52 protein-coding genes and 1 pseudogene (1 of these 53 only partly in view) are annotated in these 56,718 nt (G+C 67.2%); 11 read left to right on the forward strand and 42 right to left on the reverse strand.

Going from position 1 to position 56,718, the window contains the following annotated elements; translation table 11 throughout:
• The 4 genes from BIZ42_RS06750 to BIZ42_RS06765 form a co-directional block, all read right to left on the reverse strand.
• Positions 1-731, reverse strand: partial view of an ATP-binding protein gene (locus BIZ42_RS06750; RefSeq protein ID WP_019186023.1) — the start only. It extends 784 nt beyond the left edge of the window; 731 of the gene's 1,515 nt are visible here — the first part of the coding sequence; its start codon is at positions 729-731; its stop codon lies off the left edge, out of view.
• 4 nt (positions 732-735) lie between these two features.
• Complete coding sequence (locus BIZ42_RS06755; protein ID WP_019186024.1) at positions 736-1,176, reverse strand: response regulator; 441 nt, start codon at positions 1,174-1,176, stop codon at positions 736-738.
• A complete protein-coding gene (locus BIZ42_RS06760; RefSeq protein WP_070425948.1) occupies positions 1,173-2,993 on the reverse strand; it encodes an ATP-binding protein in 1,821 nt (606 codons plus the stop codon). Before BIZ42_RS06760 ends, BIZ42_RS06755 begins: the two co-directional genes overlap by 4 nt.
• Before the next feature lie 206 nt (positions 2,994-3,199).
• A complete protein-coding gene (locus BIZ42_RS06765) occupies positions 3,200-3,577 on the reverse strand; it encodes a BON domain-containing protein (protein ID WP_019186026.1) in 378 nt (125 codons plus the stop codon).
• Positions 3,578-3,747: 170 nt separating this feature from the next.
• Here BIZ42_RS06765 and BIZ42_RS06770 point away from each other — a divergent pair, with 170 nt between their 5' ends.
• Positions 3,748-4,788, forward strand: a complete 1,041-nt coding sequence (locus BIZ42_RS06770; protein ID WP_070427470.1) for an oxidoreductase — start codon at positions 3,748-3,750, stop codon at positions 4,786-4,788.
• 94 nt (positions 4,789-4,882) lie between these two features.
• On the opposite strand, the gene gnd is transcribed toward BIZ42_RS06770, so the two are convergent.
• The 7 genes and pseudogenes from gnd to BIZ42_RS06805 form a co-directional block, all read right to left on the reverse strand.
• Positions 4,883-5,785: a phosphogluconate dehydrogenase (NAD(+)-dependent, decarboxylating) gene (gnd, locus tag BIZ42_RS06775; RefSeq protein ID WP_070425949.1), complete on the reverse strand. Its 903-nt coding sequence runs from the start codon at positions 5,783-5,785 to the stop codon at positions 4,883-4,885.
• Between the two features lie 3 nt (positions 5,786-5,788).
• Positions 5,789-7,072, reverse strand: coding sequence for a hypothetical protein (locus BIZ42_RS06780; RefSeq protein WP_070425950.1), 1,284 nt, complete (start codon positions 7,070-7,072; stop codon positions 5,789-5,791).
• A 22-nt stretch (positions 7,073-7,094) separates the two neighbouring features.
• A complete protein-coding gene (locus BIZ42_RS06785; protein WP_070425951.1) occupies positions 7,095-7,721 on the reverse strand; it encodes a DUF2242 domain-containing protein in 627 nt (208 codons plus the stop codon).
• 128 nt (positions 7,722-7,849) lie between these two features.
• On the reverse strand, positions 7,850-10,027 hold the full coding sequence (locus BIZ42_RS06790; protein WP_046274257.1) for a carboxy terminal-processing peptidase: 2,178 nt from the start codon (positions 10,025-10,027) through the stop codon (positions 7,850-7,852).
• Positions 10,028-10,265: 238 nt separating this feature from the next.
• Positions 10,266-11,279 (reverse strand): lipoyl synthase, encoded by a 1,014-nt coding sequence (gene lipA, locus BIZ42_RS06795; RefSeq protein WP_070425952.1) that lies wholly within the window; start codon positions 11,277-11,279, stop codon positions 10,266-10,268.
• Positions 11,280-11,297: 18 nt separating this feature from the next.
• Positions 11,298-11,893 (reverse strand): annotated as a pseudogene (gene lipB / locus BIZ42_RS06800) (lipoyl(octanoyl) transferase LipB).
• Positions 11,894-11,991: 98 nt separating this feature from the next.
• A complete protein-coding gene (locus BIZ42_RS06805) occupies positions 11,992-12,270 on the reverse strand; it encodes a DUF493 family protein (protein ID WP_019186034.1) in 279 nt (92 codons plus the stop codon).
• A 193-nt stretch (positions 12,271-12,463) separates the two neighbouring features.
• Between BIZ42_RS06805 and BIZ42_RS06810 the strand changes: the two genes are divergently transcribed.
• Entirely contained in the window at positions 12,464-13,528 is a 1,065-nt protein-coding gene (locus tag BIZ42_RS06810; protein ID WP_019186035.1) for a lipid A deacylase LpxR family protein, read from the forward strand.
• A gap of 108 nt (positions 13,529-13,636) precedes the next feature.
• On the opposite strand, the gene BIZ42_RS06815 is transcribed toward BIZ42_RS06810, so the two are convergent.
• From BIZ42_RS06815 to BIZ42_RS06855, 9 genes are all read right to left on the reverse strand, one after another.
• Positions 13,637-14,851, reverse strand: a complete 1,215-nt coding sequence (locus BIZ42_RS06815) for a D-alanyl-D-alanine carboxypeptidase family protein (RefSeq protein ID WP_046274253.1) — start codon at positions 14,849-14,851, stop codon at positions 13,637-13,639.
• A 106-nt stretch (positions 14,852-14,957) separates the two neighbouring features.
• Positions 14,958-16,280, reverse strand: coding sequence for a septal ring lytic transglycosylase RlpA family protein (locus BIZ42_RS06820; protein WP_070425953.1), 1,323 nt, complete (start codon positions 16,278-16,280; stop codon positions 14,958-14,960).
• Positions 16,277-17,422, reverse strand: coding sequence for a lytic murein transglycosylase B (gene mltB, locus BIZ42_RS06825; protein ID WP_070425954.1), 1,146 nt, complete (start codon positions 17,420-17,422; stop codon positions 16,277-16,279). The genes BIZ42_RS06820 and mltB overlap by 4 nt, the downstream gene beginning before the upstream one ends.
• Before the next feature lie 599 nt (positions 17,423-18,021).
• On the reverse strand, positions 18,022-19,122 hold the full coding sequence (gene rodA, locus BIZ42_RS06830; RefSeq protein ID WP_070425955.1) for a rod shape-determining protein RodA: 1,101 nt from the start codon (positions 19,120-19,122) through the stop codon (positions 18,022-18,024).
• Between the two features lie 166 nt (positions 19,123-19,288).
• Complete coding sequence (rodA, locus tag BIZ42_RS06835) at positions 19,289-20,401, reverse strand: rod shape-determining protein RodA (RefSeq protein WP_019186040.1); 1,113 nt, start codon at positions 20,399-20,401, stop codon at positions 19,289-19,291.
• Positions 20,398-22,458: a penicillin-binding protein 2 gene (gene mrdA, locus BIZ42_RS06840; RefSeq protein WP_070425956.1), complete on the reverse strand. Its 2,061-nt coding sequence runs from the start codon at positions 22,456-22,458 to the stop codon at positions 20,398-20,400. Before mrdA ends, rodA (BIZ42_RS06835) begins: the two co-directional genes overlap by 4 nt.
• Before the next feature lies 1 nt (position 22,459).
• Entirely contained in the window at positions 22,460-22,945 is a 486-nt protein-coding gene (mreD, locus tag BIZ42_RS06845; protein WP_019186042.1) for a rod shape-determining protein MreD, read from the reverse strand.
• On the reverse strand, positions 22,942-24,069 hold the full coding sequence (gene mreC / locus BIZ42_RS06850) for a rod shape-determining protein MreC (protein ID WP_070425957.1): 1,128 nt from the start codon (positions 24,067-24,069) through the stop codon (positions 22,942-22,944). Before mreC ends, mreD begins: the two co-directional genes overlap by 4 nt.
• A 153-nt stretch (positions 24,070-24,222) precedes the next feature.
• Positions 24,223-25,269, reverse strand: a complete 1,047-nt coding sequence (locus BIZ42_RS06855; protein WP_019186044.1) for a rod shape-determining protein — start codon at positions 25,267-25,269, stop codon at positions 24,223-24,225.
• Positions 25,270-25,544: 275 nt separating this feature from the next.
• On the opposite strand from BIZ42_RS06855, the gene BIZ42_RS06860 reads away from it, so the two are divergent.
• On the forward strand, positions 25,545-26,483 hold the full coding sequence (locus BIZ42_RS06860) for a carbohydrate kinase family protein (RefSeq protein ID WP_070425958.1): 939 nt from the start codon (positions 25,545-25,547) through the stop codon (positions 26,481-26,483).
• Between the two features lie 216 nt (positions 26,484-26,699).
• Here the strand turns inward: BIZ42_RS06860 and BIZ42_RS06865 are convergent, their stop codons facing one another.
• From BIZ42_RS06865 to BIZ42_RS06875, 3 genes are all read right to left on the reverse strand, one after another.
• Positions 26,700-27,272, reverse strand: a complete 573-nt coding sequence (locus BIZ42_RS06865; protein WP_083279925.1) for an HAD family hydrolase — start codon at positions 27,270-27,272, stop codon at positions 26,700-26,702.
• Between the two features lie 35 nt (positions 27,273-27,307).
• Positions 27,308-28,039, reverse strand: coding sequence for a hypothetical protein (locus tag BIZ42_RS06870; RefSeq protein WP_046274248.1), 732 nt, complete (start codon positions 28,037-28,039; stop codon positions 27,308-27,310).
• A gap of 94 nt (positions 28,040-28,133) precedes the next feature.
• The gene (locus tag BIZ42_RS06875) at positions 28,134-29,180 is read right to left on the reverse strand and encodes an MBL fold metallo-hydrolase (protein ID WP_237393568.1); all 1,047 of its coding nucleotides are present in this window, start codon (positions 29,178-29,180) and stop codon (positions 28,134-28,136) included.
• A 131-nt stretch (positions 29,181-29,311) separates the two neighbouring features.
• Here BIZ42_RS06875 and BIZ42_RS06880 point away from each other — a divergent pair, with 131 nt between their 5' ends.
• Complete coding sequence (locus BIZ42_RS06880) at positions 29,312-29,932, forward strand: TetR/AcrR family transcriptional regulator (protein ID WP_070425961.1); 621 nt, start codon at positions 29,312-29,314, stop codon at positions 29,930-29,932.
• A gap of 71 nt (positions 29,933-30,003) precedes the next feature.
• Here the strand turns inward: BIZ42_RS06880 and BIZ42_RS06885 are convergent, their stop codons facing one another.
• The 3 genes from BIZ42_RS06885 to ubiE form a co-directional block, all read right to left on the reverse strand.
• Positions 30,004-31,944 carry a M1 family metallopeptidase gene (locus BIZ42_RS06885; protein WP_070425962.1) on the reverse strand — a complete coding sequence of 647 codons (1,941 nt, stop codon included), beginning with the start codon at positions 31,942-31,944 and terminating at the stop codon, positions 30,004-30,006.
• A gap of 83 nt (positions 31,945-32,027) precedes the next feature.
• Positions 32,028-32,894 (reverse strand): GGDEF domain-containing protein, encoded by an 867-nt coding sequence (locus BIZ42_RS06890; RefSeq protein ID WP_070425963.1) that lies wholly within the window; start codon positions 32,892-32,894, stop codon positions 32,028-32,030.
• A gap of 68 nt (positions 32,895-32,962) precedes the next feature.
• The gene (ubiE, locus tag BIZ42_RS06895; protein ID WP_019186052.1) at positions 32,963-33,724 is read right to left on the reverse strand and encodes a bifunctional demethylmenaquinone methyltransferase/2-methoxy-6-polyprenyl-1,4-benzoquinol methylase UbiE; all 762 of its coding nucleotides are present in this window, start codon (positions 33,722-33,724) and stop codon (positions 32,963-32,965) included.
• A 72-nt stretch (positions 33,725-33,796) separates the two neighbouring features.
• On the opposite strand from ubiE, the gene BIZ42_RS06900 reads away from it, so the two are divergent.
• The 4 genes from BIZ42_RS06900 (at position 33,797) to BIZ42_RS06915 (ending at position 35,567) form a co-directional block, all read left to right on the forward strand.
• Entirely contained in the window at positions 33,797-34,255 is a 459-nt protein-coding gene (locus BIZ42_RS06900; protein WP_070425964.1) for a nucleoside deaminase, read from the forward strand.
• Between the two features lie 254 nt (positions 34,256-34,509).
• Complete coding sequence (locus BIZ42_RS06905; protein ID WP_019186054.1) at positions 34,510-34,788, forward strand: hypothetical protein; 279 nt, start codon at positions 34,510-34,512, stop codon at positions 34,786-34,788.
• Positions 34,789-34,850: 62 nt separating this feature from the next.
• Positions 34,851-35,183, forward strand: a complete 333-nt coding sequence (locus BIZ42_RS06910) for a hypothetical protein (protein ID WP_019186055.1) — start codon at positions 34,851-34,853, stop codon at positions 35,181-35,183.
• A 138-nt stretch (positions 35,184-35,321) separates the two neighbouring features.
• Complete coding sequence (locus BIZ42_RS06915) at positions 35,322-35,567, forward strand: low affinity iron permease family protein (RefSeq protein ID WP_070425965.1); 246 nt, start codon at positions 35,322-35,324, stop codon at positions 35,565-35,567.
• 43 nt (positions 35,568-35,610) lie between these two features.
• On the opposite strand, the gene BIZ42_RS06920 is transcribed toward BIZ42_RS06915, so the two are convergent.
• From BIZ42_RS06920 to smeD, 3 genes are read right to left on the reverse strand one after another with little or no spacing between them, the layout of a single operon-like run.
• Positions 35,611-37,011, reverse strand: a complete 1,401-nt coding sequence (locus tag BIZ42_RS06920; protein WP_139146337.1) for an efflux transporter outer membrane subunit — start codon at positions 37,009-37,011, stop codon at positions 35,611-35,613.
• Positions 37,004-40,150: a multidrug efflux RND transporter permease subunit SmeE gene (gene smeE / locus BIZ42_RS06925; protein ID WP_070425966.1), complete on the reverse strand. Its 3,147-nt coding sequence runs from the start codon at positions 40,148-40,150 to the stop codon at positions 37,004-37,006. Before smeE ends, BIZ42_RS06920 begins: the two co-directional genes overlap by 8 nt.
• A gap of 12 nt (positions 40,151-40,162) precedes the next feature.
• Positions 40,163-41,341 carry a multidrug efflux RND transporter periplasmic adaptor subunit SmeD gene (gene smeD, locus BIZ42_RS06930; protein ID WP_070425967.1) on the reverse strand — a complete coding sequence of 393 codons (1,179 nt, stop codon included), beginning with the start codon at positions 41,339-41,341 and terminating at the stop codon, positions 40,163-40,165.
• 230 nt (positions 41,342-41,571) lie between these two features.
• Here smeD and BIZ42_RS06935 point away from each other — a divergent pair, with 230 nt between their 5' ends.
• Entirely contained in the window at positions 41,572-42,240 is a 669-nt protein-coding gene (locus BIZ42_RS06935; protein ID WP_019183678.1) for a TetR family transcriptional regulator, read from the forward strand.
• 63 nt (positions 42,241-42,303) lie between these two features.
• Here BIZ42_RS06935 and hslU read toward each other — a convergent pair whose 3' ends face one another.
• From hslU to BIZ42_RS06970, 7 genes are all read right to left on the reverse strand, one after another.
• Entirely contained in the window at positions 42,304-43,677 is a 1,374-nt protein-coding gene (gene hslU, locus BIZ42_RS06940; protein ID WP_070425968.1) for an ATP-dependent protease ATPase subunit HslU, read from the reverse strand.
• Positions 43,678-43,737: 60 nt separating this feature from the next.
• A complete protein-coding gene (gene hslV, locus BIZ42_RS06945; RefSeq protein ID WP_019183676.1) occupies positions 43,738-44,289 on the reverse strand; it encodes an ATP-dependent protease subunit HslV in 552 nt (183 codons plus the stop codon).
• 91 nt (positions 44,290-44,380) lie between these two features.
• Positions 44,381-45,271, reverse strand: a complete 891-nt coding sequence (gene xerC, locus BIZ42_RS06950; RefSeq protein WP_019183675.1) for a tyrosine recombinase XerC — start codon at positions 45,269-45,271, stop codon at positions 44,381-44,383.
• 22 nt (positions 45,272-45,293) lie between these two features.
• Positions 45,294-45,971, reverse strand: a complete 678-nt coding sequence (locus tag BIZ42_RS06955; protein ID WP_070425969.1) for a DUF484 family protein — start codon at positions 45,969-45,971, stop codon at positions 45,294-45,296.
• Complete coding sequence (dapF, locus tag BIZ42_RS06960) at positions 45,968-46,822, reverse strand: diaminopimelate epimerase (protein WP_070425970.1); 855 nt, start codon at positions 46,820-46,822, stop codon at positions 45,968-45,970. Before dapF ends, BIZ42_RS06955 begins: the two co-directional genes overlap by 4 nt.
• Positions 46,815-47,060 carry a lipoprotein gene (locus tag BIZ42_RS06965; RefSeq protein WP_019183672.1) on the reverse strand — a complete coding sequence of 82 codons (246 nt, stop codon included), beginning with the start codon at positions 47,058-47,060 and terminating at the stop codon, positions 46,815-46,817. The genes dapF and BIZ42_RS06965 overlap by 8 nt, the downstream gene beginning before the upstream one ends.
• Before the next feature lie 225 nt (positions 47,061-47,285).
• A complete protein-coding gene (locus BIZ42_RS06970) occupies positions 47,286-49,403 on the reverse strand; it encodes a S9 family peptidase (protein ID WP_070425971.1) in 2,118 nt (705 codons plus the stop codon).
• A gap of 111 nt (positions 49,404-49,514) precedes the next feature.
• Here BIZ42_RS06970 and BIZ42_RS06975 point away from each other — a divergent pair, with 111 nt between their 5' ends.
• Positions 49,515-50,711 carry a pyridoxal phosphate-dependent aminotransferase gene (locus tag BIZ42_RS06975; RefSeq protein WP_019183670.1) on the forward strand — a complete coding sequence of 399 codons (1,197 nt, stop codon included), beginning with the start codon at positions 49,515-49,517 and terminating at the stop codon, positions 50,709-50,711.
• A 167-nt stretch (positions 50,712-50,878) separates the two neighbouring features.
• Here BIZ42_RS06975 and BIZ42_RS06980 read toward each other — a convergent pair whose 3' ends face one another.
• Both BIZ42_RS06980 and BIZ42_RS06985 read right to left on the reverse strand, forming a co-directional pair.
• Complete coding sequence (locus BIZ42_RS06980; protein ID WP_070425972.1) at positions 50,879-52,975, reverse strand: prolyl oligopeptidase family serine peptidase; 2,097 nt, start codon at positions 52,973-52,975, stop codon at positions 50,879-50,881.
• Between the two features lie 34 nt (positions 52,976-53,009).
• Positions 53,010-53,336, reverse strand: a complete 327-nt coding sequence (locus tag BIZ42_RS06985; protein WP_083279926.1) for a hypothetical protein — start codon at positions 53,334-53,336, stop codon at positions 53,010-53,012.
• Positions 53,337-53,541: 205 nt separating this feature from the next.
• Here BIZ42_RS06985 and BIZ42_RS06990 point away from each other — a divergent pair, with 205 nt between their 5' ends.
• Positions 53,542-54,153: a lipocalin family protein gene (locus BIZ42_RS06990; RefSeq protein WP_019183667.1), complete on the forward strand. Its 612-nt coding sequence runs from the start codon at positions 53,542-53,544 to the stop codon at positions 54,151-54,153.
• A 9-nt stretch (positions 54,154-54,162) separates the two neighbouring features.
• Here BIZ42_RS06990 and BIZ42_RS06995 read toward each other — a convergent pair whose 3' ends face one another.
• The 4 genes from BIZ42_RS06995 to BIZ42_RS07005 all read right to left on the reverse strand — a co-directional run bounded on the left by BIZ42_RS06995 (position 54,163) and on the right by BIZ42_RS07005 (position 56,620).
• A complete protein-coding gene (locus BIZ42_RS06995) occupies positions 54,163-54,465 on the reverse strand; it encodes a HigA family addiction module antitoxin (RefSeq protein ID WP_019183666.1) in 303 nt (100 codons plus the stop codon).
• 10 nt (positions 54,466-54,475) lie between these two features.
• A complete protein-coding gene (locus BIZ42_RS19765; RefSeq protein WP_237393590.1) occupies positions 54,476-54,718 on the reverse strand; it encodes a type II toxin-antitoxin system RelE/ParE family toxin in 243 nt (80 codons plus the stop codon).
• A 208-nt stretch (positions 54,719-54,926) separates the two neighbouring features.
• On the reverse strand, positions 54,927-55,616 hold the full coding sequence (locus BIZ42_RS07000) for a methionine ABC transporter permease (protein ID WP_070425974.1): 690 nt from the start codon (positions 55,614-55,616) through the stop codon (positions 54,927-54,929).
• Entirely contained in the window at positions 55,613-56,620 is a 1,008-nt protein-coding gene (locus BIZ42_RS07005; protein WP_019183663.1) for a methionine ABC transporter ATP-binding protein, read from the reverse strand. The genes BIZ42_RS07000 and BIZ42_RS07005 overlap by 4 nt, the downstream gene beginning before the upstream one ends.
• Positions 56,621-56,718 lie beyond the last annotated feature (98 nt).

Consider the following 56,718-nt stretch of genomic DNA (forward strand, 5'->3'; position numbering starts at 1 on the left):
AGGGTGACCTTGGCCGGCAGGTTGCTGCGCAGGAGCAGCTCCACGCCTTCGAACAGGTGGACCAGGCAGATGTGTTCGCTGGGCTTGCGCGACCCGCGCACGAAGGACAGCATCGACTCGGCCATCTCATGACCACGCCGGCCGCACTCGGCGATGATGTCGGCCAGGTGGTGCAGCTGCGGATCTTCGGTCCGCGCCTTCATCAGGTCGGGCATGATCAGCAGCGGCTGCAGGATGTTGCGCAGGTCGTGGCTGAGCCCGGCCGCCAGCAGCGACAGGCTTTCCAGCCGCTGGGCACGCATCAGCTCGGCTTCCACGCGCTGGCGGTCGATCGCGCTGCGCGCTTCGCGCACCGCACGGGCCACCGCCGAGGGCAGGCGCGCCGGCTGGTGCTTGATGATGTAGTCGTTGGCGCCCTGGTGCAGGGCCGCCACGGCGTTTTCCTCACCCATCGTGCCGGACACGAAGATGAAGGGCACCTCGGGCAAGGCAGCGCGCACGATCTGCAGCGCCTCGTTGCCGGAGAAGCCGGGCATGCTCAGGTCGGAGAGCACGATGTCCGGCGCGGCGCGCTCGAGCGCCTCACGCAGTTCCTGCGCGCTCTCCACCCGCTCGAAGCTGGCTTCCAGGCCAGCGTCGAGCATCTGTTCGCACATCAGTTCGGCGTCTTCCGGCGAATCCTCGATCAGCAGGATCCGCAGGGCACCCAACGCAGGGCCGGTCAGCGGCATGGGCTTACTCGATCTCCGGTGCCTGGTTGATCAGGCCCCAGAACTTGCCCAGGGTCTGCACGGCGCCGAAGAACTGGTCCACGTCCACCGGCTTGACCACGTACGCGTTCACGCCCATGTCCCAGCTGCGCGCCAGATCGCTTTCTTCGCGCGAGGAGGACAGGATCACCACCGGCAGCCGCTTGAGCTCCTCGGTGTTGCGGATTTCCTTGAGCACTTCCAGGCCGTCCATGCGCGGCATCTTGATATCCAGCAGCAGCACCGCCGGCAGGCCTTCGTCGCGGTTGGCGAAGGCGCCACGGCGCAGCAGGTAGTCCATCGCTTCCACGCCGTCTTCGACGTGCACGATCGGGTTGGCCAGGCGGGCCTCCTTCAAGGCGTCGATGGCCATCTCGGCGTCGGCGGGGCTGTCCTCGGCAAGGAGGATGGTACGGAGAGCGGTCATGCGGCGGAGCCCTTGTTGATTGCGTCGAGCGCGGGTGGAAGAACGAAGTGGAACGTGGCGCCTTGATCGACCGCCGATTCGGCCCAGATGCGGCCGCCGTGGCGGGTCAGCACCCGGCGGACACTGGCCAGGCCGATGCCCGTGCCCGGGTAGTCGCTGGCCTTGTGCAGCCGCTGGAACACCCCGAACAGCTTGCCGGCGTAGGCCATGTCGAACCCGGCGCCGTTGTCGCGGACCGTGAACAGATGGCTGCCGTCAGGCTGCAGCTTGTAGTCGACCTCGATCCGGGCCGGCTCGCGGTTGGAAGAATACTTGATCGCGTTGCCGAGCAGATTCAGCCAGACCTGGCGCATCATGTTTTCATCGGAAACGATGATCGGCAGCGGCGCGATCTTCCAGTCGACATGGTGCGGCACGCCGGTGCTCTCGGCCTCGCTCTGCTGGTTGGCATCGAGCATGGCGCGGGTATCGGCGACCAGCGACTGCATGTCCACCGCCTGCAGCCGCATCGCCGCCCGGCCCAGGCGCGAATAGACCAGCAGATCGTCGATCAGCGCGGCCATGCGCCGGGCGGAATTGGAAATCACGCCCAGGTAATGCAGGGACTTCTCGTCGGCCCCGTCGCCCAGGTGGCGGGTGAGCTTGTCGGAGAAGCCGGCCACGTGGCGCAACGGCGCGCGCAGGTCGTGCGAGACCGAGTAACTGAAGGCTTCCAGTTCGCGATTCACCTCCGAGACCTGCTCGACCTTGCCTTCCAGCTGGCGGTTCAGTTCCTCCACCCGCAGTTGTACGGCGCGCTGCACGGTGACATCGCTGACCGTCATCAGCACCACTTCATCGTCCTTGTCCGGCAGCGGCATGCGCCGCGCGTTGATCAGCATGATCCGCACCACGTCATCGGCGGTGCGCTGTTCGTGCTCGTAATCCCACAGCTCGCGGCCGCGCAGCAGCACGTCGGTCAGGCGCTGGCGGACCACTCCATCGGCCCAGGCCCCGTCGCCGATGCTGTCCAGCGGCAGCCCTTCGGCCGAGGTCTCCTCGTCCAGCCCGTACAGTTCGGCGAACGCGGGATTGTGCATCTGCACGCGCAGGCTGCGGTCCAGCAGCACGATCGGCTCGCGCACCGTGTGCAGCACCGACGCGGCACGTCCGGCCGCGCGCAGCGAGGCGCGTTCGGCGCTGAGACGATGGCGGATCTGGCGTTGCAGCAGCCACAGCACCAGGCCGAGCAGCAGCAGCTGAACCACCAGCGCCGACCAGGAAATGAACTCGCCCTGGCGCTGCTGGGCCGCGAACAGCGCCGAGCGCTTGGCGAGCAGCTGCTCTTCGGTGGCCTGCAGTTCTTCGACCAGGTTGCGGATGGGGTAGCGGGTGGTCAGGTCGGCCACCAGCTGCCGCTGGTCGGCATCGGGCGCCGAGCGGGCCAGCTGCTTGGCCAGCTCCATGCGGCGTTCGAGCATGGACTGGATGCGACCGATGCGGATCAGCTGATCCGGATTGTCACGGGTCAGCTCGGCCAGCCGGGCCAGCCGCCCGGGGATGTCGTTGGCCTGGGCCAGGCGTTCGCGCAGGCCAGGCGCATCGATGCCCTTGGACATGGTCAACGCGGCCGATTCGACATCGCGCACGTCGGCCTGCAATTGGTAGACGGCCACGCCGACATCCTGGGTGTGGGTGACCCAGTTCATCGCATCGATGTTGTCATCAGCCAGCTTGCGCAGGGTGAGCCACGGCACCACGATGATGGCTACCGCCGCCAGGGCCAGTGCCGGCAATCGCCAGCGGTCCCAGATTTGATCACTGAACACCAGCGCCATAGTCCCTCTTCAGCTCGGTGCCACACCGGTCGCGCCCATGCGCGTACAGCCGGCATGCGCACCGCACGGCGATGGCGAAGCGCTGAATATACTCCACCCCTTTGTGAATACGCGGCCCCTCACCTGACTGAACCGCGCGCGGGCTCGGCAAGCGCGCACAAAAAAGCGCGCCCGAAGGCGCGCTCTGTTCAACGGTGCAGCAGGACTCAGCGCTTGGCGGCGGTCGCGGCGACCTTCAGGCCAGCGGCGTCGACACGCTTGACGCCCTTGATCTGCTGGGTCACACGGACGGCCTTGTCATGCTCGGCCTGGCTGGCGACGGTGCCGGTAAGGGTGACCACGCCATTGACGGTCTCCACCTTCACTTCGGTACCCGGGACGTTTTTGCTGGTCAGCAGGTCGGTCTTGACCTTGGTGGTGATCCAGCTGTCGGTGACCGGCTCAGCCGAATCGTGGGTATCGGCGTGGGTCATCGCGGCATGATCGGTGGTCTTCGGCGGATCCTTGGCCATGGCGGAAGAGGTGCCCAGCACCATGCCCAGGGCCAGCGAAGCAGCAAGCAGATTACGGGTCGTGTTGGTCATGTTCGAATTCCTTTGCGGATGTGCAGCCAGTGTCCGTGCCGGGCCGTGGACGGGACGTGGGCGCCGCATAACGCTGCCGTGAACCACTCAGCTTGCGGCCAAACCGTTCAGATTTCCGCCGCGCGCGCCCAGCCGTTACGCTGTCCTGCCCCGTTATGTTGGAGCGCACCATGGCCGCCGTACTGCAGGTGGGATTGATCGGTTATGGCTTGGCCGGCAGCGTCTTCCATGCGCCGTTGATCCTGCACACGCCGGGCCTGGCGTTGCACAGCATCGTCAGCTCGCAGCGCGACCGGTTGCTGCGCAGCTTCACCGATGTGCGCATCTGCGCGGACCCGCAGCAGCTGTTCGACGACCCGGCGGTGGACGCGGTGGTGATCGCCACGCCGAACGATGCGCATGCCCCCCTGGCGCGCGCCGCACTCGCGGCGGGCAAGCATGTACTGGTCGACAAGCCGTTCGCGCTGTCCGTTGCGGAGGCCGAATCGGTGGTGCAGGCCGCGCAGGCGGCCGAACGCGTGGTCACCGTCTTCCAGAACCGCCGCCATGACGCCGACTTCCTCACCCTCAAGCAGGTGATCGACGAGGGCCGGATCGGTCGCGTCGCCGAATGCCATTCCCACTTCGACCGCTTCCGCCCGCAGGTGCGCGAGCGCTGGCGCGAAAGCGATGCGCCCGGCAGCGGCCTGTGGATGGATCTGGGCCCCCATCTGCTGGATCAGATGCTGCAGTTGTTCGGCTGGCCCGGCGCGATCAGCGTGGACCTGATGGCGCAGCGTGAGCACGCCCTGGGCAACGACTATTTCCACGCGGTGCTGCATTACCCGCGGCACCGCGCGATCCTGCACGCCGGCTCGCTGGTGGCCGCCTCCGGCCCGCGCTTCATCGTGCATGGCGATGCCGGCAGCTATCTCAAAGACGGGCTGGACGTGCAGGAAGACCAGCTGCGCCGCGGCATCGCACCGGGTGCGCCGGGCTGGGGCCTGGACCCGCAGCACGGGCATCTGGTGCGGGTCGACGCCGAGGGTCACACCCAGCGCAGCACCGTGGACAACGTGCCGGGTGATTACCGTGCGTTCTATGCGCAGTTCCGCGATGCGATGCTGGGCGTGGCAGAGGCACCGGTCAGCACCGCGCAGGCGCTGCAGCTGATGCGCCTGCTGGAGGCCGGTGCGGAAAGTACGCGCAGCGGGCGGCGGATGACGCTCTGAGGCAACGCCCTGGCTCACTCACTCTGGCCGGGGGATCTACACGCTGCCGCCCACGGGCCGGACGATCACCTTCGCCGGCCCGCATCGATCCGGCTTACGTGGTCTTGATCGCGTGACCACCGAACTCATTGCGCATCGCCGCCAGCAGGCGGTCGCTGAAGGAGTTCTTCTCGCGCGAGCGCAGGCGTTCGAGCAGGGACAGCGTGATCACCGGCGCCGGCACGTCCAGATCGATCGCCTCGGCCACGGTCCAGCGGCCCTCGCCGGAGTCTTCGACATACGGCGCGATGCCCTCCAGCTGCGGGTTGCGGCCCAGTGCATCGGCACTGAGGTCGAGCAGCCACGAGCGCACCACGCTGCCGTGCTGCCAGGCCTTGGCCACCTGCGCCAGATCGAGATTGAAGTCGGTCTTGTGCTGCATCAGCGCGAAGCCTTCAGCATAGGCCTGCATCATCCCGTACTCGATGCCGTTGTGGACCATCTTGCAGAAGTGCCCTGCCCCGCTCGGGCCGACGTGCGCCCAGCCACGGTCCTCGGCCGGTGCCAGCGTGCGGAAGATCGCCCCGATCCGCTCGACCGCGGCCTTGTCGCCGCCGATCATCAGGCTGTAGCCCTCCTGCAGGCCCCACACCCCGCCACTGGTGCCGCAGTCGATGTAGGTCACGTCCTCGCCCTGCAGCTGCTCGCTGCGGCGCATGGAATCCTTGTAATACGAGTTGCCGCCGTCGATCACCACGTCGCCTTCGGACAGATGCGGCGAGAGCGACGCCAGGGTCTGGTCAACCACGCCGGCCGGCACCATCAGCCACACCACGCGCGGCACCGGCAGCGCCGCAAGCGTCTCGGCGATCGAGGCACTGACCTCGAAACCGCGCTCGGCGGCCGCGGTACGCGCGGCCTCACCGGGATCGACACCGATCACGTGGTGCCCGCCGCGATGCAGGCGCTCGGCCATGTTGGCGCCCATGCGGCCCAGCCCAATCATTGCAATATCCATGACTCACCTTTGCTCAGCTTGCGAATGCGGTTGTGTAACAGGAGGTACCGGCGCTGCCGCGCATTGCCGCAGCTGCGCCTGGATCCAGCGCCGGTACAACGTGGTGTGCAGATTGTGCAGCCCCAGCTCGATCGCGAACGGCGTGCGCGGATTGCGATCGAGCAGGCGCGCGATGTGATATCCGATAGGACGTATACCGCGAGGATGCACGTAAATCAGGAACCCCTGGTAGAACGGATCGTCCAGCAACGCATCCAGTTCCTTCAGCAGCGGTTGCTGTTCGGCCGGCACCTCGCGCCTCCAGATCGGATCGCGCTCGATCAGCAGCCGCTCGAAGCGGCGCGGCCCCGGGCCCGGCATGCGCTGGGCCAGTGACCAGATGCGCCGGTTGACCTGGTCGTAATGGGCGAAGCCGTCGTGCTCGCGCAGCGCACGCGCCGCGGCATCGCTGACATCGACCACCACGAAGTTCTCGGCCTGGTTGTTGATGTCATCCAGGTACTTGCGCTCGAACACGTGCTCGATGAAACCGGGCGCACCCACGAACGCCTGCCGACCGCGTTGCGCGGTCTTGCTGGCTTTGCCGTCGGCCAGGAACTCCCCGGCATGCCGGCCCAGCAGGATGCTGTCGGTCTCGTGCAGGGTCAGGAACGTGCCGATGGAGAGTTCATCGGCGGAGAATTCGCGGTCGAAGGCGGCATCGCCGTACAGTTCGCGCTGGGTCGCCAGCTGCGCCACCTGGCGGCCGACCCCGCACTCGGCGCGTACGCGGCCATCGTAGAACGTCTGCAGCGCCGCACTGTTGGCTTCGGCCGGCTGATAGCCGCGGCCGAAGCTGCGGAAGCGCTCCCAACCCTTGGCCTGCGCGCCGCCGGCGCCGAAGCCGATCCAGCCCAGCTGCAAGGCCGAGAAGCGGAAGCCGTCGTTGTCCTGCAGGGCGGTGGTGGCCCGGCGCGTGGCCGCGCCCAGCTTGAATGCATAGGCACAGACCGTGCCCGGGTCATCGAACAGGGTCGGCAGCCAGGCCTGGCGCTGCTGCGCCGACCACTGCCGCGGCAGCTGTACGCGCAGGTCGCCTGCGGCCCGCGCCTGGCGCAGGTCGGGGCGCTCGCACACCGGTCCGGCATGGACCACCGGCGCAGCGACGTCCGCCTCACTGAACTGCCAGCCCAGCGCTTCCAGCACACTCTGCGCGCACGACGCCGCGCTCCACGCACTGGCCGCCGGGATCAGCCCCAGCAGCACCGCGAGCGCACAGCGGCGCCAGCGCCGCGATCCTGCTGCCATGACGCGCCGCACCCCCGCCCGCTCAGCGCAGAGAGGCCGGGGTATCGCTCACCACCGTGGCTGGCGTCGGCTCCACCGCCGCAGCGGGGGCGGTCGCCGGCGCGGCAGCCGGGCTGGGCTCGGGCACGGCTGCTGCCGGCAGGTACTGCTGCAGGCGCTCGAAGAAGCGGCGATAGAAGGTGGCGTCCTGCACGGTGCTGCTGGCCACTTTCACCAGCGAGTCGTCATTGCTGCCGAACGGCAGCGAGACCGAGCCCAGCGCGCCGACGCCGACGCTGGCCGAGGTCGGGCTTTTCTTCAACGCGTAGCGGTCCTGCACCGCGCTGACGAACACCAGCGCCTGGTCACCGCGCGGCGCGCACGAAATACGCAGCACCAGCTGCTCGTGCTCTTCATCCCTGGGCTGGAAGTTCTTGTTGCCTTCCACGGCATCATCGCCGGCGCGGGCGATCGCATAGCCCTGGCTGAGCAGGGTGCGGCGGGCGGCCTCGCAGGCCTGGGCCGGCGGGCCGGGCACGGTGCGCGAATAGGTATCGCCGGAGTCGAACGACTCACGGATCAGGGTGCTGTCGGCGGCGCGGCCGCCACAGGCGGTCAACGCGGCGAACACCGCCAGCAGCGGGATCGAACGTACACGACGAAAGCGCATGGCCGCTCCTGCGGAAATCCAGCCTCCAAGGATAGACCCGTGCGCGTTGGCAGGAGGTGGATACGCACAGGCCGCCCCGAAGGGCGGCCTGTGGAGTTGTCACCTGTTCAGCTGGTGGCGGCCGGCGTTCAGTCCGCCCAGCGGCCCACGGCAGTCGACTGCGGCAGGACCTGGGCCGACAGCGGGCGGTCGGCCTCAAGCAGGTTCACCGCATCGGCCAGGATCGCCGCCGACTCGCGCAGGAGCGGATCCGGGCGCTTTTCGGCGGCCTTCTCGCGGGCGGCATCCTTGACGATGTCGCGTTCGTTGCCGGTCAGGCCGTCGTCATTGCTGTCGTCGGCCAGCGGGTCCAGATCCAGGCCCAGCTGCTTGCGGATCGCCTGGCGATCGGTGCGCTGCTTGTCCTGCTTCTCGCGCTCGGCGCGGCGCTCGGCCTCGTTGAGCGAGATGTACTTCTTGGCCTTCTCCGCACGGAACTGCTCGACATCCTCGTTCCACCACTGGAACTCCTTGTCGGCGGCGATACGCGTGTCATGGCGGCTTTCCAGCTTGGGCAGCAGCGGGCCGAAGTTGCCGTACTGGGTGTGCGGCACCGCGGCGATGCGGGTCCACGGCAGCGCGTTGTCGTAGGTGCTTTCGCCGTACTCGCTGGCGTCCACGCTGGCCGGGAAGGCCAGATCGGGCACCACGCCCTTGTGCTGGGTGCTGCTGCCGCTGACGCGGAAGAACTGGGCGATGGTCAGCTTGACCTGGCCGAAGCGCTGGGTCTCGCCGCTCGGCCACCGGTCCAGATCGACGATGTTCTGCACGGTGCCCTTGCCGAAGGTGGTCTCACCGATCACCAGGCCACGGCCGTAATCCTGGATGGCGCCGGCGAAGATCTCCGAGGCCGAGGCCGAGCCGCGGTTGATCAGCACGGCCAGCGGGCCATCCCACGCGACCACTTCGCTGCGGTCGCTGTTGACGGTGACGCGGCCACCGGATTCACGGACCTGGACCACCGGGCCCTGTTCGATGAACAGACCGGTCAGTTCGATCGCTTCATCCAGCGAACCACCGCCGTTGTTGCGCAGGTCCAGCACCACGCCGTCGAGCTTGTCGGCCTTGAAGCCGGCCAGCAGCTTGGCCACGTCGCGGGTGGCCGAGGCGTAATCGGCAGCGTTGCGGCGGCGCCCTTCGAAGTCCTGGTAGAAGGTGGGCAGCTTGATCACGCCCACCTTGCGCTCGGGCTCTCCATCCTTGGCCGGAATGGTCAGGGTCTCGCCCTTGGCGGCCTGTTCGGCCAGGCGCACCTTCTGGCGGGTCAGCACCAGGGTGTGGTGCTTGCCGTCCACGCCTTCTTCGGCCGGGATGAACTCCAGGCGGACCTGGGTATCGCTCTTGCCGCGGATCTTGGCCACCACGTCATCGATGCGCCAGCCGATCACGTCTTCCAGCGGACCGGACTTGCCCTGGCCGACGCCGACGATGCGGTCGCCCGGCTTGAGCGTGCCATTGACCGCGGCCGGACCACCGGCGATGACCTCGCGGATCACCACCATGTCGTCCTGGCGCTGCAGCTGCGCGCCGATGCCTTCCAGCGACAGCGACATCGCCTGGTTGAAGTTCTCGGCGGTGCGCGGGGTGAAGTAATCGGTGTGCGGGTCCACGGCGCTGGTGTAGGCGTTGAGGAAGAACTGGAACACGTCCTCGCCCTTCAACTCATTGACCGACTTCTCCAGCGTGGCGTAACGCTTGTCCAGCGTCTTGCGGATCTCGGCCGGCTGCTTGCCGGCCAGCTTCAGGCGCAGCCAATCGTTCTTGACCGACTTGCGCCACAGATCGTCCAGTTCGGCGCTGCTCGCGGCCCATGGCACGTCCTTGCGGTCGTACTCGAACTTCTCATCGGTGCTGAAATCGAAATCCTGCTTGAGCAGCTTGCGTGCATAGCCGACACGCTCGCCCACGCGCTGCTTGTACACCGCGAACACCTGGAACGCCGGCTCCAGCTCGCCGCCGCGGATGGCGGTGGCGATGTTGGCCTCGAACGGGGCGAAGCGGGTGATGTCGGCCTGGGTGAAGAACTGCTTGCTGCTATCGAGCGATTCCAGATAGCGCTTGAAGACGTCCTTGGAGGTCGCGGCATCCAGTGCGCGCGGCCGGTAGGCGTAGCGGCTGTCCGACAGCAGCCCGTAGACCAGCTTGGAGGTGGTCACCTGGTCGGGTGTTGCCGCCGAAGGCAGCGCGGGCGAATCGGCGTAGGCGGCCAGTGCCATCGGCGCGGTGAGCGCCAGGGCCATCAGGAATGCGGGGGCTTTGAATTTCATGGACTAGCTCGTGGCACCTTGCCAAGGGAGAGACTGCGTGCATTACAGACACCACGACAGTGCCGAAAGTTGCCGCGTTTGTCACCGGGGCCTTCAGCCTACCGAGGCCGTTGGAGAAATTTGTGAATACCGGCGCGATCGGCAGGCAGGCACAGGCCTGCGGCCATCCGCGGTTCAGGGCCGCGGCCGGGGAAAGACGGAGTGGATTGGCAGAACGGGCCCCGAAGGGCCCGCTGGATCAACCGGCGATGCCGGCGTCGGCCGCCTGGCGGTCGGCATGATAGGACGAGCGCACCATCGGACCGGAAGCGACGTGGCTGAAGCCCAGCGCATTGCCGTACTCCTCCAGCGCCTTGTACTCCTCGGGGGTCCAGTAACGCAGCACCGGGTGGTGATGCGCGGTCGGTTGCAGGTACTGGCCGATCGTGATCATGTCCACATCGTGCTCGCGCAGGTCGCGCAGCGTGGCCTGGACCTGCTCCAGGGTCTCGCCGAGGCCGAGCATGATGCCGGACTTGGTGGCGATCTCCGGGTGCTGGGCCTTGAACTTCTTGAGCAGGGTCAGCGACCACTGGTAGTCCGCGCCCGGGCGCACATTGCGGTACAGGTCCGGCACGGTTTCGATGTTGTGGTTGAACACGTCCGGCGGGTTGGTCGCCAGGATCTCCAGCGCGCGCTCCATGCGGCCCTTGCCACGGAAATCCGGAGTCAGCACTTCGATCTTGGTGTTGGGCGACTTGGCACGGATGGCACCGATGCAGTCGGCGAAGTGCTGGGCACCGCCGTCGCGCAGGTCATCGCGGTCCACGCTGGTCACCACGACATACTTCAGGCCCATGTCCGCCACCGTCTGGGACAGGCTGGCCGGCTCGTTGGCATCCGGCGGCTTGGGCCGGCCGTGGGCGACGTCGCAGAACGAGCAACGGCGGGTGCAGACCTCGCCGAGGATCATGAAGGTCGCGGTGCCGTGGCTGAAGCACTCGTGGATGTTGGGGCAGCTGGCTTCCTCGCAGACCGTGACCAGGCGGTTTTCGCGCAGCTTGGCCTTGAGGTTCTGCACGGCGTTGCCGGAGGGAATCCGCACGCGGATCCACGACGGCTTGCGCAGCACCGGCACGTCGGCGAACTGCACCGGCGAGCGGCCGATCTTGTCACCGCCGATCTGTTTGACGCCCGTCTGCAACGGGGCGGCGGACGGCGTGTCGCCCTGCACAACCTGCAGGGGAATGATGCGAGCGGTGGTTTCAGTCATGGCCTTGGTCGGCGGCGTTCACGCCGCGTCAGTCAAATCGGGTAATTCAGCGGCCGGCTCGAGGGCCAGGCCGAACTGGCGGGCCAGATGGCCCAGCAGCACCGGCGTGACGGCCGCCATGCCGGACGGTCCCCCAAGTCTACCACCGAGGTCACCTGCAGCCCTTGATAGCCACAGGGGTTGATCCGGCGGAACGGTTCCAGGTCCATGGCCACATTGAAGGACAGGCCATGGAAGGTGCAGCCACGGCGGACGCGGATGCCCAGGGCGGCGACCTTGGCCCCGCCCACGTAGACCCCGGGCGCGCCCTCCAGGCGCTCGGCGCCGATATTCCAGTCGCCGAGGGTGTCGATGATGGCCTGCTCGATGCGGCAGACGTAGTCGCGCACGCCGATCCCCAGCCGCCGCAGCTGCAGCAGCGGGTAGATCACCAGCTGGCCGGGGCCGTGGTAGGTCACCTGGCCGCCACGGTCGACATGCAGAACGGGAATATCGCCGGGGGCGAGCACGTGCTCGTCCTTGCCGGCCTGGCCCAGGGTGAACACCGGGTCGTGCTCGACCACCCACAGCTCGTCGGGGGTGTCCTCGGTGCGGGCATCGGTGAAGCGCTGCATCGCGTGCCAGACCGGGGCATAGGGCTGGCGGCCGAGTTCGCGCACAATGGCCGGTTGCGGCGCCCGGTCACCCGGGGCCGCAGCGGTGGCGCAGCTGGTTACAGCGTCCACTTCACTTCCGGGTGGTCGCGCAGGGCATTGTGGGCGGCGTCGTACTGGTCGCGGTTATCCGCCTTGAACACCAGCCGCACCGACACATACTTGCCGTTGGACGAGTGTTTCCAGCTGATGCGCTCGCTCAGCACATCCACGCCGGCCAGCTCGAGCAGGCGCGGCAGTTCGCGTTCCAGGTCCTTGCCGGCCGCGCCCATGGCGCTGAGTTCGAACTGGCCGGGAAACTGGAAGCCGTGGTCGGGGTTGTCAGACTTGATCTCCATGACCGGGATTATGGGGATGCCTGCGCCCGAACCCAAGCGCTGCTTGATCGTGCGCACAGCGGCGCCGAACGGCCCGTGAAAACGCCTGTATCGCCACTGATACGCAGCAATGCGTGCGCAGTGCTGTTCACGACATCACGCTCTGATTACGCTGTACCGGCTTAAGAAAGAATAAATCCCCGTCTGGTATCCCATGTCTCTGAAGCCCTTTGCGCTGCCGGCCGCACTCGCCGGTGTCCTGGCCCTGGCCGCGCCTGCCGCCCACGCCGCCACTCAATGCGGGCCCGATGCGATGCGCGAGCACCCGCCGCAGGTCAATTTCCGCGTCGACAACGACCTCTTCGGTGGCAAGGACCAGGACCAGGGCTATACCAACGGCGCCCAGATCACCTTCGTCTCGCCGAACCTGGTCGATTACACCGATGACCCGTGCCTGCCGCGCCTGGCGCGCTGGGTCAACAGCCACCTGGAGCGGCTGCATCCGGGCGAGTACGAACAGCAGAACATGATCTTCAGCCTGGCCCAGGGCATCTTCACCCCCACCGATTTCACCCGGAAGGACCTGATCGAGGACGACCGGCCGTATGCGGGCGTGCTGATCGGCAGCTTCGGTTACAACGCGCGTCGCGGCGACCGGTTGCAGACCACGCAGCTGGCGTTGGGCGTGGTGGGGCCGTGGGCCCAGGGCGAGGAAGTCCAGAACGCGGTGCACGAGCTGCTGGGCGATGAGAAGTTCCAGGGCTGGGACAACCAGCTGCACAACGAGCCGGTGATCATGCTCACGCACGAGCGGATGCGCCGGTGGCCGGCCGACGCCAGTGAGAACCTGGGCGGCTGGGGCTGGGATGCGATCAGCCACTACGGTGGCGCGGTGGGCAATCTGGCCACGCACCTCAATGCCGGTGGCGAGGTGCGCTTTGGTTGGAAGTTGCCGGACGATTTCGGCAGCACGCCGCTGCGCCCGGCCGGTGAGAACACTGCGCCGACGCGCGGCGGCAAGCCGAGCGGCTGGTCGTGGCATCTGTTCGCCACCACGGATGCGGCGTGGGTGATCCGCGATATCACGCTGGACGGCAATACCTTCCGCAACAGCCACAGCGTGGACAAGCGCCACGTGGTGGGGACGGCCGGATACGGGCTGGCGGTGATGCGCGGTCGCTGGAAGTTCGCGCTGGCCCGTTACCACAGCACGCGCGAGTTCGATGGGCAGCGTGAGGCGCCGGTGTTCGGCAGCTTCACGATCAGCCGGTCGCTGTAAGCGAGCGACTGATCCTGAAGCGGGTAGCTGCCGACCGTTGGTCGGCTCATCGCCCACCCAAAAAAAAGACCGGCTTTCGCCGGTCTTTTTCAGTGCGGTCGAACCGGATTACTCCGATTCCCACCACATCCAGAAGCTGTCCCACAGGCGCTTGAAGAAGCCGGCTTCTTCCACGGCAGCCACGGCCACCAGCGGAGCCTGGGCGACGACCTGGTTGTCCAGCATCACCTTCAGGGTGCCGACCTGCTGCCCGGCGGTGAACGGCGCTTCGAGGGTCTTGGGCACATCGATGCTCGGCTTGAGATCGTTGTAGCGGCCGCGCGGGACGCTGACCAGCATCGGCTGGGCCACGCCCAGCTGCAGCTTGTCGGTCTTGCCCTTCCACACCTTGTGCTCGGCCACGACCTTGCCCGGCTCGTACATGCGGTGGGTTTCGAAGAAGCGGAAGCCCCAGTTGAGCAGCGCCAGGCTGTCATCGGCGCGCTGCTTTTCCGAGCCGCCACCGAGCACCACGGCGACCAGGCGCTGGTCACCCCGCTGGGCCGAGCTCATCAGGCAGTAGCCGGCTTCGGAGGTATGGCCGGTCTTGATGCCGTCCACGCTCTGGTCGCGCCACAGCAGCAGGTTGCGGTTGGGCTGGGTGATGTTGCCGACGGTGAATTCCTTCACCTTGTTGTAGGCGTAGGTTTCCGGATAGTCACGCACCATCGCGCGGCCCAGCAGGGCCAGGTCGTACGCGGTGGTGTGGTGGCCCGGGGCGCTCAGGCCATGGGCGTTGACGAAGTGGGAATCCTTCATGCCGATCTTGGCGGCGTAGCTGTTCATCAGCGAGGCGAAGGCCTCTTCGCTGCCGGCCACGTGTTCGGCCAGGGCGATCGCGGCATCGTTGCCGGACTGGATCGCCATGCCCTTTTCCATGTCTTCCAGGCGTGCGGTCTGGTTGACCGGGAAGCCGCTGTAGCTGCCGTCGGTGCCGGCGCCGCCCTCGCGCCACGCGCGCTCGCTCATCATCACCTGGTCATCGGTGCGGACCTTGCCGTTCTTGACCTCGGCGGCCACGACATACGACGTCATCACCTTGGTGATGCTGGCCGGGGCCAGTTGTTCGTGCACGTTTTCACCGGCCAGGACCTGCCCGGTGGCGTAGTCCATCAGGATCCAGGCCTTGGAGACGCTGGGCTTGGGGGCCGGCGGGGTCGCCACGGTGGCCGGAGCGGCGGCGGGAGCAGGCGCCGGAGCCGGGGTCGGCGCAGGGGTCTGGGCGGAAACCATGCCCACGAACAGGGTCGTGGCCATGGCAGCGGCGGCAAAGCGGAATTTCATCGGACAGCAAGCTCCTGGAGGGCGCCAAGGGGTGGATGAGGGATAACGGGCATTGTAGGCCCAAGGAGCGGCGGCACGCGCTGGCGTGCCGCGGGCAGTGGAAGGCTCAGTCCTTCACGATCTGCGGCGCCCCGAAGCCCAGACCGGCAATCCGGCCGGCAAGTTCCGAGGCGCTGGCATGGTCGGGGGCCGGCACGCGCAGGCGCCACAGGGTGCGCCCGCCACTGACGATGTCGCTGATGCTGGCCCCGGCGATGCCCGCCGAGGACAGCTGGCCGAGCGCGCGGGTGGCGTTGTCACGGCTGGCGAAGCTGGCGACCTGCAGCAGCACGCTGCCGAGCACCTGCTGGGAAAGCGTTGCACCGGGGGCCGGTGCCGGGCGTGCCGCGGGTGCGGCGGCGGGCAATGCGGCCACCGCCACCGGCGCACTGTTGACGCTGGCAGCCTGGGTGGTGGCGGGCTTGCCGGTGGCAACGCGCACACCGTTGTCGCGCATCCAGTGATCGAAGTTGTCGGCGTTGCCCGGCTTGGCCGAATCGGCCACGCGGTAGCGGTACTTCTCGCCGGCCGGTTTGGCGGCAGCGGTCGCCGTGGCGGCCGGCAGCTTGCCGACCAGCGCATCCATCTCGCTGGCACTGCGCACGGCAGCGGCGGGCGCGGAGGCGGAGGCGGCGGCAGCCGCAGCGGCGGCGACCTCGCGGCGCTCGCGGCGGCTGGGCTTGTCGACCATCAGGTTGTCATCCCCCGGTGCCAGCGCACGCACCTCCACGTTGCCGGTGCCGCGCTGGGTGATGCCCAGGCGCACGGCGGCGGCATAACTGAGATCGACCACGCGCCCATCGTGGAACGGGCCGCGATCGTTGACGCGCACGATCACCGATTCGCCGTTGTCCAGGTTGGTCACCCGGGCAAAGCTCGGCAGCGGCAGTGTCTTGTGCGCGGCGGTGAAGGCGTACATGTCGTACACCTCGCGGTTGGAAGTCAGGCGGCCGTGGAACTTGGCGCCATAGTAGGAAGCAGTGCCCTTCTCGGCGTAGCCGCGGGTCTTGTCCATCACCTGGTACTGCTTGCCCAGCACGACGTACGGCGATTTGTTGCCGATCGGCGAGCGCGGCAGATCGACCACTTCCGGCTCGGGGATGCAGGCCACGTTCGGGATGTAGGTGGGGGTGCTGTCATTCACGCCCGGCTTGTACAGACCGCCGGCGCGGTAATCGCCGCGCGTGCTGGGATCTTCAGCAGCCGCCTTGTAGGGAGAGCCTTCCGGACAATGCGCCGGACGCCCGCCCTTGCCCTGCACCACCGCGGCGGACGGCTTGCTGCTGCCGGCGCTGCTGGCACCGGGTTTCTTCGGCGCACTGCTGCAGGCGGCCAGTGCCAGTATCAACAGACCCGGGATCAGCCATCTGGAGCGTGCGATCGTGTTCATGCCGGCGGCAACTCCTGTCCAGCAATGGCCTGGGACAGCTGGTACACGGCCATCGCATACATTTTCGAGAGGTTGTAGCGGGTAATGGCGTAGTAGTTCTGGAAGCCCAGCCAGTACTGCTTGCCGGTGCTGCCTTCCAAGGTGATCGGGGTGGCGGTCAGGCCCGCGGCGACCGGCACGCTGGGCTGGTACCCGCGCTGGGCCAGCTGCGACAGCGTCCAGGTCGGCGCCCATTCGGTCGGATTGAATTCCTCGCGACCGGCCTGCAGCGTGGCCGGCACGGCCACCGGGCCACCACGGACCCAACCGCCCTTCTTGACGAAGTAATTGGCGATCGACGAGAACACGTCGTCGTAGCTGTTGAACAGATCGCGGCGGCCATCGCCGTTGCCGTCCACCGCATAGTCCAGATAGCTGGAGGGCATGAACTGGCCCATGCCCATCGCGCCGGCGTAGCTGCCCTTGATCGCGGTGATGTCCAGCTTTTCATCGCGGGTCAGCGCGAACAGGCGCGACAGCTCGTCGCGGAAGAACAGCTCGCGGCGCACTTCACGTTCAAGCTTGGCCGGGTCGCCGCTGCGCGGGTACTTGAAGGCCAGTGTGTACAGCGCATCGAGCACGCGGTAGTTGCCGGTATTGCCGCCGTAGCTGGTTTCCACGCCGATGATCGCCACGATCACCTCGGCCGGGACGCCGGTGCGCTGCTGCACGCGCATCAACTCATCGCGGTGCTGGGCGAGGAATTTCTTTCCGCCCTCGATCCGCGCCTGGCTGATGAACATCGGCCGGTACTCGTTCCACGGTTTGACCCGCTCGGCCGGGCGCGACATCGCGGCGATGATCGGATCACGGATCTGCGCCTGGGCAAGTGTCGCCTCGATCTGCGAGGCCGGAATGCCGTAACGGGCGGCGGTATCGCGCACGAAGTTGGCGCGGGCCACCTCGAAGGGCACCGGGGTCAGATCTACCGGGGCGGCGTTGGCCCCAGCTGCCTCCGGGGCAGCTTCGGCCGGACCCTTGCTGCCGGGGGCCGGCGTGACGGGAACACCCGAGGCCTGCGGCGTCGGTGAAGGAGTCTGCGGCTGGGTCGCACAAGCGACCAAACCGAGCGTGAGCATGCAGGCCAGGGAGCGTCGAATCATCGCGGCAGGTTAGCAGGTCATGGATGAATTAAAACCCCTAAGACCATGAATCTCAACGGATTGCCCGAGTTTCTCCACGGCCGTTAAGGCCATGTGTAGACAGGCGCATTACCGGCGCCCATTCATGTATTGGTGCAGGGGGGCGCCACGATCGCGGCGGTACCGGTGTGCGGCACGGCCCGCCGCCGGGCGGCCGGGGCAGCCCAGCAAGGGCGGCCACGCAACGCACGTCTCACTTTTGGAAGTTGGTAGGGACGGCACAAGAGGTTCGCCGGTTGCGTCCCCATCCCCGCAGACGCAACCGGCCAAACCGGACCTGATCGGCAGCGGCGCGGCGCGCATCTCCCCAGCGCGCGCTTCGCCCCTCTGCCTGTGAGGTCAACTACTCCCCGCCAGACTCCCCCTCCGCGATGCTTGGCTCAGCGCGTCGTTGTTGGCGGGCCGCCATTGTGCAGGCCGTTTACGACAAGTCCATTGATCGAGATCAAGTCACTTCATATCTGTGCGCCACTTCTCACTTTTGCCCGCGCGCGTTGACTACGTGTGCACCTGAAACCGTTTCCCCATGGGTGCCCGCGCAAAGGCTGCGCAAACCTCGCTCATGTGGCATGCACCGGCTGGTGCTGTCGTGCGGCCATGACCAGCCCGAAACTGGCCAGCAGCGAGACCGCCGAGGTGCCGCCATAGCTGATCAGCGGCATCGGCACGCCCACCACCGGCAGCAGGCCGGAGATCATGCCGCCGTTGACCAGCACATAGACGAAGAACACCAGGCCGGTGGTGCCCACCAACAGGCGCGAGTAGCCACAGCGCGATTGGCTGGCGATCCACAGGCAGCGCGCGGTGACGAACAGGAACAGGCTGAGCACCACTGCCACGCCGACCCAGCCGAACTCCTCGGCCAGCACCGAGAAGGCGAAGTCGGTGGTGTACTCGGGCAGGAAATCCAGCGTGGCCTGGGTCCCCTGCCCCCAGCCTTTGCCGTGCATGCCGCCCGAGCCGATCGCGATCTTGGACTGGATGATGTTCCAGCCGGTGCCCAGCGGATCGTTCTCCGGGTACAGGAAGGTCAGCACACGATCCTTCTGGTACTGGCGCAGCAGCCCGAACCACGCCAGCGGCGCAGCGACCGACAGCCCGCCCAGGGCCACGGCCATCCACCACCAGCGCAGGCCCGCCAACAGCAGCGCGAACACCCCGCTGGCGGTCACCAGCGTGGCGGTGCCGAGGTTGGGCTGCAGCAGGATCAGCACGGCGGGGCCACCGATCAGCACCGCGGCGGTGAGCACCGCACGCGGCCGCGGCGGCAACGGCTGTTTGTGCAGGTACCAGGCCATCATCATCGGCAGGCTCAGCTTGAGCAGCTCGGAGGGCTGCAGGTAGAACACGCCCAGGTTCAACCAGCGCTGGCCGTATTTGCCGGTGCCCACCACATACACCGCCAGCAGCGGCAGCAGGGACAGGGTGTAGATCCACGGCGACCACGCGCGCAGTTCCACCACCGGCAGCCGCGACAGCCCCCACAGGGCGGCAAGCCCGGCGCCGTAGCGCATCGCCTGCGCATGCACGGGCCCGTCCACGCTGTGCAGCACGGCCAGGCCGGCCACCATCAGCAGGCACAAGGCGCCCAGCAGCGGCAGGTCCAGCGTGCGGAAGAAGAAATGGAACACGGCGCGTGCGCGCTGCAGTAGTTCGACCATGCGGACGACTCCTGTGGATGACGCGACGCACAGCAGGAGGCGACACGGCGAACAGAAAGCGGACCCGCGATGCGGGCCGGCGCGAGCGCAGGACCGTAACACGCGTGGGCACCCCAATCCTTAGCCGACACGTACCGCCGGTGCGCGGCGTACGCATCGCGCGCACTCAGCCGTAGCCGCCGTGCACCGGATTGTGGCGACGCACGGCCATCACCAGGCCGAAGCCGGCCAGCAGCGATACCGCCGAGGTGCCGCCGTAACTGATCAAGGGCATCGGCACGCCCACCACCGGCAACAAACCGGAAATCATGCCGCCGTTGACCAGCACATAGACGAAGAATGCCAGCCCGGTCGCGCCGGCCAGCAGCCGTGAATAGGTATCGCGCGACTGCGAGGCGATCCACAGGCAGCGCCCGATCACCACCAGGTACAGGGCGAGCACGATGGCCACGCCGATCCAGCCGAACTCTTCACTGAGCACGGAGAAGGCGAAGTCGGTGGTCTGTTCGGGAATGAAGTTCAGGTGCGACTGCGAGCCCTGGCCCCAGCCCTTGCCATCGAAGCCGCCTGAGCCGATCGCGATCTTGGACTGGATGATGTTCCAGCCCGCACCGAGCGCATCGCTCTCCGGGTCCATGAACATCATGATGCGGTCCTTCTGGTACGGGCGCAGCAGCCAGAACCAGGCCACCGGCGCGGCCGCGGCAACCCCGCCGACCGCCACGCCCACCCACCACCACGGCAGCCCGGCCAGCAGCAGCACGAACGCGCCACTGGCGGCGATCAACACGCCGGTGCCGAAATCCGGCTGCAGCATCACCAGCCCGGTCGGCACGCCGATGATCACCGCACTGGTCAGCACCGTGGAGAAACGTGGCGGCAGCGGCATGCGATGCAGGTACCAGGCCACCATCATCGGCAGGCTGACCTTGAGCAGCTCGGCCGGCTGCAGGTAGAACAGCTTCAGATCCAGCCACTGCCGGCCGTACTTGCCGGTGCCCAGCACGAACACGGCCAGCAGCGGAATCATCGACACCGCGTAGATCAGGGGCGTGGCCGAGCGGATGCGCAGGATCGAGACCCGCGAAATCGCCCACATCGCGGCCAGGCCGACCGCGAAACGCGCGCCCTGCGCGAACACCAGGCCGTCGCCACCGGCGCTCTTGAGCACCGCCAGGCCGATCAGCATCAGCGCGCCCAATGCCAGGCAAAGCACCCAGTCCAGCGAGCTGCTGAAGCGGACGGCCATATCGACCGCCCAGCGCAGGAAGACCTTCATCGGGGCCGCTCCGGTGCGGTCGGGGGCGCGGTGGCACTGGGCACGGGCGCGCCGGGTTCCGGCGCAGGAGCAGGCGCAGGCACGCCCACCACGACCGGCAGCAGCTCCAGCGCAGCGACGGCGGCATCGCCGGCCTCGCGGGCCGCGCCATCACCACCATCGAAGGCGGTGATGCCGATCGCGGTCGTGCCGCGCTCGCTGTCCAGCGGTTCCAGGCCGTCGGGCATCTTGCCGAGCAGCCAGGCATCGAAAATCTTGCGTGCGATCGGTGCCGCCGCCGAGCCGCCGTAACCACCGCCCTCGACCGCGATCGCCACCGCGATGACCGGGTTGTCGGCCGGCGCGAAGCCCACGAACAGTGCGCGGTGGCGCAGGTGCAGTGGCAGGCTGCGCGGGTTGACCGCGGCCGTGCCACGGCGGCTGATCACCTGCGCGGTACCGGTCTTGCCGGCCATCACATACGGCGCGCCCGCAGCCGCACGCGCACCACTGCCGCCCGGCTGCATGGTGCCCATCATGCCCTCGCGCACCGCCTGCAGATTGCTCGGCGTGGGGCTGATCGGCTTGCTTTCGCCCGGCGGCGTTGCGGTCCAGTCCGCGTCGAAGCCGGCCCGCTGCTGCATCACCAGGTGCGGCTGGCGCAGGTGGCCATCGGCGATCCCGGCCACGCCATGCACCAGCTGCAGCGGAGTGACCTTCCAGTCGCCCTGGCCGATGCTGACGTTGACCGTGTCGCCGGGATACCAGCGTTCTTTTCTCGATTTGTACTTGGCCGCCGGCGAAGGCAGGATGCCGCCGATCTCGCCGGTCAGGTCGATGCCGGTCGGCGCACCGAACCCGTAATAGCCCATGTAGTGGTCAAAGCGTTCGATGCCCAGATCCAGCGCGAGCTTGTAGTAGTACGTGTTGACCGACTGGGTGATCGACTTGCGCAGATCGGTCCAGCCATGCCCGCCACGGTTGGCATCGCCCCAGCCGCGCGAGGTGCCCGGCAGATAGAACATGCCGGTGGAGAGGATCTTGTCCTCCGGCCGGCGCACGCCACTGTCCAGCCCGGCCAGGCCGATCAACGGCTTGATCGTGGAGCCCGGCGCGACGCCGCCCAGCACCAGGCGGTTGAACTGCGGCCGCGACGGGTTGTCGTTGAGCGCCTTGAAATCGGCGTGCGAGATGCCGTTGACGAACAGGTTGGGGTCGTACGAGGGCAGGCTGACCATCGCCAGTACCTCGCCGGTGCGCGGGTCCATCGCCACCGCTGCGCCCTCGAACTCGCCGAAGGCGGCGACCATCGCACGCTGCAGATCGGCATCGATGGACAGCCGCAGGTCGCTGCCGGACTGCGCCGCGACCCGGCCGATGGTGCGGATCGCGCGGCCCTGCACATTGGTCTCGACCTGCTCGTAACCGACCTTGCCGCGCAGCTGCTGCTCGTAATAGCGCTCCAGCCCGGACTTGCCGATGTGGGTCAGTGCGGCATTGCCCTCGCCCAGCATCTCCAGGTCTTTGTCATCCACCCGGCCCACGTAGCCGATGATGTGCGCGAACAGATCGCCATAGGGATAGCGACGGGTCAGGTACGGCTCCAGCTCCACGCCGGGAAAGCGCCAGCGGTCCACCGCGAAGCGCGCCATCTCCTCATCGGTGACGCGCAGCTTGAGCGTGACCGGCAGGAAACTGCGGCGTGCCTTGCGCGACTTGTTGAAGGTCTCGATGTCTTCCGGGCTGAGCGCGAGGATCCTGGACAGGCCGGCCAGGGTGGCGTCCATGTCCTTGACCTTGTCCGGGGTGATGTCCAGGCGGAACGCCGGCACGTTCTCGGCCAGCAGCCGGCCGTTGCGGTCGTAGATCATCCCGCGCCCGGGCACCACCGGCCGCGGCTTGATCCGGTTGGCCTCCGAGCGCGTGGCGTAGATGTCGTGGTCCATCACCTGCAGCTTGAAGTACCAGCCGCCCAGCCCGATCAGGCATACCAGCACGCCCAGGAAGCCCAGCGCGGCGCGGCGCCGGAACTGTTCTGCCTCGGCATGCGGATTCTTGGCCTGGCGGCGCATGTACATGTCAGCGCCCGCGTCGCCCGAAGCGCAGCGCGTCCAGCAGCACGAACACCAGCGGCCACAGCGCCATGCCCAGCAGCGGCGCCCACCAGTACGACCACGGCAGGGTCGGCTCGCCCACCACGATGTGCACCACCGCGCTGACGATTCGGTCGTTGAACAGCAGCCCGCCGATCGCCAGGATCTGCTGGGACATCGGGAAGAAGCGGATCCGCGCGCGGAAGCGCTGCAGGATGAAGGTCAGGATCACCAGCCGCAGCGCCTGCTCGCCCAGCACGCCGCCATACAGCAGATCGGCGATCACGCCGCTGGCGAAGGCGATGCCCAGCCCGACCCGGTCCGGCGTTTCAATCACCCAGTAGGCCAGCACCAGCGCCAGCCAGTACGGCCGCAGCGGCTGCAGCAGGGCCGGCAACGGCAGCAGGCCGAGCAGCAGCGCTACCACCAGACTGACCGGCAGCACCCAGGGTTTGTCGCGCAGGCGGCTCATGGCCGGTTCTCCACGGGTTCGGCCTGCCGGGCATGGCTCGGCACTACCGTGGATTCGGCTGCGGCACGGCGCGGAACGGTCACCGGTACCGGTGCGGCCGGACCGGGCCGGTTGGCCTGTGGTGCATTGGCGGGCGCCGCCGCAGGTGCCGTCGTGGCCGGGGATGAACCCGCCGGAGTGGTACTGGCCGGCGCGGCGGTGCCGGCCGGCGTGCCCTCCTGCAGCGGCGCGGCGGCCGGGCCACCGGCTTCCCCGGCATCACGGCGCAGGTTCGGCGGCAGGTGGATTGCTTCACCCGGGCGCAGCAGCAGCACGTCGCGGCCACGGTCCAGCTGGGCGGCCGGCTTCAGTTCGCCGACCAGGAAGGCATGGGTGTCATCCGGACGCAGGGCGGTGATGCTGCCGACCGGGAAGCCGGCCGGGAAACGACCGCCCAGCCCGGAGGTGACGATCTCATCGCCGACTTCCACCCCGGCACTGAGCGGGATGTCACGCAGTTCCAGCGTGTCGCCGCGGCCGTAGACGATCAGCCGCACGCCGTTGCGGGCCACGGTCACCGGCACGGCATGGTCGGGGTCGGTGAGCAGCAGCACGGTCGCGCTGTTGCCGGTGGTGGCGATCACCTGGCCCATCAGGCCGCCGGCGTCGATCACCGCCTGGCCGACATGCACGCCATCGCGGGTGCCGGCCGCCAACACCAGGCGCTGGCGCACCGGGTCCAGGTCGATATCCAGGATCGGCGCGAGCTGCACATCCAGGCCACTGCGCTCGGCCACGTTGAGCAGTTCGCGCAGCTGGGCGTTGTCCAGCGCGGCGGTCTGCAGCCGGGTCAGGCGCGCGTTGGCGATGAGCAGCTGGTTGCGCAGCTCGCGGTTCTCGCTGACCAGCTGGCCGTGGCTGGCCGCATTGTCCTTGACCTGGGTACCGAGCCGGCCCGGCAGGCCGGCCAGCGCCCACACCGGCTGCACCAGCACGTTGGCCTGCGCGCGCAGGCGCGACAGCCAGCCGGCCTGGTCATCGAGCACGATCAGGGTGATGGCCAGGGCCAGGTAAGCGAGCAGGCGCAGCGGACTGGCGGCATCGCCCTGGCGGGAGGCTACGGGAGGACCGGCGTAAGGCGGCACAGGCGTCGACTGGGAAAAGTGTGGGTGAAGCGCGTTGCAGCACAGCGCAGCGGGAACAGCATGCGAGAACGCCCCGGCGAGGCGATGCCCGGTGAGCGGGGCCCACCGGCATCACGCCGCAGAGGCGCGTCCACGATACACGGCCGGTACGGCTTACTCCGGCGCAAAGAACTCGTTGCCGTGCATGTCCACCAGCTCCAGCGCACGACCGCCACCGCGGGCCACGCAGGTGAGCGGGTCATCGGCCACCTGCACGTGCAGGCCGGTCTCTTCGGAGATCAGGCGGTCCATGTCGCGCAGCAGGGCGCCACCACCGGTCAGCACGATGCCGCGCTCGGCGACGTCGGCACACAGTTCCGGCGGGGTCTGCTCCAGCGCCAGCTTGACCGCGCTGACGATGCCCGACAGCGGCTCGTGCAGGGCTTCCAGCACCTCGTTGGAGTTGATCTTGATCATCTTCGGCACGCCCTCGGCGAGGTTGCGGCCGGAGATTTCCATCTCGATCACTTCCGCCTGCGGGTAGGCGCAGCCCAGCTCGACCTTGATCCGTTCGGCGGTGGCTTCACCGATCAGCATGCCGTGGTTGCGGCGCACGTAGTTGGTGATCGACTCGTCGAAGCGGTCGCCACCGATGCGCACGGAGGCCGAGTAGACGATGCCGTTGAGCGAGATGACCGCCACTTCGGTGGTGCCGCCGCCGATGTCGATGACCATCGAGCCACGCGCCTCGGTGACCGGCATGCCGGCGCCGATCGCGGCAGCCATGGGCTCTTCGATCAGGAACACATCACGCGCACCGGCCTCCTCGGCCGATTCCTTGATCGCGCGGCGCTCGACCTGGGTCGAGCCGGCCGGCACGCAGACCAGCACGCGCGGGCTCGGGCGCAGGAAGCGCGACTTGTGGACCTTCTTGATGAAGTGCTTGAGCATCGCCTCGGTGTAGGTGAAGTCGGCGATGACGCCGTCCTTCATCGGGCGGATGGTGGTGATATGGCCCGGGGTACGGCCCAGCATCTGCTTGGCTTCGGCGCCTACGGCAGCCACGGAACGGGTACCACCGATGGCACGGTCCTGGCGCACGGCCACGACCGACGGCTCGTTCAGCACGATCCCCTGCCCACGCACGTAGATGAGGGTGTTGGCCGTGCCCAGGTCGATGGACAGGTCATTGGAGAACATGCCACGCAGTTTCTTGAACATCTGGGAGTTGATCCTGAGGGGTGTCGCGCCCAACGCGGGATGGCGAAAAAATGGGCAGAATTCGAGGCCGACAAGCCTAGCAATCCCCCTGTGCGCGAGCAAGGACAAATCTGGCCGAAAGCCAGCCTTCACGGCCATTCAGGCCAATCCGGACAGCCCGGGTTCTGGCCCAAAGCCGCCTCACCCGTTAACCTTTGCGCCGCAGGGCGCCGCAGGGCGCCGTTTCGTTGCCCGCCCGACGGGCCTCAAACCCCCTTCCGCATAGGCCTTACTCGATGTCCGCTTTGATCTGTGGTTCTCTTGCCTTCGACACCATCATGGTGTTTCCGGACCAGTTCAAGAATCACATCCTGCCGGACAAGGTGCACATCCTGAATGTGTCGTTCCTGGTGCCGCGCATGCGTCGTGAATTCGGCGGGTGCGCCGGCAACATCGCCTACAACCTGTACCTGCTGGGCGGCGAGCCGATCCCGATGGGCACCGTGGGCTCGGACTTCGGCCCGTACCGGGAGTACTTCCAGGGCCTGGGCATCGACCTGAGCCGGGTCAAGGTGATCGATGAGCTGTTCACCCCGCAGGCGTTCATCACCACCGACCACGACAACAACCAGATCACCGCCTTCCACCCGGGCGCGATGATGCGCTCCTACGAGAACCACGTGAAGGATGTGCCGGGCGTGACCCTGGGCCTGGTCGGCCCGGACGGGCGCGAGGGCATGATCCAGAATTCGCAGGAGTTCTTCGACGGCGGCGTGCCGTTCATCTTCGACCCGGGCCAGGCCATGCCGCTGTTCAACGGCCCGGAGCTGCGCACCTTCATCGAGCAGGCCGACTATGTCGTGGTCAACGACTACGAGTCCAACCTGCTGCAGGAGCGCACCGGCTGGGATGAAAAGGAGATCGTGAGCCGGGTCAAGGCCTACATCACCACCCGCGGGCCGAAGGGCGCGGTCATCCACACCCCGGAAAAGACCTATGACATCCCGCCGGCGCACGAGCGCCGCGTGGTGGACCCGACCGGCTGTGGCGATGCGTTCCGCGCCGGGCTGATCTACGGCATCGAGAAGGGCTATGACTGGCTGACCATCGGCCGCATGGGCAACCTGATGGGCGCGCTGAAGGTCGAGCACCCGGGCACCCAGAACCAGCGCTTCACCTTCGATGAGTTCAATGAGCAGTTCAAGCAGCAATTCGGCTACGCGCTTAGCGTTTGATCGCATTGCGATCAAACGCGGCCCACGATTCGCCAAAGCGAATCGCGGGTCCCAATTGCATTCCACCTTATCCCCCGCCTTCGGCGTGCCCCCTTGAACAACAAGGGGGCTCCTCTCCAGAGGGCCATCGGGGGGATTGGGTAGAGCCGGGCCATGCCTGGCTGCTTTCCGGCTCCGCCGCGCGCGGGTTGTGCGGCAGGTACTTGTCCGGGGCGATCAGGCCGGAACCTGCTTTCCTTCCCACGCCGCCAGCACCTGCCCGCAGTCGGCCAGGTGCCAGCAGGCCATGCCCGGCCAGGGGTTGTCCGGGGTGTTGACCAGCAAGGTGCGGGTGCCGGCGGCGCGGCCGCATTCCAGGTCGAAGCGATGGTCGCCGACCATCACCACCTGGGATGGAACGGCCTGCCAGCGCTCAACGAAGTACTGCAGCCCGACCGGCGACGGCTTGGGCTCGGCTTCGTCGCGGCCGATGATGTCCTCGCGGGCAAAGATGTCGCCGATACCGATCGCCTGCAGGGTCACATCGGCGAGTTCGCGCGCGTTGCGGGTGAGGATGCCCAGCCGGCAGCCCGCAGCGTGCAGCGCGCGGACCAGCGCGACGGCGCCGGGGGCGGCCTGCGCCTGCCTGGCCAGCGCGCGTTCGTGTGCGAGCAGCCAGGCATGCTTGGCCGCAGCCTCCTGCACCGGCAACGCAGCGAGGTGGGTCAGGATGTCGTCGTCCGCTGGAATCGCGAGCTCGCGTTTGATGCGCTGGAAATCATGCACCGCGATGGTCAGCGTGCCGTCCATGTCGAACACCCAGTGACGGATCGCCGCAAGCCCGCTCACTTCCACCACTGCGGCATCCTGCTCGTATCCACGCCACCGGTTTCGAACACGGCCGTGCGCGTGCCACCGGCCTTGACCGGGAACTCGATGCTGATCACCTTGGCCTTGCGCGCCAGGTTCCACAGCGCTTTCTGGTCGGTGATGAACATCGCGATCGCCTCATCGGTGTCCGGGCGCCAGGCGGCCATCGAGACCGGCTTGCCGTCATCGACGGTCACCTTGACCTGGCATTTCGGGCAGCGGAAATCGCCGGCCTGCAGCACCAGGTAGGCATGCCGCTTCCACTCGGGATGATCGCGGAACACCAGCTGCACCGGCTTGGCGCCGCTGCCATCCACGTCCACGCGTTCCTTGCTGTAGATCTGCGCAGAGGACTGGATGCCCTTGGTACCGACCGGGATCTGGTTGTACTGCCACAGGGCCTGCAGCCGGCGCGTTTCGCGCGCGGCCTCGGCCTTGGCCTTGACCTCGGCGTAGCCCGGTTCGATCCGCGCGGCGACATCGGTGTCCTTGTACTGGTCCAGCAGCGAGCCACCGTGGATGCGGGCACGCTCCCAATCCTGCGCGGCGACGGCCATGTCGTACTGCTTGGCCACGCCTTCGGCCTTTTCTTCCTGCTGCGCCTTGGCGGCGGCCGCGGCGGCCTGCTGCGCCTGGCGTTCGGCTTCGGGGTTGCTGCAGGCGGCCAGCGCGAAGGCGCAGGCTGCTACCAGGATCAGTCGTTTCATCGCGTGCTCCGTGTTGGTCGATGGCGCACAAGGCGCCTGCGCCTACTTTATCGCCAAGCGGTGCATGCCAGCGTCGCCGCGATGGCGGCCTGCCTTACTTTGCGGTCGGCTGTCCTTCGCGCCACCAATGGGTGGACGGTGCCGGTGCGCGGATATCCAGGCGTTCTCCCATGTGTGGCGCGGTCAGCGGCACGCCCTGCGCCTGCGCCAGCGCGGTGATGCGCTCGAAGGGTTCGGTCCACGGGTGCAGCGCGAGGTCGAAGGTGCCGTTGTGGATCGGCATCAGCACCTTGCCACGCACATCCAGATGCGCCTGCAGGCTCTGTTCGGGCTGCATGTGCACGTCCGGCCAATCCGCGCCGTAGGCACCGGTTTCAATCATGGTCAGGTCGAACGGGCCGTAACGTTCGCCGATCCGGGCAAAGCCATCGAAGTAGCCGGTGTCGCCGCTGAAGAAGATCCGGGTCTGCCCCGTATCGATCACCCACGAGGCCCACAGCGTGCGGTTGCCGTCGGCCAGGGTGCGTCCGGAGAAGTGCTGGGCCGGCGTCGCGACGATCTTCAGGCCTTCCACGCGGGTGTCCTGCCACCAGTCCAGCTGCACGACCTTCGCCGCCGGTACGCCCCAGGCGATCAGGCGGTCGCCCACGCCCAGCGCCGTGACGAAGTGCTGCACCTTGGGTGCCAGCGCCTGGATCGCGTCGTGGTCGAGATGGTCGTAATGGTCATGCGAGATGATCACGCCGGTGATCGGCGGCAGTTCGTCGATCGTGAGCGGCGGCGCATGGAAGCGCTTGGGGCCCATGAACGACATCGGCGAGGCACGCTCGGAAAATACCGGGTCGGTCAGCCAGAAGTGCCCGTCCAGCTTCATCAGCATCGTCGAATGCCCCAGCCGCCACAGGCTGTCGTCCGGCGCATCGAGCAGGGCCTGGCGGGTCAGGGCCTGCACCGGGATCGGCGCCAACGGGCTGGCGTCGGCCGGCTTGTTGAACAGGAAGCGCCACATCACCCCGACCGTGCGGAAGAAGCCGAGATCGGTCTTGCCGGTGGGGTTGTGGAAGCGCCCGTCGCCGAACTGGGGCGACTGGTCATAGGCGGCCGCCGGGCGGGCACCGCAGGTCAACAGGCCAATGGACATGGCGATCAACACCGTCAGAAGGAGGAGGATGCGAGGCAGGCGACGTTTCATGCGGGGCGTGCCCAGAAAAGTACACCGGCGAGTTTACTTGCCTTTTTCGAAAAGTAAACTGAACGGTGTAAAATGGCCGCATGAGCCCCTCCGACCGCCCCACCCGCCTGACCGACCGCAAGCGTGCGGCCATCCTCGAGGCAGCGGTGGCCGAGTTCCGCGCGTTCGGTTTCGCCGGCACCAGCATGGACCGCATCGCGGCCACGGCCGAGGTCTCCAAGCGCACCGTCTACAACCACTTCGCCAGCAAGGACGAGCTGTTCACCGCGATCCTGTGGCAGCTGTTCGAGGCCAGCCAGGCGCTGGATGTCGTGCCCTACGATCCGGCACGGCCGCTGCGCGATCAGTTGCTGGTCTTCGCGGCCCGGAAGATGCGCCTGCTCGACGACCCCGGCTTCATCGATCTGTCCCGGGTGGCGATGGCCGAACTGGTGCACACGCCCGAACGGGCGCGCGCGATGATGGACAAGCTGGCCGAGAAGGAAGAAGGCCTGACCGGCTGGATCCGCGCCGCCCAGGCCGATGGCCGGCTGCGCTCGGAGATGCCGCCAGCCGAAGCTGCGCATCAGTTGCAGGCGATGCTCAAGGCCTTTGCCTTCTGGCCGCAGATCACCTTCGGCCAGCCACCGCTGACACCGGCGCAGCAGCAGCAGGTGATGCACGACTGCGTGGACATGTTCCTGGCGGTGCGCGCGCTGTGAGCACTGCCGCCCAGGCATGAAAAAACGGCGGGTTTCCCCGCCGTTTTTCGTTCAACCGATACGTGTGGCGATTACGGCTTGGCCGCGCCCGCCTCGGCCTTGTCCAGCATGTCCTGGACCGAACCGGTGGTGATCGGGTGGTAGCCCGGCTTGGCCTTGGCGAAGGCCGCCTTGGCGAAGGCCAGGCCTTCCGGCGTCTTCACCAGTTCGGCGTAGATCGGCATGATCAGCTTGCGGCGACCGACGCGCTCGATGAACGCACCGGCGGCTTCGTTGGCCTCGCTGTAGCCACTGCGGATCGTCAGCGGGTACCAGCGCATCGCGATCTCGCCGTTGGCGGTGCCGGTGAAGTGGTACGCCTTGTCCAGCGCGGCGAGCTTCTCCACCGGCAGGGTCTTGCCCAGGCCGTCGATGAAGTGCACCCATTCCTGGGTGCCCCACTCGCCGGTGATCTGCGCGTTCGGCAGCGTGTTGCTGCCCTGCCAGGCGATGCGGGCGGTATCGACGATGGAGAAGTTGCGCGAGCGGGCCTTGGTCGCGAACGACGGAATGCCCGGCTCGTCCAGCCACGCCTTCAGCTCGGCATCGGTGACGGCGCCGGGCTTCTTGGACAGCAGGTTCTTCTTCAGGTACTCGATGAACTGGTCGGTGTTCGCGCTCTGGAAGGCATGGTCATCGAACCAGCCACGCAGGAACGGGTCGAAGGTCTCGCGGCCGAAGCGCTGTTCCAGGAACTGCAGGAACCACGCACCCTTGACGTAGGCGACCTGGCTCAACGCCTCGTCCGGGTCACGCTCGCTCAGCGGCGGCAGCGCCAGGGCCTGGTCGGCCGGGCTCATGTCCTTCACTTCGGCGAGCAGATCGTTCTGGTCGATCTCGCGCTCCATCTCGGCCATCTCCTGGCCATACAGCGCCTCGGTGATGCGGCCCTGCACGTAGGTGGTGAAGCCTTCGTTGAGCCAGATGTCCTTCCAGCTGGCGTTGGTCACCAGGTTGCCCGACCAGCTGTGTGCCAGTTCATGGGCGACCAGCGAAACCAGCGACTTGTCGCCGACGATCACGGTCGGGGTGGCGAAGGTCAGGCGCGGGTTTTCCATGCCACCGAACGGGAACGACGGCGGCAGCACCAGCATGTCGTAGCGGCCCCAGCGGTACTCACCGTAAAGCTTCTCGGCGGCGCTGATCATCTTCTCGGTGTCTTCGAACTCCTTGGCGGCCTTGCCGACCATGGTCGGTTCGGCCCACACGCCGGAGCGGCCGGAGATCGGCTCGAACACCAGGTCGCCGGCGGCGATGGCCAGCAGGTAGGACGGGATCGGCTGCGGCATCTTGAAGGTGTAATCACCGTCACGCGCAGCCTTGGGATCGTTGTCGGCGCTCATCAGCACCATCACGTCCGGGCGCGAGGCCACGTGCGCGCTGTAGGTGAAGCGCACGCTCGGGGTGTCCTGCAGCGGCACCCAGGAACGGGCGTGGATCGCCTGCGACTGGCTGAACATGAAGGGCAGCTTCTTGCCCTCGGTCATCGACGGCTCCAGCCACTGCAGGCCCGAGGCGGTCGGCGCGGTGTGATACGTGATCACGACCTTGGCCGGCTGGTCCGGCGTCTCGATGCTCAGCTTGCTGCCGAACACCTTGTCGGCCGGCGCCAGTACGAACGGCAGCGGCGCGGTCTTGCCGTCGGCGGCGATCGCCTCGACCTTCTCCACGGTCAGCTCGCGGGTGTCCAGCACCAGCTGCTTGGCCGCCTTGTCCTTCCACTCCAGCGTGTAGGTCGCGGTGCCGCCGATCTGCTTGCTGTCGAAGTCCAGCTTCAGGTCCAGCGCGATGTCCTTGACGACGACCTTGTCCGGCTCGGCGTAGGAGCTTTCATCGTGGCTGCGGCTGTCGGCTTTCATGGCAGTGCTCGCCGGGGCGTTGGCAGTGGGATCGACGGTCGGAGCCGCCGGTTCTTTGGAGCAGCCGGACGCCAGGGCGACGGCCAGGGGAATCAACAGGAACGGAGATCGCATGAATCGGGACCGATCAGGGTGAAACGACCAGTTTACCCCCTGTCTCCGGCGCCCGCGCAGGCCATGCGTGGCGGTTCGCGCATTCAGTCCTCGGCGCGCAGCAGCCGCCCGCCCCCGGCGTACTTGGCCCGGTACATGGCCGCATCGGCGCGCCGGTAGGCCTCGCGCAGGTCATCACCAGGGCGATACCGGGCTGCGCCGGCACTGGCTTTGACCGGCGGCTCGCCAGCGCGCGCCGGTGCCGCCAGCTGTGCGAGCCAGCGGGTGACCCGCTCGCCGGCCTCGTTGCTGTCGGCGTGTACCGCCAGCAGGAACTCATCGCCGCCCCAACGCCCGATCCAGTCCGGGCCGCGCAGCCACTGCCGCGCGGTCTCCACCAGCCGCACCAGCACCTGGTCGCCGGCCAGGTGGCCGTGGGCGTCGTTGATCGGCTTGAGGTTGTCCAGGTCGACCACGAACAGGGTCAACGGGCGGGCCTGTGCGCTCGCCCACGCTGCCGAATCGGCCAGCGCCTGCTCGCAGCCGCGCCGGTTCAGGGCCTGGGTCAGCGGATCGAGCAACACGCTGCGGCGCAGATCGCGCAGGCCGGCGTCGACCCCATGCAGATTGCGGTTGATGCTGCGCAGCAGCCGGCCGATCTCGTCATGGCCCAGGTCGGGCAGGTGCGGCAGGCGCTGCTCGTCGTAGTAGGCCTCCAGCGCATCGGCCGCCTGCCGCAGCGGCGCCATCAGGCGGTACAGCGCCATCATCGCGATCGCGGTGCCGAGCAGCGTGGCCAGCAGCACCACGCCGACCACGGTCCACATCACCCCGCGCGCATAGTGGCCCGTCGCAGCCATCCACAGCAGCAGGACCAGCAGCGGGACGTGCAGGCCGAGGAACACCACCGCCATCAGCTTGGCGGTGAATGAGCGGGGAAATACGCGGGCAAGCCCGCGGTACAGGCGCATGGCAGGCCCTCTTCGACAGCCTGCCTGCAGTGTGGCCGAGCCCCCTCAGCGGGAACCGGACCGCTGTCTCAAAGTTTGTAGCCGGAGTGAATCGAAACGATGCCGCCGGTCAGGTTCTTGTAGTGGCAACGCTCGAACCCGGCTTCGGCCATCATGGCCTTGAGCTGTTCCTGCGGCGGATGCTTGCGGATGCTCTCGGCCAGGTACTGGTAGCTGTCGCCATCGCGCGCGAACAGCTGGCCCAGCTTGGGCAGGATCTTGAACGAGTGGAAATCGTAGATCGGCTTGAACCAGTCGGCGGTGACTTCGGAGAACTCCAGCACACGCGCCTGGCCGCCCACCTTGAGCACGCGGTGCATCTCGCGCAGGCCGGCTTCCTTGTCGGTGACGTTGCGCAGGCCGAAGGCGATCGTGACCAGATCGAAGCTCGCATCCGGGAACGGCAGCGCCTCGGCGTTGCACTGCACGTAGTTCAGGCCCGCGACCAGGCCGCGGTTGGTCAGCCGGTCACGGCCGACGGAGAGCATGCCGGCGTTGATGTCGCCCAGCACCACTTCACCCTCATCACCCACCCGCTCCTTGATCAGCGCGGCGATGTCGCCGGTGCCGCCGGCCAGGTCGAGCACGCGGTCGCCCGGCTTCACCTGCGCGGTGGCCACGTAGTAGCGCTTCCACGCCCGGTGGATGCCCAGGCTCATCAGATCGTTCATCAGGTCGTAGCTGCGCGCGACCGAGGTGAACACTTCGCCCACCAGCTTCTGCTTGTCCTTCGCAGCGACGTCGCGGAAGCCGAAATGGGTGGTGCCAGTCTTGTAGGGGGATTCGCTCATGGGGACGATTATCGCACCGCCGGCGCCGTTGCGGCAGGCCGCCCACTATCATGAAGGCCTTCACGTCCCTGGATTGCGCATGATCACCACCCCGACTACGCCGCCCTGCTCGAAACCGCCATCGCCGAAGCCCGCCAGGGCCTGGCCGAAGGCGGCATCCCGATCGGCGCCGCGCTGTACCACAACGACGGCCGGCTGCTCGGCTGCGGCCACAACCGCCGCGTGCAGGAAGGCGATCCGTCCGTGCACGGCGAGACCGACGCCTTCCGCAAGGCCGGCCGCCAGCGCCGCTACCAGGACACCATCATGGTGACCACCCTGGCCCCGTGCTGGTACTGCAGCGGGCTGGTGCGCCAGTTCAACATCGGCACCGTGGTGGTCGGCGAATCGGTCACCTTCCAGGGTGGCATCGAGTGGCTGCGCGAGAACGGCGTCAAGGTGATCGACATGCAGAGCCAGGCCTGCATCGACCTGCTCGGCGGCTTCATCAGCGCCCATCCCGAGGTCTGGAACGAAGACATCGGCGAGTAAGCGCCGCCGCATCCGCGCGCATATGCGTGGAAGATGCCCGCGCGGGGCCGGACGGTGGCGCGCGGGCACGGCTACGTTCTGAATGCTTCAGAGAGCAGGCCGGGCCGCAGGCCCCTGTGCCGTGGGTGTCTGCGCGTGATGCCCTCACGCACCGACGACGGTCGCCGGACACGGCGAACACGCCGCACTAACAACCGCGCTGCATGAACGGCTTAAGGTGGTTGCACAGGGGGCACCATCGTCGAGGAGACGTCATGCATGCCCGAACCCGCCGCACCTCCTCCGTCGAACCCGAGCTGACCGATGCCTGGGAACGACTGCAGGTGCACTACGCACGCCACCAAAACGCCGCGCCTTTCTGGGATGCCTACCAGGCGATACAGGATGAGTTGACGCGGTCCCATCCCCAGCAACGTGTCGCCGTCTGCAACCGGCTGGCGACGCTGGCCGAGCGGCTCGGCGTGGTCCACCACGCTCATCTGCTACGCGAGCAACGTGGCGAAAGCCGCCACACCAGCTCCACATCGCCATGACACCGCTTGCACCGCGCTCTACGCCATCATCCAGATTCCCTTCTTCCCAAACTGAAGTGACCATGTCCTCCGCCCAGATCTCCATCCCTGCCGTCATCGATGTCGACGCCGAAGTCAGCTACTGGCGCCAGCGTCATGCCGACGGCAACCTCGGGACGGGCTCGTTCGGCCATTACGTGCCGTGGATCAAATTCGCCTGCGATTCGCTGATCACGCAACCGCGTGCCAGCGATGAGCAGCGCGATGAGATGTTCCAGACCCACTATGCGCTGCAGATCATGCCGCGCCTGTCCGAAGAACAGGCACGCCAGTTCGTCGACCAGTGCTGGGAACACGTCTACCATGCCGGCCGCCAGGACCTGTCCTCGCGCCCGCGGTTGCATGCCCGGGTCTGACCCGCCCCGGCTGCACAGCGCCTGCACGGCGCCCCACCAGTGATGCAGGCACCTCGGACCCGGTCTGCCGTGCCTCTTGAAACTGCGCAGCATCTTCAACCTGGTCGCCAAGAAAGCGTCCTGTGCGGCGGGAAGGCCGTGGACCTTCCTGGCGGCGTCAGTCAGAACGCGGATACCGCCGCGATCCAGATCAAGCTTGATGAGCTGATCCGCGCCACCAAGGGCGCCAACAACGAACTGCTCGATCTGGAAGGGCTGGACGAAGAGCGCCTGGAAGATCCGCCGCGAGTACGAACGCATGCCACGCGAGGCCGGCAATGCGCTGGACGGCGCGCGGCGCTGCCACGGCGCTGCCACGGCGATGGCCGCGCCGACGCCCCATGACCGACACGGGTGCGGCCGGCCGGCCGGACGCACCCGCGCAGACTTACCCGCGCTCGTGCCAGCCGCCGCCGAGCACCTTGTACAACGCCACCTGGTTGGACTGCTGCGCCAGCTGCGTGCTGACCAGCGACTGCCGCGCGGTGTAGGCGGTACGCCGTGCGTCCAGCAAGGTCAGGAAGCTGTCCAGACCGGCGTCGTAACGCGCCTGGGACAATCGCTGCGCCTGCTCCGCTGCAGCCACCAGCGCCTGCTGCGAAGACAACTGCGCATCCAGGCTCTCGTTGAGCGCCAGTGCATCGGCCGCCTCGCGGAACCCGGACTGGATCGCCTTCTCGTACTGCGCCAGTGCGATATCGCGATCAGCGGTGGCCATGCCCAGATTCGCGCGCAGCTTGCCGCCCTGGAAGATCGGCAGGTTGAGCTTGGGAATGAAACTCCACACGCGCGTGCCGCTGTCGAACAGACCCGACAGCTCCGAGGAGGCCGAACCGATGTTGCCGGTCAGGCTGATCGACGGGAAGAACGCCGCGCGCGCGGCACCAATGTTGGCATTGGCCGAGAGCAGCACGTGCTCGGCAGCCATCACGTCCGGGCGGCGCAGCAGCACATCGCCCGGCATGCCGGCCGGCAGCGGCCGCACACTGGCCACATCGGTCACCTCGGCCTGCGGCAGCAGGGCGGCATCGACCGGCCCGCCGGCCAGCAGCACCAGTGCATTGCGGTCCTGGGCGACCTGGCCGGCAAAGCGCGCCACATCCGTGCGCGCGGTTTCCACCAGGGTGCGGGTCTGGCTGAGTTCCAGCGCCGAGGCGCCGCCAAGCTGACGGCGTGCCTCGGTCAGGCGCAGCGAATCTTCGTACGTCGCCAGCGTCGCCTGGGCGATCCGCAGCTGTTCGCTGTCCGCGCCCAGGGTCAGCCACGCATTGGCCACCTCGGCCACCAGCGACAGCTGCGCGCTGCGACGGTTGGCCGCTTCGGCGAAGTACTGCTGCAGCGCAGCCTGGCTGAGGTTGCGCACGCGGCCGAACAGATCCAGCTCGAACTCGACCACGCCGAGGTTGGCACTGAACTGCTCGGTCACCGGCGCATCACCGCCGCTGCGGGTCATCTGCCCCTGCACGCCGATCGCCGGCACGCGGTCGGCGCGCTGGATGCGGTACTGCGCCCGGGCACGCTCGACGTTGAGCACGGCCACGCGCAGGTCGCGGTTGTTCTCCAGCGACTGGCTGATCACTGCCTGCAGGCGCGGGTCGACGAAGAAATCGCGCCAGCCGATGTCGGCCACTTCCATCGGTGCAGCGGTCACTGCCCCCGTGGTGGCCGTTGCCGGCCACTGCGAGGGAATCGCCGGGGCGACTTCGGTGCTGCGAGGCTCCAGCGTCGAGCAGCCGGACAGCACCAGGCTCACGGCCAGCGCCAGGCTGGCCATCATGGGCTTACGCATCGGAACCTCCAGCGTTCTTGCCGTACTTCTTGCGATTGAACACGCGCTGCACCACCACGAAGAACAGCGGGATGAAGAACACACCCAGCAGGGTGCCGACCACCATGCCGCCCAGCACGCCGGTACCGATGGCCTGCTGCGCGCCGGAACCGGCACCGGAGGCGATCGCCAGCGGCAGCACGCCCAGGCCGAAGGCCAGCGAGGTCATGATGATCGGGCGCAGACGGTCGCGCACGGCATGCATCGTCGCTTCGATCAGGCCGGCGCCCTTTTCCAGGTTCTCCTTGGCGAACTCCACGATCAGGATCGCGTTCTTGCTGGTCAGGCCCACCGTGGTCAGCATCGCCACCTGGAAGTAGATGTCGCGCTCCATGCCGCGGAAGGTATTGGCCAGCACCGCGCCGAGGATGCCCAGCGGCGCCACCAGCAGCACCGAGGTCGGCACGCTCCAGCTTTCATACAGCGCGGCCAGGCACAGGAACACGATCAGCAGCGACAGCGTGTACAGCAGTGGCGTCTGCGAACCGGCCTGGCGTTCCTGGTAGGACAGCGCAGTCCACTCGATGTCGAAACCGGCCGGCAGCTGCTTGGCGAGCTTCTCCACTTCGTTCATCGCATCGCCCGAGGCCACGCCCGGGGCGGGCTCGCCCTGGATCTCCATCGCGGAGACGCCGTTGTAGCGCTCCAGGCGCGGCGAACCGTAATCCCAACGCTGGCTGGCGAAGGCCGAGAACGGCACCATCTCACCGGCGGTGTTCTTCACCGACCACAGGTTGAAGTCCTCCGGGTTCATGCGGAACGGCGCATCGGACTGCACGTACACGCGCTTGACCCGGCCACGGTCGATGAAGTCATCGATGTAGCTGCTGCCCCATGCCGCCGCCAGCGTCGTGTTGACCGCCTCCAGCGACAGGCCCAGCGCGCTGGCCTTGCCAACATCGATATCGATGCGCAGCTGCGGGGTGTCTTCCTGCCCGTTCGGGCGCACGTTGGCCAGCAGCTTGCTCTGCCCGGCCATGCCGAGCAGCTGGTTGCGTGCCTCCAGCAAGGCCTGGTGACCGGCACCGCTGGTGTCCTTCAGGAAGAAGGTATAGCCCGAGCCGATGCCCAGCTCCGGCATCGCCGGCGGCGGGAAGGCGAAGATGAAGGCGTCCTTGATCCCGCCCAGCGCGGCCATGGCACGTCCGGTGATCGGCATCGCACCCTGGTCGGCATCACGGTCCTTCCAGTCCTTGAGCTTGACGAAGGCCATGCCCGCGTTCTGCCCCATGCCGGCGAAGCTGAAGCCCTGCACGGAGAAGATCGACTCGATCGCGTCGGCCTCGTTCTCCATGAAGTGCTTTTCGAGCTTGTCGATCGATTCCAGGGTGCGTTCCTGGGTGGCGCCGACCGGGGTCTGCACCAGCGCCATCAGGATGCCCTGGTCTTCATTGGGCAGGAACGAACTGGGCAGGCGCATGAACAGCAGGCCCATCACCAGCGCGAGCGCCGCGAACACGCCCATGAAACGCCACGGACGGCCGAGGATGCCGCGCACGCCACGCTGATACTTCGCGCTGGAGTTGTCGAAGCCGCGGTTGAACGCGTTGAAGAAACGGCCCGACCAGCCCTTGTGGGCCACGTGGTGCTCGCCCTTCTTGAGCGGCTTGAGCATGGTGGCGCACAGCGCCGGGGTCAGCACGATGGCGACCAGCACCGACAGCGCCATCGCCGAGACGATCGTGGCCGAGAACTGGCGGTAGATGACGCCGGTGGCACCGCTCATGAAGGCCATCGGCACGAACACCGCCGACAGCACCAGGCCGATGCCGACCAGCGCGCCGGTGATCTGGCTCATCGATTTGCGCGTGGCTTCCAGCGGCGAGAGGCCTTCCTCGGACATGATCCGCTCGACGTTCTCCACCACCACGATCGCGTCATCGACCAGCAGGCCGATCGCCAGCACCATCGCGAACATGGTCAACATGTTCACCGAGAAGCCCAGCGCGGCCAGGATGCCGAACGTGCCCAGCAGCACCACCGGCACCGCGATCGTCGGGATCAGGGTCGCGCGGAAGTTCTGCAGGAACAGGTACATCACCAGGAACACCAGCACGATGGCTTCGATCAGGGTCTTGATGACGCCCTTGATCGAGACCTGCACGAACGGGGTGGTGTCATACGGCACCACCGCCTTCAGGCCGGCCGGGAAGTTCGGGGCCATTTCATCCAGGGTGGCACGCACGCCGTTGGCGGTGGCCAGCGCGTTGGCGCCGGTGGCCAGGGTGATCGCGATACCCGAAGACGGCTTGCCGTTGTAGCGGGTCACGAAGTCGTACGACTCGGCCCCCAGCTCCACGCGGGCCACGTCGGCCAGGCGCAGTTCGGCACCGTCCTGCGCGCTGCGCACGATGATGTTGCGGAACTGCTCCGGGGTCTGCAGGCGGTCCTGCGCGTTGATGGTGGCGTTGAGCTGCTGGCCCTTGATCGACGGCGCACCGCCAAGCTGGCCGATGGCGACCTGCGCGTTCTGCGCGGTGATCGCCGCGATCACTTCGGCGGTGGACAGCTTGTAGGTGTGCAGCTTGTTGGGGTCCAGCCAGATGCGCATGGCGTACTTGCCACCGAACACCTGGATGTTGCCCACGCCGGGCACGCGGCTCAGCGGATCGACGATGTTGGAGCCGACGTAATCGGAGATGTCGTTGGCATCCATGCTGCCGTCTTCAGACACGAAGCCGAGCACCTGCAGGAAGCCGCTGCTCGACTTGGCCACGTTGATGCCCTGGCGCTGCACTTCCTGCGGCAGCAGCGGCATGGCCAGCTGCAGCTTGTTCTGCACCTGCACCTGGGCGATGTCCGGGTCGGTGCCGCTCTGGAAGGTCAGCGTGATCGTGGCCTGGCCATTGGAGGAGCTGTTGGAGGAGAAGTAGATCAGGCCGTCCAGGCCCTTCATGTTCTGCTCGATGATCTGCGTCACCGAGTCCTCGACCACCTTGGCCGATGCACCCGGGTAGCTGGCGCTGATCTCGACGGCCGGCGGTGCCACTTCCGGGTACATCGACACCGGCAGCTTGAGCACCGCCAGGCCACCGGCGAGCATGATGATGATCGCAATCACCCACGCGAAGATGGGGCGATCAATGAAAAAACGTGCCATGGAATTCTCCGGTTACTGCTGGGCGGCGGGAGCCGCCGGCGCGGCGGCCGGCTTGGCCGGGGCCGCGCCCATTTCGGTGGCCTGCACGGGCATGCCCGGCTGGATCTTCTGCAGGCCTTCGACGATGACCTTGTCACCGGCCTTCAGCCCGTCCTCCACCAGCCACTTGTCGCCGAGCGAGCGGCTGACCTTGACCTGCCGCACTTCGACCTTGTCGTCCTTGCCGACCACCATGGCGCTGGTATCACCCTTGGGATCGCGGGCGATGCCCTGCATCGGCACCAGGATCGCGTTCTCGCGCACGCCGCTGCCGACCTGGGCACGCACGTACATGCCCGGCATCAGCACCTGGTCCGGGTTCTCGACCTTGACCCGCAGCGCGTAGCTGCCGGTGGTCGGGTCCACGCTGACTTCGGAGAACTCCAGCGTGCCCTTGTGATCGAACTCGGTGCCGTCGTCGAGCAGGATCGTCACCGGCAGGGTCTGGTTGTCCTGCAGGCGGCCGCTGGCCAGTTCGCGGCGCAGCTGCAGCAGCTCGCTGGCGGACTGGGTCAGATCGACATAGATCGGGTTCAACTGCTGCACCGTGGCCAGCGCTTCGGCCTGGCCGGCGCTGACCAGCGCGCCCTGGGTGACCGAGGACTTGCCGATGCGGCCGCTGATCGGCGCGGTGATGCGGGCATAGCCCAGCGTCACGTTGGCGGCGTCCAGCGAGGCACGCGCGGCGCCCACATCGGCCTCGGCCTGCTTGAGCGCGGCGATCGCGTTCTCGTTGTCCTGGGTGCTGACCGCTTCGACCTTGGCCAGCTCGCCGATGCGCCTGGCGCTCAGGCGTGCGGCATTGGCGGTGGCTTCGGCGCGCGCCAGCTGGGCGCGGGCGCTGTTGGCCTGGGCGCGGTAGCTGGCGTCATCGAGCTGGTACAGCGGCTGCCCCGCGGTGACCAGCCCACCTTCGGTGAACAGGCGCTTGGCCACGATGCCATTGACCTGCGGGCGTACTTCGGCCACCAGGAAGGCATTGGTACGGCCCGGCAGTTCGCGCGTCAGGCCCACCTGCTCGGCTTTCAGGGTGGCCACGGTGACCTGGCCAGGCCCGCCCTGTGGACCCTCCTGCTCACCACCGCCACAGGCGGACACGGTCAGGGCGATCGCGAGGGACAGCGCGAGAAGACGGTACGGGGTTCTGGACATGGCGGTAGGGGCTCGCAGACGGAAAGGGCGCGCCTGCAGCCCAACTTCCGATAAAAGCGAAGAATGACGACAAACAGGCAGCAAATGACGGCAAATATCCGAAACGAGACCCGCCGGCATTTGCGGGCAGTCCTCGCTGAGGATCAGTGGGGCGCAAATATACATACATGCATGTTTGTTTGTAAAGCGGTACAATTCAGGCCGGTTTCATCCAGCAACTGCACAGCGCAATGGCCAGAAAAACCAAAGAAGAGGCGCAGGCCACCCGCGAGGGCATCCTCGATGCGGCCCAGGTCTGTTTCCATGAATACGGGGTCGCCGGCACCAGCCTGGCGATGATCGGCGCGCGCGCCGGATTTACCCGCGGCGCGGTGTACTGGCACTTCAAGAACAAGGCCGAAGTGCTGACCGCGATGATCGACCGCGAGCGCGTGCCGTTCATCGAGCGCATGCGCCGCACCACCTCGGCCAAGCGCAACACGCCGATCCTGGACCTGCGTTCGGCGCTGCTGGTCTCCTTCCGCGAACTGGCCGAAGACGAACGCCTGCGCAACATGATGGAAATCATGCTGCGCAACGATCTGTCGGTGGAAAGCCAGGCGATGCAGGAGCTGCAGCGCGAAGCGTCACGTGAGGAACTGGCCATCATCGCGGCCGCACTCGAGCGTGCGCGCGAGCTGGGCCAGCTGCACGACCACGCCGATGCCGAAACCGTGGCGCGCATCGTCAGCACCAGCCTGACCGGCGTGCTGTACAGCGCGATGCTGGAACCGGATCTGTTCGAGATCCAGCGCGACGGCATGCAGACGCTGGATGCGATCTTCAGTGCCTTCGTCAAACCGGGGGTGTTCACCCCGGGCGCACCGCCAACGCCATTGCCGACCGACGACGAGGTGTGAGGCAAAAAAAACGGCGACACCGCAGTGCCGCCGTTCTTCCTACCACCCGATCGTTGCGCGCCGTTACAGGATGTAGCGGCTGAGGTCCGGATCCTGCACCAGCTCGCCCAGATGCGCGTCGACATAGGCCTGGTCGATGCTGATGGTCTCGCCATCGCGATCCGGCGCTTCATAGCTCAGCGTATCCAGCAGGCGCTCCAGCACGGTGTGCAGGCGGCGCGCGCCGATGTTTTCCTGGCGCTCGTTGACCTGGAACGCGATCTCGGCCAGGCGGTCGACCGCATCGACGGTGAACTTCATCGAGACGCCCTCGGTCTGCAGCAGCGCTTCATACTGCTTGGTCAGCGCGGCCTTGGGCTCGGTGAGGATGCGCACGAAGTCCTGCTTGCTCAGCGCACCCAGCTCCACGCGGATCGGGAAACGACCCTGCAGCTCCGGGATCAGATCGCTGGGCTTGGCCAGGTGGAACGCACCGGAGGCGATGAACAGGATGTGGTCGGTCTTGATCGTGCCGTACTTGGTGGAGACGTTGGAGCCTTCCACCAGCGGCAGCAGATCGCGCTGCACACCCTCGCGCGACACATCGCCACCACCGACGTTGTCACCGCGTTTGGCGACCTTGTCGATCTCATCGATGAACACGATGCCGTGCTGCTCGCAGGCCTCGATCGCCGCGCTGCGGATATCGTCTTCGTTGACCAGCTTGCCGGCCTCTTCCTCGATCAGCAGCGGGCGCGCCGCCTTGATCGGCAGCGTGCGCTTCTGCGCTTTCGCGCCGCCCAGGCTGGAGAACATCTGGCGCAGCTGCTGGCCCATTTCCTCCATGCCCGGCGGGGTCATGATGTCCATGCTCACGTTGGCCGACACTTCCAGCTCGATCTCGCGCTCGTCCAGTTCACCGTTGCGCAGCATGCGGCGGAACTTGATGCGGGTCTCGTTGTCCTGCGCGGACGGTTCGTTGCGCGCGGCTTCGGCGTCGAAGCCGATGCCGGTGCTGCGGCGCGGCAGCAGCGCATCCAGGATACGGTCTTCGGCGCGTTCTTCGGCCTGCGTGCGCACGCGCACCTTGGCCTGCTCGCGGTACAGCTTGACCGCGGTGTCGGCCAGGTCGCGGATGATCTGCTCCACATCCTTGCCGACATAGCCGACCTCGGTGAAACGGGTCGCTTCGACCTTGACGAACGGTGCGTTGGCCAACGTGGCCAGGCGACGCGCGATCTCGGTCTTGCCGACGCCGGTCGGGCCGATCATCAGGATGTTCTTGGGCATCACTTCGTTGCGCAGCTCGGTCGGCAGCTGCATGCGGCGCCAGCGGTTGCGCAGCGCGATGGCGACCGCACGCTTGGCGTCGTGCTGGCCGACGATGTGCCGGTCCAGTTCCTGCACGATTTCGCGCGGGGTCATGGTGGCGGAAGAAACTTCAATCTTGTGCGGCATGAGTGTGCTCACGGATGAATTGGGTTTTTCGAGGTTGCCGGCCAGCGGCCGGCACTACGCTTACAGTTCCTCGACCACCACGTTGCGATTGGTGTAGATGCAGATGTCGCCGGCGATGTTGATCGACTCGGTGGCGATCGTGCGGGCATCCAGTTCGGTGTGCGCCATCAGCGCGCGGGCGGCCGACAGGGCGTAGGAACCACCGGAACCGATCGCGATGATGCCGTCTTCGGGCTCGATCACATCACCGGTGCCGCTGATGATCAGCGAGGTGTCCTTGTCGGCGACGGCGAGCAATGCCTCAAGCTTGCCCAGGCGGCGCTCGGTGCGCCAATCCTTGGCCAGTTCCACCGCAGCGCGCTGCAGCTGGCCATGCTTTTCCAGCTTGGCCTCGAACAGCTCGAACAGGGTGAAGGCATCGGCGGCGGCACCGGCGAAACCGGCCAGCACCTGGCCCTCGCGACCCAGGCGGCGCACCTTGCGGGCGTTGCCCTTCATCACCGTGTGGCCGAGCGTGACCTGGCCATCGCCGGCGACGGCGACATGCCCATTGCGGCGCACCGAGATGATGGTGGTGGCATGAAATACGTTGGGGTTCTGACTGGGGTCCATGGAGCCTCCGGGGTGACAAAGACTGAGGTGGGGTCTGTGCCCGACGCTTCAACCCGCCCTGCCCTGCGCCCGGATGCCGCAGCGGATCGATTCAGCTTTCGTTGCCGCTCTTGCGCCGCTTGGCGCGCGGGTGGGCCGCATCGTAGACCTTGGCCAGGTGCTGGAAATCCAGGTGGGTGTAGATCTGCGTGGTGGCGATGTCGGCGTGACCGAGCAGCTCCTGCACGCCGCGCAGATCACCGGAGGATTCCAGGATATGGCTGGCGAAACTATGCCGCAGCATGTGGGGGTGCACGTGCTTGAACAGGCCCTGGCGCTGGGCCAGTTGGCGGATGCGGATCTGCACGGCGCGCTGGGTGATCGGCCCGCCCTTGCGCCCGGGGAACACCGGCGCGGTTGCCGCGCCGCCGCTCTCGGCCCGCCAGCCCTGCAGCGCGGTGCGTGCATGCGAGCCGAACGGCACCCGGCGCTCGCGGTTGCCCTTGCCCAGCACGTTGACCAGGCCGGTATCGAAATCCAGGTCGCGCCAGATCAGCGCGCACAGCTCGCTCAGGCGCAGCCCGGAGGAATAGAACAGCTCCAGCAGCGCGCGATCGCGCAGGCCGAGCGGTGCATCGGTGGGCAGTTCGACCAGTTGCACGGCTTCATCGGCATCGAGCACCTGCGGCAGCTTGCGCGGCGCCTTGGGGGCTTTCAGGCCGGTGGCCGGGTTGGCGGCGATGCGATGGTGCTTGAGCAGCCACGCATAGAAGCTGCGGCACGCCGAGAGCCGGCGCTGCAGCGAGGTGGGCGACAGGCCACGCCGGTGTTCGGCCGCGATGAACTGGCGCAGCTGCGCGCTGTCGAGCGTGTCGATGATGGCGCCCTGCCCGTCCGACCACGCCGCCAGGGCGTCCAGGTCGCGACGATAGGCATCCAGCGTGTGCGCCGACATCCGGCGCTCCACCTGCAGATGCGACAGGAAGTCCTGCGCGGTACTCACGACGGCTCCGCTCAAGGGAATGTCAGGGAGACGGGAAACGCTGCAGGGCCACGACCAGCGACTCGCCCATCATGCGCAGGAACAACGTGCCCATGCCGGGGTAGAACCGGTTGCCGTCGTGGCTGCCCACCGCGATCAGGCCGACGCCCGGCAGCGGCAGCAGCGCGCTGGACTGCACTTCCTCGGCACGCCCCGCGTACAGCACGGTATTTTTTTCCGGCTGCAGGCGGCCACAGATCGGCTCGCCGTCTTTCAGGCAATCGCGGAACACCCCCAGCAACGGGCTGCTCTGCTCGATCACCTGCAGCCACGGCGCCTGCTCCAGCCCCGCAACCGGGTGCAGCACGATCAGCCGGACCAGATCGCCAGCAAAATCTTCTTCCAGCGAGGCGGCCATCGCCCGCAGGGTATCGGCCGCCGAGTCCTGTTTCATCAGTGCCAGGGTGAGCTGGTGCGTGCGGACCGCCAGGCGCTCGTTGATCTGCGCATTGGCGGCCAGATCGGCCAGCCGCCGCGACAGCTCACGGTTCTTGTCGCGCAGCACTTCCAGCTGGTAGCTGGCCAGCGACGCGGTGGGGCCGTCATCACGCGGCACCACCAGGGTCAGGGCCAGGTCCGGGAACTGTTTCAGGAAGGTCGGATGCCGACGCAGCCAGGCGGCTACTTCGTGCGATCCGATTTTCTCGGCGGTGTCACTCATGCGTTCCACTCTCCATCAAAGACGAAGGCTGCGGGTCCGGACATCACGATCTGTGCATCATCGGCCGGCCAGCGGATGCGCAGATCGCCACCCGGAAGCGACATCGTGGCATCGCGCTGCAGGCGACCGCGCTGCATCATCACCACGGCCGCGGCGCACGCGCCGCTGCCGCACGCCAGGGTTTCGCCGGCACCGCGCTCGTACACGCGCAGGCGCGCATGCTGCGGGCCGAGCACCTGCACGAAGCCGACGTTGACCGACTTCGGGAACGAGGCGTGCTGCTGCAGCAACGGACCCAGGCGTTCGACCGGGGCGGCATCGACCAGGCCCACTTCGATGACCGCGTGCGGATTGCCCATCGACACCGCGCCGAAACGCACCGTGTCCCCCTGCAGCGGCAAGAGATACTCTTCGCGGGCGCGGGCGAAGCCGATCAGCGGCACGTTCTCCGGCTCGAAACGCGGGACGCCCATCGCCACCGCGTACTGGTCTTCGCCCAGGCGCTCAACCGCGTGCGTGGTGACCGGGCTGTCGATCGCGAACGTGGTGCCAGTGACCGCACCATCGCGCACCAGCCAGGCAGCGACACAGCGCGCGCCGTTGCCACACTGCTCCGAACGGCTGCCGTCGGCATTCCAGATCCGGTAGGAGGCCACCGAGCCCTCGGCCTTGGGCGGTTCGATGGTCAGGATCTGGTCGCAACCCACGCCGGTATGGCGATCGGCCAGGCGCGCGGCCAGTGCGGCATCCGGCGGTGCGCTGCCATCGCGCAGGTCCAACACCACGAAATCATTGCCGGCGCCATGCATCTTGGTGAAACGCAGCGCCGCGGACGTGCTTGCCTTACTCATTCCCGTCATTGGCCTTCAGCGCCGGGGCTTCAACGGGATCGGGAACCACCGGGGAATCGGTATCGGCATCGGCGGCCGGCGGCGTGGCGTCGTCGGCGGCCGGTTCGACCAGTTGTTCTTCGACCGGGACCGGCTTCTGCGGCAGGACCAGCGGGCCCTTGTTGCCACAGGCCGACAGCACCAGCAGCGCCGAGGCGGCCAGCGTCAGGGAGATGAGGGTACGGGGGGATGTCTTCATGCCCTGAGTATAGCCGCGCCCTTTGGGCGCTTGGGTGCTGGCTGGATGAACAGGCCGCGCAGACATCGCGCCCCTGGAAGCACCCCGGCAGTGCCGGCGCTGGCCGGCAGCCCCGCCTCCTGCTGGGCCCGGGCGGTGCCGGCCAGCGGCCGGCACTACCGGAGCGGTTGACGATCCTTGGCCGGGCAGCAGCCATCGTCGTCCTCCGGCGGCCGGCGGCTGCCATTACGGGGTCCGGGTCACGCCCAGCTGGTCGAGCACGAACGCATACGACTCGGCCAGCTCGTGATAGCGCTGGAAGCGGCCGGACTTTCCACCGTGGCCGGCTTCCATGTTGGTGCGGAAGACGATCGGGAAGTGACCGGTGTTGTCATCGCGCAACTTGGCCACCCACTTGGCCGGCTCCCAGTACTGCACCTGCGAATCCCACAGCCCGGTGCCGACATACAGGGCCGGATAGGCCTGCTTGGCGACGTTGTCGTACGGCGAGTACTTCAGCATGTAGTCGTAGTACTCGCGCTGCTCGGGGTTGCCCCACTCGTCGTACTCGTTGGTCGTCAGCGGGATGCTGGCATCGAGCATGGTGGTGACCACATCCACGAACGGCACCTGGGCGACCATCACGCGGTAGTCCTGCGGTGCCTGGTTGGCGACCGCGCCCATCAGCAGGCCACCGGCGCTGCCACCGGAGGCGGCGACGCGGTCCTTGGCCGCATAGCCCTGGCGGACCAGCTCACGGGTGACATCGACGAAATCGTTGAAGGTGTTCTGCTTCTTGAGCAGCTTGCCGTCCTCATACCACGCACGGCCCATTTCCTGGCCGCCGCGGATGTGGGCGATGGCATACACCACGCCGCGATCCAGCAGGCTGACCACGGTCTGGTTGAAGCCCGGATCCATCGACATGCCGTAGCTGCCGTAGGCGTACTGGTACAGCGCGCCGGTGCCGTCCTTCTTGAAACCGTTGCGGTAGACCAGCGACACCGGCACCTTGACGCCATCGCGGGCCGTCACCCATACACGCTCGGTGGTGTACTGCGACGGGTCATAGCCGATCACCGGCTGCTGCTTGAGCTGGCGACGCTCACCGGTGACGGTATTGAGCTCGTAGGTGGTGGTCGGCGTGGTCAGCGAGGTGTAGGCGTAACGCAGCCACGGGGTGTCATGCTCGCTGTTGGCGGCCAACCCCATCGAGTAGGCGGGCTCATCCGCCCTGACGTAATCCTGGCGGCCATCCGGGAACAGCAGGCGCACGCGTTCCAGGCCATTGGAGCGCTCGGCGATCGCGGTGAAGCCGTCGAACAGTTCGAAGCCTTCGATCAGCACGGCGTCATCGTGCGCGACCCAGTCCTTCCATTGGCTGCGCGCGGTGGCATCGCTGGGCGCGGTGACGATCTTGAAGTTCTTCGCGTCCGCCGCGTTGGTGCGGATCACCCAACGGCCGTTGAAGTGGTCGGCGTCGTATTCCACATCGCGCGCACGCGGCGCCAGTACCTTGAACGCCTGCGGGTCGGCAGCCGGGGCGTAGCGCGTTTCCGAGCTCACCGTGCTGTGCAGCTCGATGGTCAGGAAACGATCATCGCGGGTGCGGCCCACGCCCATGTAGAAGCTGTCGTCCTTCTCTTCATACACGAGCACGTCGCTGCTGGCCGGGGTGCCCAGCACGTGCTTCTTGACGCGCACGGTGAGCAGGGTTTCCGGATCATTCTCGACATAGAACAGGGTGCGGTTGTCATCGGCCCAGACCACATTGGGCGAGACGTTCTCGATGCGATCCGGCAGCACCTCACCGGTGCGCAGGTCCTTGAAGCGGATCACGTACTGGCGGCGGCCGACGTCGTCTTCGGCCCAGGCCAGCAGGTGGTTGTCCTGGCTGACATCGGCATCGCCCACGTTGAAGTAGCCCTTGCCCTCGGCCATCGTGTTGATGTCGAGCAGGATTTCTTCCGGCGCCTCCATGCTGCCCTTGCGGCGCGCCTGGATCGGGTAGTCCTTGCCGGTTTCGAAGCGGGTGTAATACCAGTAACCGCGGTCACGCGAGGGCACGCTGGCATCGTCCTGCTTGATGCGGGCGACGATCTCCTTGTACAGGGTGTCTTCCAGCGGCTTGAGCGGGGCCACCACCTGGTCGGTGTAGGCGTTCTCCGCATTCAGGTAGGCCAGCATCTTCGTGTTTTCGCGCTTGTCGTCGCGCAGCCAGTAGTAATCGTCGCTGCGGGTCGCGCCAAAGGGAGCCTTCACCGTGTGCGGGTGCTTCTCGGCGTCGGGCGGGGTCAGCGCGGGGGCGGCGTGCACGTTGGAGGTCATGAGGCTGGCAACCAGTAAACAAAGGGCGGGTTTCACGAGATAAGGCTCCTGGCGGGGGAATGCAATGGCGTCCGTGTCCGTGCAGTCTGTGCCGCCGGGTGGGCCAGCAGCAAGCCTGTCGTTGGTCACTGCGCCTATCATCAGGCCATGGATACTTCCCGCACGCCCCCGACCGGCACCGGCTACAGCCGCCGCAGCCAGGAAATCGAACCCTTCCACGTGATGTCGCTGCTGGCCCGCGCGCAGGCGCTGGAGCAGGCCGGCCACGATGTGATCCACCTGGAGATCGGCGAGCCGGACTTCACCACCGCCGCCCCGATCGTGCGCGCCGGCCAGGCGGCACTGGCGGCCGGGCACACGCGCTATACCGCCGCCCGCGGGCTGCCCGCCCTGCGCGAGGCGATTGCCGGGTTCTACCAGGACCGCTACCAGGTGCAGATCGACCCCCAGCGGATCCTGGTCACCCCGGGTGGCTCGGGCGCATTGCTGCTGGCCAGCAGCCTGCTGGTCGATCCCGGCAAGCACTGGTTGCTGGCCGATCCGGGCTACCCGTGCAACCGGCACTTCCTGCGCCTGGTGGAAGGGGCCGCGCAGCTGGTACCGGTCGGCCCGGAAACGGCGTACCAGCTCACGCCGGAACTGGTGGCACGGCAATGGAATGCCGAGAGTGTCGGCGCCCTGGTCGCCTCTCCGGCCAACCCGACCGGAACCGTGCTTTCCGCTGCGCAGCTGGACGCGCTGTCGCAATCACTGAAGTCGCGCGGCGGGCACCTGGTGGTGGATGAGATCTACCACGGCCTCACCTACGGGATGGACGCGGCCAGCGTGCTGCAGGTCGACGATGACGCCTTCGTGCTCAACAGCTTCTCCAAGTATTACGGGATGACCGGCTGGCGACTGGGCTGGCTGGTCGCGCCGCCGCAGGCGGTGAAGGAGCTGGAGAAGCTGGCGCAGAATCTGTACATCAGCGCCTCCAGCATCGCCCAGCATGCGGCGCTGGCATGTTTCGAGCCGGAGTCGATCGCGATTTTCGAGCAGCGCCGCGCGGCATTCCGCGAGCGCCGCGATTACCTGCTGCCGGCGCTGCGGGCGCTCGGCTTCCGGATCGAAGTGGAACCGGAAGGCGCGTTCTATCTCTACGCCGACGTGAGTGCGTTCACCGGGGATGCGCAGGCCTTCTGTGCGCATTTCCTGGAAACCGAGCATGTCGCGTTCACCCCGGGCCTGGACTTCGGGCACCACCGCGCCAACGCGCACGTGCGGCTGGCCTACACGCAGGAAGTGCCACGCCTGGAAGAGGCGGTGCGGCGGATCGCGCGTGGGCTGGAGACGTGGGTGCGTTGAGCGACCCCTGAAAAAAAACGCCACGCATCGCTGCGTGGCGCTGAAAATGGGGTGGAGCCAACCTGACGCCCCACCACCCGGAGTCCGCTCCAGGGGGCTACAACGTCTGCGGCAGGCTCACTCCCTGCCGGCTGCTCGACTGCCCCTGGCCGTCGAGCAACCCGAGCTTACTTGGAGAGCTGCTCCCACAGGAAGCTGTAGGCCAAAGCCGACATGTGCGCGGCCTGCGCGTTGTTCGCCGCGCCGCCGTGGCCACCTTCGATGTTCTCGTAGTAGGTCACGTCCTTGCCGGCGTCGATCATCATGGCCGCCATCTTGCGGGCGTGTGCCGGATGCACGCGGTCATCGCGCGTGGAGGTGGTGAACAGCACCGGCGGGTACGTCTTCTTCGCATCGAACAGGTGGTACGGCGAGAAGGTCTTGATGAACTCCCAATCGGCCGTGTCCGGATTGCCGTATTCGGCCATCCACGAGGCGCCGGCCAGCAGGTGGCTGTAGCGCTTCATGTCCAGCAGTGGCACCTGGATCACCACCGCCCCGAACAGTTCCGGGTACTGGGTCAGCATGTTGCCGGTGAGCAGGCCGCCGTTGCTGCCGCCCTGCACGCCCAGGTGCTTGGCCGAGGTGATCTTGCGGCTGGCCAGGTCGCGGGCGACCGCGGCCATGTCTTCATAGGCCTTGTGCCGGTTCTGCTTGAGCGCCGCCTGGTGCCAGCGCGGGCCGTACTCGCCACCGCCACGGATGTTGGCGACCACGTACACGCCGCCCTTCTCCAGCCATGCGCGGCCCATGCCACCGGAGTAGGACGGGGTCAGCGAGATCTCGAAGCCGCCATAGCCGTACAGCAGGGTCGGGTTGGAACCGTCCAGCTTCATGTCCTTGCGGTGCACCACGAAGTACGGCACGCGGGTGCCATCCTTGCTGGTGGCGAAGTGCTGCTCGATCACCTTGCCATCGGCATCGAAGAACGCCGGCATGGTCTTGAGCACTTCAGGCTGCTTGCCGATCTCGGCGATGGCCAGGGTGGTCGGGGTCAGGTAATCGGTGACGGTCATCCACACCGCATCGCTGTCGTCGGCATCCACCGCGCTGACAGCCACGGTGCCGAACGACGGCGCGCCGGTGAAGGCACTCGTCTTCCAGCCACTGTCGGTGGGGGTCAGCACGCTCAGGCGGCTCTTGACGTCGTCCAGCACGTTCAGGACCAGGTGGTTCTTCGTCCAGCTGGTGCCGGCCAGCGAGGTGGTGTCGGTCGGGGCGAACAGCACGTCGAAGTCACGCTTGCCGGCGAGGTAATCGTCCAGCCTGGTGGCCAGCAGCGAACCGGCCGCATAGGTCTTGCCGCCCACGGTCCACGGCTCGCGCAGCTCCAGGGTCAGCCACTGCTTGCGCAGGCCCTTCTCCGCCGAGTTCGGCGCATCGATCCTGGTCAGCGTGCCGTCGTCGGCGCGCAGGAAGATCTCGTTGTTGTAGAAGGCCAGCGTGCGGCTGACCAGGTTGCGCTCGTAACCGGGGGTATCGTCGTGCATGGCCGCGATGTACATGTCATCGGGCTTGCCTTCATAGACCACCGAAGCCGAAGCCATCGGCGTGCCACGCTTCCACAGCTTGGCCACCCGCGGGTAACCGGAAGTGGTCATCGTGCCGGTGCCGAAATCGGTGTAGACGAAGACCGTGTCGCGGTCGATCCAGTTCAGGCCACCTTTGGACTCGGGGCGGAAGAAGCCGTCCTTGATCCAGGTCTTGTTGGCCAGGTCGAACTCGCGGGTGACGTCGGCGTCGGCGCCGCCGCGCGAGAGCGCGATCAGGCAGCGCGAATAGTCCGGGCGCAGGCAGTCGGCGCCGTGCCAGACCCAGTTTTCGCCCTCGGCCTTGTTCAGCGCATCCAGATCCAGCACGGTTTCCCACTGCGGCGAGGCCTTGCGGTACTCGGCCAGCGTGGTGCGGCGCCACAGGCCGCGCTCGTGCTGCTTGTCCTTCCAGAAGTTGTAGTAGTAATCGCCGATCTTCTGTACGCCGGGAATCTTGGCGTCCGAATCGAGCACCTCGCGGATGCTGGTCTCCATCTGCTTGAACGCCGGAGTCGAGGCCAGACGGCCTTCGGACGAGGCGTTCTGCGCTTTGACCCAGGCCAGCGGCTTGTCGCCGGTGACATCTTCAAGCCAGGCGTACTTGTCCGCGGGGGCGTCAGCGGCCATGGCGGTTCCCGCCGCACCGGCGGAGATCAGACCTGCCACCAGGCAGGCGGAAGCGAATCGTGACATTGCAGCTCCAGGCATTCATAGCCTTGGGACGCTATCACACCGTCTGGCTGCGGCTCACGTGTCGAAGGTCAGGCCGGGCCGGTCGCGGCAGCGGGCGACCGCGGCGCCGCGCCTGCGGCCCACGACGGCGGCGGGCGGTCCGGGTGAGCAGGCCCGGCAGCGGCAGGCGGAAGCGATGCAGGCTCCACCAGGCCACCAGGGGCATGCCGACCAGCCACAGCGGCAGCCAGCCGACCCACTCGCTGTGGCCCCGTGCGGCGGGCCAGACCAGGACCAGGGCGACCCCGGCCAGGGCGGCCTGCCTGACGCAGCGCAGCACGCGCGGATCGGGACGGTCGGACGAACGCGGGGAAGACGACAGGGTCATGACACAGCTCCGTGCGAAAGTGATGCGTCACCTTGCCGCGCGGCCATCTCACCGGCTGCGACCTTGTCGGTCGGCCGCGGCAGCAAGGACCTCCGGCGCCGAGGCTGCATGAATCGGTCACGCAACCGCCGCGCCGCCATTGACGTTCTCTGCTGTCCCACCCACCATGCCCCTGCCAGCCACTGGAGCCACCCGCCGCATGTCTTCGAACCGCCCGCTTCGCGCTGTCCTGTTGGTCTCCTCGCTGGCGTTGCTGTCAGCCTGTGCGTTCCGTCATGAGACCAAACCGGACCCCGCGCCGACGCCGGTCGCGGTCGACAGCGCCGCGGCGCCGATCGACCTGCAGCGGTTCATGGGCACCTGGTACGTGATCGGCCGCGTGCCGAACCCGATCGAGCGCGGCCACGTCGCCAGCGTCAATGAGTTCCGCCTGCGCGGAGACCAGAAGGTGTCGATCAGATACCGCTACCGCGACGGCTTCTCCGAACCGCAGCAGGAACTGACCGTCCGCGCCTCGGTGGACGAGAAGAGCGGCAACCACAACTGGCGCACCTGGTTCTACAAGATCGTGCCGACCCACACCCGCGTGCTGGAAGTCGCGCCGGACTATTCGTGGGCGATGCTGGGTTACCCGGGCCGCGAGATGGCCTGGATCTTCGCGCGCCAGCCGGACATGGACAAGGAGCTCTACAAGGAGCTCGCCACCCGCCTGCGTGACGATTACGGGGTCAACACCGACAAGCTCAAGCGCGTGCCGCAGCACCCCGAGCAGGTGGACCGGCTGGGCTTTGAAGTGCCGAACGTCCGGTAAGGGCGGCGCTCAGGCCGCCTCGCGCGGCTGCACCCTGCGCTCGATTTCCTGACGGGTCGGCAGCGTCTTCAGATCGTACTCGGCCTGGAGGGCCAGCCACGACGCGGCGTCCCCGCCGAAATGACGCGCCAGGCGCACTGCGGTATCGGCCGTTACGCCACGGGTTTCATGCACGATGGCGTGCAATCGCGTCGGCGGCACATCCAAGGCCCGTGCCAGCGCGGTGATGCTCAGCTGCAGCGGCAGCAGAAACTCCTCGCGCAGGATTTCGCCCGGATGGACGGCCCTGAGATTGTTGATGGGGCGGCTCATGGATGGCACCTCAGTGGTAATCGACGATCTCGACATCACGCGGACCGTTGTCGGTCCAGACAAAACACAACCGCCACTGCGCGTTGATACCGATGCTGTGCTGCCCGCGTCGATCACCGTACAGCGCTTCGAGCCGATTTCCGGGCGGGCACCGCAGGAACTGCAGGGTCTGTGCAGCATCCAGCATCTGCAGCTTGCGCTCGGCCAGTGACTGGAACGCACGGAATTGGCGCGGGCATCTCCCCGCAAACAGCGCGAGCGTGTGGCGGCATCGGAAGGACTAAATCATTCCGCACAGCGTATTACGCCAAACGGAATATAACACAGCTGTCCGTCACGCAATGCTGCGTTGGTCGATCACCTGATCAATAGAACCAACGCGTGCTGCCGCCCCGGCACTCCCATGGGCGGCACACTCTGAAACCATGCCCGGTCGCCGCTGGGCATGGCGTACCGACCGGTTATTTCCGGCTGTAGTGCGAGACCAGGCGGTCGCCGATCATCTGCAGGATCTGCACCAGCACCAGCAGCAGCACCACGGTGACCAGGGCCACGTCGGTGTGCGAGCGCTGGTAGCCATCGCGGAACGCCAGGTCGCCCAGGCCGCCCGAGCCGATCGCACCGCCCATCGCGGTGAAGCCGATCAGCGCAATCACCGTGACGGTGGCACCGGCAATCAGGCCCGGCCGCGCTTCGGGCAGCAGCACCCGGGTGACCAGCTGCCAGGTGGTGGCGCCCATCCCCTGGGTCGCCTCGATCACGCCGCGGTCCACTTCGCGCAGCGCGGTCTCGACCAGGCGTGCATAGAACGGCGCCGCGCCGATCACCAGCGGCACGATCGCGCCACGGACGCCCAGCGAGGTGCCCATCATCCACAGCGTGAGCGGGATCAGCACGATCATCAGGATGATGAAGGGCACCGAGCGCAGCAGGTTCACCAGCAGCGCGAGCGAACCGTACAGCACCGGCTTGCGGTGCAGCTGCGGCGAGCCGGTCAGGAACAGCAGCACGCCCAGCGGCAGGCCGATCAGCAGCGTCAGCGGCAGCGAGCCGCCGAGCATCAGCAGGGTATCCAACGTGGCCTGGCCGATATCGGCCCATTTGCCGGCGTCGAGGTGGCGGAAGAACCCGCCTGCGGTGGCCAGGATCATCGGCGCAGCTCCTCAAGATGGACACCGGCGGCAACGAAGCCCGCCTGGGCGGCCTGTACGTCGCCCCCGACCAGCGACACGGTCAGCTGCCCATACGGGGTGTCCTTGATCCGGTCGATGCGACCGGACAGGATGTTGTAGTCCACGCCGGTCTCGCGCGCGATGCGCCCCAGCAGCGGTTCATAGGTATCGGCGCCGAGGAAGGTCAGGCGCACGATGCGACCGGCCACCGCCTCGAAATCCTTGTGCAGCTCGCCCTCGTCCACCTGCTCGGACTCGCTGACGAAGCGGCGGGTGGTCGGGTGCTGCGGGTGCAGGAACACCTCGGTGACCGGGCCGGTTTCGACCAGGTGGCCGGCATCGAGCACGGCCACGCGGTCGCAGACACGGCGGATCACGTCCATCTCGTGGGTGATCAGCACGATGGTCAGGCCCAGCTCGCGGTTGATCCTGCCCAGCAGCTTGAGCACCGAGGCGGTGGTCTGCGGGTCCAGCGCGCTGGTGGCCTCATCGCACAGCAGGATCTGCGGGCGGGTGGCCAGCGCGCGGGCGATGCCGACGCGCTGCTTCTGGCCGCCGGACAGCTGCGCCGGGTATTTGTTGGCGTGCGCTTCCAGGCCGACCGTGTGCAGCAGTTCGTCCACGCGCGCATCGATCTCCGCGCGCGGCGTGCCGGCCAGCTCCAGCGGGAAGGCGACATTGGCCGCCACGGTGCGCGAGGACAGCAGGTTGAAGTGCTGGAAGATCATGCCGATCTTCCGGCGCAGCACGCGCAGCCCCTCGGCGTCGAGCGCGGTGACGTCTTCGCCATTGATCAGCAGGCGGCCACCGGTGGGCTCCTCCAGCCGGTTGATCAGGCGGATCAGGGTCGATTTGCCCGCGCCGGAATGGCCGATGATGCCGAACACTTCGCCGGCCTCGATGGTCAGGTCCAGCGGCTGCAGCGCGGCAATCGCGCGGCCGCCGACGGCATAGGATTTGTGCAGGCGCTGGAACTCGATCACTTCGCGGTCAACCGGGGCATCGACGGGAGGGGGCGTGCAGCCTACCAGCGCGGGGCGGCCCTGGCCCGTGCGGTTGCGCGGAATGATATTCCGTTTGG

Source organism: Stenotrophomonas sp. LM091 (genome assembly GCF_001806305.1).
Lineage (GTDB): Bacteria > Pseudomonadota > Gammaproteobacteria > Xanthomonadales > Xanthomonadaceae > Stenotrophomonas > Stenotrophomonas bentonitica_A.

Bases quoted from the DNA above. Each gene is read 5' to 3' on its own strand.
- rodA (WP_019186040.1), bottom strand. From the start codon at position 20,401: ATGAAGGTCTTCCTGCGCTGGGCGGTCGATATGGCCGTCCGCTTCAGC.
- gnd (WP_070425949.1), bottom strand. From the start codon at position 5,785: ATGGATATTGCAATGATTGGGCTGGGCCGCATGGGCGCCAACATGGCC.
- dapF (WP_070425970.1), bottom strand. From the start codon at position 46,822: ATGAGTAAGGCAAGCACGTCCGCGGCGCTGCGTTTCACCAAGATGCAT.
- BIZ42_RS07000 (WP_070425974.1), bottom strand. From the start codon at position 55,616: ATGATCCTGGCCACCGCAGGCGGGTTCTTCCGCCACCTCGACGCCGGC.
- BIZ42_RS06935 (WP_019183678.1), top strand. From the start codon at position 41,572: ATGGCCAGAAAAACCAAAGAAGAGGCGCAGGCCACCCGCGAGGGCATC.
- BIZ42_RS06820 (WP_070425953.1), bottom strand. From the start codon at position 16,280: ATGAACACGATCGCACGCTCCAGATGGCTGATCCCGGGTCTGTTGATA.
- mltB (WP_070425954.1), bottom strand. From the start codon at position 17,422: ATGATTCGACGCTCCCTGGCCTGCATGCTCACGCTCGGTTTGGTCGCT.
- BIZ42_RS06770 (WP_070427470.1), top strand. From the start codon at position 3,748: ATGGCCGCCGTACTGCAGGTGGGATTGATCGGTTATGGCTTGGCCGGC.
- BIZ42_RS06880 (WP_070425961.1), top strand. From the start codon at position 29,312: ATGAGCCCCTCCGACCGCCCCACCCGCCTGACCGACCGCAAGCGTGCG.
- hslU (WP_070425968.1), bottom strand. From the start codon at position 43,677: ATGCCGCACAAGATTGAAGTTTCTTCCGCCACCATGACCCCGCGCGAA.
- mrdA (WP_070425956.1), bottom strand. From the start codon at position 22,458: ATGTACATGCGCCGCCAGGCCAAGAATCCGCATGCCGAGGCAGAACAG.
- BIZ42_RS06790 (WP_046274257.1), bottom strand. From the start codon at position 10,027: ATGAAATTCAAAGCCCCCGCATTCCTGATGGCCCTGGCGCTCACCGCG.
- lipA (WP_070425952.1), bottom strand. From the start codon at position 11,279: ATGACTGAAACCACCGCTCGCATCATTCCCCTGCAGGTTGTGCAGGGC.
- hslV (WP_019183676.1), bottom strand. From the start codon at position 44,289: ATGGACCCCAGTCAGAACCCCAACGTATTTCATGCCACCACCATCATC.
- BIZ42_RS06905 (WP_019186054.1), top strand. From the start codon at position 34,510: ATGCATGCCCGAACCCGCCGCACCTCCTCCGTCGAACCCGAGCTGACC.
- BIZ42_RS06980 (WP_070425972.1), bottom strand. From the start codon at position 52,975: ATGTCACGATTCGCTTCCGCCTGCCTGGTGGCAGGTCTGATCTCCGCC.
- BIZ42_RS06855 (WP_019186044.1), bottom strand. From the start codon at position 25,269: ATGTTCAAGAAACTGCGTGGCATGTTCTCCAATGACCTGTCCATCGAC.
- BIZ42_RS06760 (WP_070425948.1), bottom strand. From the start codon at position 2,993: ATGGCGCTGGTGTTCAGTGATCAAATCTGGGACCGCTGGCGATTGCCG.
- BIZ42_RS06990 (WP_019183667.1), top strand. From the start codon at position 53,542: ATGTCTTCGAACCGCCCGCTTCGCGCTGTCCTGTTGGTCTCCTCGCTG.
- smeE (WP_070425966.1), bottom strand. From the start codon at position 40,150: ATGGCACGTTTTTTCATTGATCGCCCCATCTTCGCGTGGGTGATTGCG.
- BIZ42_RS06955 (WP_070425969.1), bottom strand. From the start codon at position 45,971: ATGAGTGACACCGCCGAGAAAATCGGATCGCACGAAGTAGCCGCCTGG.
- BIZ42_RS06870 (WP_046274248.1), bottom strand. From the start codon at position 28,039: ATGAAACGACTGATCCTGGTAGCAGCCTGCGCCTTCGCGCTGGCCGCC.
- BIZ42_RS06815 (WP_046274253.1), bottom strand. From the start codon at position 14,851: ATGAAATTCCGCTTTGCCGCCGCTGCCATGGCCACGACCCTGTTCGTG.
- BIZ42_RS06810 (WP_019186035.1), top strand. From the start codon at position 12,464: ATGTCTCTGAAGCCCTTTGCGCTGCCGGCCGCACTCGCCGGTGTCCTG.
- smeD (WP_070425967.1), bottom strand. From the start codon at position 41,341: ATGTCCAGAACCCCGTACCGTCTTCTCGCGCTGTCCCTCGCGATCGCC.
- BIZ42_RS06975 (WP_019183670.1), top strand. From the start codon at position 49,515: ATGGATACTTCCCGCACGCCCCCGACCGGCACCGGCTACAGCCGCCGC.
- BIZ42_RS06805 (WP_019186034.1), bottom strand. From the start codon at position 12,270: ATGGAGATCAAGTCTGACAACCCCGACCACGGCTTCCAGTTTCCCGGC.
- BIZ42_RS06875 (WP_237393568.1), bottom strand. From the start codon at position 29,180: ATGTCCATTGGCCTGTTGACCTGCGGTGCCCGCCCGGCGGCCGCCTAT.
- BIZ42_RS06755 (WP_019186024.1), bottom strand. From the start codon at position 1,176: ATGACCGCTCTCCGTACCATCCTCCTTGCCGAGGACAGCCCCGCCGAC.
- BIZ42_RS06785 (WP_070425951.1), bottom strand. From the start codon at position 7,721: ATGCGCTTTCGTCGTGTACGTTCGATCCCGCTGCTGGCGGTGTTCGCC.
- BIZ42_RS06920 (WP_139146337.1), bottom strand. From the start codon at position 37,011: ATGCGTAAGCCCATGATGGCCAGCCTGGCGCTGGCCGTGAGCCTGGTG.
- BIZ42_RS06860 (WP_070425958.1), top strand. From the start codon at position 25,545: ATGTCCGCTTTGATCTGTGGTTCTCTTGCCTTCGACACCATCATGGTG.
- BIZ42_RS06765 (WP_019186026.1), bottom strand. From the start codon at position 3,577: ATGACCAACACGACCCGTAATCTGCTTGCTGCTTCGCTGGCCCTGGGC.
- rodA (WP_070425955.1), bottom strand. From the start codon at position 19,122: ATGGTCGAACTACTGCAGCGCGCACGCGCCGTGTTCCATTTCTTCTTC.
- mreD (WP_019186042.1), bottom strand. From the start codon at position 22,945: ATGAGCCGCCTGCGCGACAAACCCTGGGTGCTGCCGGTCAGTCTGGTG.
- BIZ42_RS06890 (WP_070425963.1), bottom strand. From the start codon at position 32,894: ATGCGCCTGTACCGCGGGCTTGCCCGCGTATTTCCCCGCTCATTCACC.
- BIZ42_RS06995 (WP_019183666.1), bottom strand. From the start codon at position 54,465: ATGAGCCGCCCCATCAACAATCTCAGGGCCGTCCATCCGGGCGAAATC.
- BIZ42_RS06865 (WP_083279925.1), bottom strand. From the start codon at position 27,272: ATGGACGGCACGCTGACCATCGCGGTGCATGATTTCCAGCGCATCAAA.
- ubiE (WP_019186052.1), bottom strand. From the start codon at position 33,724: ATGAGCGAATCCCCCTACAAGACTGGCACCACCCATTTCGGCTTCCGC.
- BIZ42_RS06780 (WP_070425950.1), bottom strand. From the start codon at position 7,072: ATGGCAGCAGGATCGCGGCGCTGGCGCCGCTGTGCGCTCGCGGTGCTG.
- BIZ42_RS06910 (WP_019186055.1), top strand. From the start codon at position 34,851: ATGTCCTCCGCCCAGATCTCCATCCCTGCCGTCATCGATGTCGACGCC.
- BIZ42_RS06885 (WP_070425962.1), bottom strand. From the start codon at position 31,944: ATGCGATCTCCGTTCCTGTTGATTCCCCTGGCCGTCGCCCTGGCGTCC.
- BIZ42_RS06965 (WP_019183672.1), bottom strand. From the start codon at position 47,060: ATGAAGACATCCCCCCGTACCCTCATCTCCCTGACGCTGGCCGCCTCG.